This window comes from Gordonia sp. OPL2, assembly GCF_003797825.1.
Lineage (GTDB): Bacteria > Actinomycetota > Actinomycetes > Mycobacteriales > Mycobacteriaceae > Gordonia.
Map to the genome: position 1 here is coordinate 1 of NZ_RKME01000017.1, position 56,339 is coordinate 56,339.

At 67.4% G+C, this 56,339-nt stretch carries 56 protein-coding genes and 1 tRNA gene (1 of these 57 running past the window's edge); 20 read left to right on the forward strand and 37 right to left on the reverse strand.

The features are described 5' to 3' along the window. Positions 1 to 20: 20 nt before the first annotated feature. From EEB19_RS15995 to nth, 4 genes are all read right to left on the reverse strand, one after another. Positions 21 to 1,220 (reverse strand): MarP family serine protease, encoded by a 1,200-nt coding sequence (locus EEB19_RS15995; protein ID WP_187588017.1) that lies wholly within the window; start codon positions 1,218 to 1,220, stop codon positions 21 to 23. Beyond that, the gene (locus EEB19_RS16000) at positions 1,217 to 1,993 is read right to left on the reverse strand and encodes a CoA pyrophosphatase (RefSeq protein ID WP_187588214.1); all 777 of its coding nucleotides are present in this window, start codon (positions 1,991 to 1,993) and stop codon (positions 1,217 to 1,219) included. The genes EEB19_RS15995 and EEB19_RS16000 overlap by 4 nt, the downstream gene beginning before the upstream one ends. Positions 1,994 to 2,061: 68 nt before the next feature. Then, positions 2,062 to 2,682, reverse strand: a complete 621-nt coding sequence (locus tag EEB19_RS16005) for a TlpA disulfide reductase family protein (protein WP_187588216.1) — start codon at positions 2,680 to 2,682, stop codon at positions 2,062 to 2,064. A gap of 137 nt (positions 2,683 to 2,819) precedes the next feature. Next, positions 2,820 to 3,509 carry an endonuclease III gene (gene nth / locus EEB19_RS16010; protein ID WP_262365714.1) on the reverse strand — a complete coding sequence of 230 codons (690 nt, stop codon included), beginning with the start codon at positions 3,507 to 3,509 and terminating at the stop codon, positions 2,820 to 2,822. Positions 3,510 to 3,768: 259 nt separating this feature from the next. Between nth and EEB19_RS16015 the strand changes: the two genes are divergently transcribed. Together EEB19_RS16015 and EEB19_RS16020 are read left to right on the forward strand one after the other, a co-directional pair. Continuing rightward, positions 3,769 to 4,041 (forward strand): hypothetical protein, encoded by a 273-nt coding sequence (locus tag EEB19_RS16015; RefSeq protein WP_187588019.1) that lies wholly within the window; start codon positions 3,769 to 3,771, stop codon positions 4,039 to 4,041. A gap of 186 nt (positions 4,042 to 4,227) precedes the next feature. Next, on the forward strand, positions 4,228 to 4,902 hold the full coding sequence (locus tag EEB19_RS16020; RefSeq protein ID WP_006330855.1) for a Crp/Fnr family transcriptional regulator: 675 nt from the start codon (positions 4,228 to 4,230) through the stop codon (positions 4,900 to 4,902). Between the two features lie 298 nt (positions 4,903 to 5,200). Here EEB19_RS16020 and EEB19_RS16025 read toward each other — a convergent pair whose 3' ends face one another. The 4 genes from EEB19_RS16025 to EEB19_RS16040 form a co-directional block, all read right to left on the reverse strand. After that, the gene (locus EEB19_RS16025; protein WP_187588021.1) at positions 5,201 to 6,079 is read right to left on the reverse strand and encodes an MBL fold metallo-hydrolase; all 879 of its coding nucleotides are present in this window, start codon (positions 6,077 to 6,079) and stop codon (positions 5,201 to 5,203) included. Positions 6,080 to 6,139: 60 nt separating this feature from the next. Next, complete coding sequence (locus EEB19_RS16030; RefSeq protein WP_187588023.1) at positions 6,140 to 7,288, reverse strand: flotillin family protein; 1,149 nt, start codon at positions 7,286 to 7,288, stop codon at positions 6,140 to 6,142. A gap of 142 nt (positions 7,289 to 7,430) precedes the next feature. Then, positions 7,431 to 7,676 (reverse strand): hypothetical protein, encoded by a 246-nt coding sequence (locus EEB19_RS16035; RefSeq protein ID WP_187588220.1) that lies wholly within the window; start codon positions 7,674 to 7,676, stop codon positions 7,431 to 7,433. A 76-nt stretch (positions 7,677 to 7,752) separates the two neighbouring features. After that, entirely contained in the window at positions 7,753 to 9,066 is a 1,314-nt protein-coding gene (locus tag EEB19_RS16040) for an MFS transporter (protein ID WP_187588025.1), read from the reverse strand. 107 nt (positions 9,067 to 9,173) lie between these two features. Between EEB19_RS16040 and EEB19_RS16045 the strand changes: the two genes are divergently transcribed. Then, on the forward strand, positions 9,174 to 10,265 hold the full coding sequence (locus EEB19_RS16045) for a GlxA family transcriptional regulator (protein ID WP_187588027.1): 1,092 nt from the start codon (positions 9,174 to 9,176) through the stop codon (positions 10,263 to 10,265). Positions 10,266 to 10,277: 12 nt separating this feature from the next. Here EEB19_RS16045 and EEB19_RS16050 read toward each other — a convergent pair whose 3' ends face one another. The 3 genes from EEB19_RS16050 to EEB19_RS16060 are packed head-to-tail and all read right to left on the reverse strand — an operon-like array spanning position 10,278 to position 11,733. Next, positions 10,278 to 11,036 (reverse strand): TSUP family transporter, encoded by a 759-nt coding sequence (locus EEB19_RS16050; RefSeq protein WP_187588029.1) that lies wholly within the window; start codon positions 11,034 to 11,036, stop codon positions 10,278 to 10,280. Between the two features lie 55 nt (positions 11,037 to 11,091). Continuing rightward, complete coding sequence (locus EEB19_RS16055; protein ID WP_187588031.1) at positions 11,092 to 11,565, reverse strand: RidA family protein; 474 nt, start codon at positions 11,563 to 11,565, stop codon at positions 11,092 to 11,094. A gap of 3 nt (positions 11,566 to 11,568) precedes the next feature. Next, positions 11,569 to 11,733, reverse strand: coding sequence for a DUF4177 domain-containing protein (locus EEB19_RS16060; RefSeq protein ID WP_004022081.1), 165 nt, complete (start codon positions 11,731 to 11,733; stop codon positions 11,569 to 11,571). 43 nt (positions 11,734 to 11,776) lie between these two features. Here EEB19_RS16060 and EEB19_RS16065 point away from each other — a divergent pair, with 43 nt between their 5' ends. Continuing rightward, positions 11,777 to 12,802 carry an ArsA-related P-loop ATPase gene (locus EEB19_RS16065; protein ID WP_187588033.1) on the forward strand — a complete coding sequence of 342 codons (1,026 nt, stop codon included), beginning with the start codon at positions 11,777 to 11,779 and terminating at the stop codon, positions 12,800 to 12,802. A gap of 3 nt (positions 12,803 to 12,805) precedes the next feature. After that, positions 12,806 to 13,900 carry an ArsA family ATPase gene (locus tag EEB19_RS16070; RefSeq protein ID WP_187588035.1) on the forward strand — a complete coding sequence of 365 codons (1,095 nt, stop codon included), beginning with the start codon at positions 12,806 to 12,808 and terminating at the stop codon, positions 13,898 to 13,900. Between the two features lie 225 nt (positions 13,901 to 14,125). On the opposite strand, the gene EEB19_RS16075 is transcribed toward EEB19_RS16070, so the two are convergent. Next, a complete protein-coding gene (locus EEB19_RS16075; protein WP_187588037.1) occupies positions 14,126 to 14,440 on the reverse strand; it encodes a WhiB family transcriptional regulator in 315 nt (104 codons plus the stop codon). Between the two features lie 386 nt (positions 14,441 to 14,826). On the opposite strand from EEB19_RS16075, the gene EEB19_RS16080 reads away from it, so the two are divergent. From EEB19_RS16080 to EEB19_RS16090, 3 genes are all read left to right on the forward strand, one after another. Next, entirely contained in the window at positions 14,827 to 17,232 is a 2,406-nt protein-coding gene (locus tag EEB19_RS16080) for a penicillin-binding protein (protein WP_187588221.1), read from the forward strand. A 74-nt stretch (positions 17,233 to 17,306) separates the two neighbouring features. Continuing rightward, entirely contained in the window at positions 17,307 to 18,323 is a 1,017-nt protein-coding gene (locus EEB19_RS16085; RefSeq protein ID WP_187588039.1) for a metallophosphoesterase, read from the forward strand. Positions 18,324 to 18,354: 31 nt separating this feature from the next. Then, positions 18,355 to 19,053, forward strand: a complete 699-nt coding sequence (locus EEB19_RS16090) for a haloacid dehalogenase type II (RefSeq protein ID WP_187588041.1) — start codon at positions 18,355 to 18,357, stop codon at positions 19,051 to 19,053. Positions 19,054 to 19,067: 14 nt separating this feature from the next. On the opposite strand, the gene EEB19_RS16095 is transcribed toward EEB19_RS16090, so the two are convergent. Beyond that, on the reverse strand, positions 19,068 to 19,511 hold the full coding sequence (locus EEB19_RS16095) for a nitroreductase family deazaflavin-dependent oxidoreductase (RefSeq protein ID WP_262365705.1): 444 nt from the start codon (positions 19,509 to 19,511) through the stop codon (positions 19,068 to 19,070). Positions 19,512 to 19,672: 161 nt separating this feature from the next. On the opposite strand from EEB19_RS16095, the gene EEB19_RS16100 reads away from it, so the two are divergent. Continuing rightward, on the forward strand, positions 19,673 to 20,077 hold the full coding sequence (locus EEB19_RS16100) for a hypothetical protein (protein WP_187588045.1): 405 nt from the start codon (positions 19,673 to 19,675) through the stop codon (positions 20,075 to 20,077). Positions 20,078 to 20,113: 36 nt separating this feature from the next. On the opposite strand, the gene EEB19_RS16105 is transcribed toward EEB19_RS16100, so the two are convergent. The 6 genes from EEB19_RS16105 to EEB19_RS16130 all read right to left on the reverse strand — a co-directional run bounded on the left by EEB19_RS16105 (position 20,114) and on the right by EEB19_RS16130 (position 26,009). Further along, entirely contained in the window at positions 20,114 to 20,638 is a 525-nt protein-coding gene (locus EEB19_RS16105) for a glyoxalase/bleomycin resistance/extradiol dioxygenase family protein (protein WP_187588047.1), read from the reverse strand. 30 nt (positions 20,639 to 20,668) lie between these two features. Then, the gene (locus EEB19_RS16110; RefSeq protein ID WP_187588049.1) at positions 20,669 to 21,463 is read right to left on the reverse strand and encodes a crotonase/enoyl-CoA hydratase family protein; all 795 of its coding nucleotides are present in this window, start codon (positions 21,461 to 21,463) and stop codon (positions 20,669 to 20,671) included. Between the two features lie 28 nt (positions 21,464 to 21,491). After that, positions 21,492 to 22,505: a crotonase/enoyl-CoA hydratase family protein gene (locus EEB19_RS16115; RefSeq protein ID WP_187588051.1), complete on the reverse strand. Its 1,014-nt coding sequence runs from the start codon at positions 22,503 to 22,505 to the stop codon at positions 21,492 to 21,494. 7 nt (positions 22,506 to 22,512) lie between these two features. After that, the gene (locus tag EEB19_RS16120) at positions 22,513 to 24,153 is read right to left on the reverse strand and encodes an acyl-CoA dehydrogenase family protein (RefSeq protein WP_187588053.1); all 1,641 of its coding nucleotides are present in this window, start codon (positions 24,151 to 24,153) and stop codon (positions 22,513 to 22,515) included. Positions 24,154 to 24,278: 125 nt separating this feature from the next. Next, a complete protein-coding gene (locus EEB19_RS16125) occupies positions 24,279 to 25,025 on the reverse strand; it encodes a PaaX family transcriptional regulator C-terminal domain-containing protein (RefSeq protein WP_187588055.1) in 747 nt (248 codons plus the stop codon). A 9-nt stretch (positions 25,026 to 25,034) separates the two neighbouring features. Continuing rightward, the gene (locus EEB19_RS16130; protein ID WP_187588057.1) at positions 25,035 to 26,009 is read right to left on the reverse strand and encodes an AraC family transcriptional regulator; all 975 of its coding nucleotides are present in this window, start codon (positions 26,007 to 26,009) and stop codon (positions 25,035 to 25,037) included. 184 nt (positions 26,010 to 26,193) lie between these two features. On the opposite strand from EEB19_RS16130, the gene EEB19_RS16135 reads away from it, so the two are divergent. The 3 genes from EEB19_RS16135 to EEB19_RS16145 all read left to right on the forward strand — a co-directional run bounded on the left by EEB19_RS16135 (position 26,194) and on the right by EEB19_RS16145 (position 28,747). After that, positions 26,194 to 27,405 carry a cytochrome P450 gene (locus EEB19_RS16135; RefSeq protein ID WP_187588059.1) on the forward strand — a complete coding sequence of 404 codons (1,212 nt, stop codon included), beginning with the start codon at positions 26,194 to 26,196 and terminating at the stop codon, positions 27,403 to 27,405. Between the two features lie 2 nt (positions 27,406 to 27,407). Next, positions 27,408 to 28,436, forward strand: coding sequence for a 2Fe-2S iron-sulfur cluster-binding protein (locus EEB19_RS16140; protein ID WP_187588061.1), 1,029 nt, complete (start codon positions 27,408 to 27,410; stop codon positions 28,434 to 28,436). Between the two features lie 101 nt (positions 28,437 to 28,537). Beyond that, a complete protein-coding gene (locus tag EEB19_RS16145) occupies positions 28,538 to 28,747 on the forward strand; it encodes a hypothetical protein (RefSeq protein WP_187588063.1) in 210 nt (69 codons plus the stop codon). Positions 28,748 to 28,850: 103 nt separating this feature from the next. On the opposite strand, the gene EEB19_RS16150 is transcribed toward EEB19_RS16145, so the two are convergent. Together EEB19_RS16150 and EEB19_RS16155 are read right to left on the reverse strand one after the other, a co-directional pair. Further along, positions 28,851 to 30,020 (reverse strand): Fic family protein, encoded by a 1,170-nt coding sequence (locus EEB19_RS16150; protein WP_187588065.1) that lies wholly within the window; start codon positions 30,018 to 30,020, stop codon positions 28,851 to 28,853. A gap of 238 nt (positions 30,021 to 30,258) precedes the next feature. After that, positions 30,259 to 30,332 (reverse strand) — tRNA-Pro (locus EEB19_RS16155). 197 nt (positions 30,333 to 30,529) lie between these two features. Here EEB19_RS16155 and EEB19_RS16160 point away from each other — a divergent pair. The 3 genes from EEB19_RS16160 to EEB19_RS16170 all read left to right on the forward strand — a co-directional run bounded on the left by EEB19_RS16160 (position 30,530) and on the right by EEB19_RS16170 (position 33,088). Continuing rightward, positions 30,530 to 30,946 carry a hypothetical protein gene (locus EEB19_RS16160; protein ID WP_187588067.1) on the forward strand — a complete coding sequence of 139 codons (417 nt, stop codon included), beginning with the start codon at positions 30,530 to 30,532 and terminating at the stop codon, positions 30,944 to 30,946. Between the two features lie 65 nt (positions 30,947 to 31,011). After that, positions 31,012 to 31,638 carry a lipocalin family protein gene (locus EEB19_RS16165; protein ID WP_187588069.1) on the forward strand — a complete coding sequence of 209 codons (627 nt, stop codon included), beginning with the start codon at positions 31,012 to 31,014 and terminating at the stop codon, positions 31,636 to 31,638. A gap of 403 nt (positions 31,639 to 32,041) precedes the next feature. Continuing rightward, positions 32,042 to 33,088: an acyl-CoA dehydrogenase family protein gene (locus tag EEB19_RS16170; RefSeq protein WP_262365706.1), complete on the forward strand. Its 1,047-nt coding sequence runs from the start codon at positions 32,042 to 32,044 to the stop codon at positions 33,086 to 33,088. Here the strand turns inward: EEB19_RS16170 and EEB19_RS16175 are convergent. The 4 genes from EEB19_RS16175 to EEB19_RS16190 are packed head-to-tail and all read right to left on the reverse strand — an operon-like array spanning position 33,075 to position 37,897. Next, the gene (locus EEB19_RS16175) at positions 33,075 to 34,433 is read right to left on the reverse strand and encodes a dipeptidase (RefSeq protein WP_187588071.1); all 1,359 of its coding nucleotides are present in this window, start codon (positions 34,431 to 34,433) and stop codon (positions 33,075 to 33,077) included. The genes EEB19_RS16170 and EEB19_RS16175 overlap by 14 nt on opposite strands. A 37-nt stretch (positions 34,434 to 34,470) precedes the next feature. Next, entirely contained in the window at positions 34,471 to 36,024 is a 1,554-nt protein-coding gene (locus tag EEB19_RS16180) for an MFS transporter (RefSeq protein ID WP_262365707.1), read from the reverse strand. Between the two features lie 2 nt (positions 36,025 to 36,026). After that, a complete protein-coding gene (locus EEB19_RS16185; RefSeq protein ID WP_187588075.1) occupies positions 36,027 to 36,431 on the reverse strand; it encodes a hypothetical protein in 405 nt (134 codons plus the stop codon). After that, on the reverse strand, positions 36,428 to 37,897 hold the full coding sequence (locus tag EEB19_RS16190; protein WP_262365708.1) for an APC family permease: 1,470 nt from the start codon (positions 37,895 to 37,897) through the stop codon (positions 36,428 to 36,430). Before EEB19_RS16190 ends, EEB19_RS16185 begins: the two co-directional genes overlap by 4 nt. A 195-nt stretch (positions 37,898 to 38,092) precedes the next feature. Here EEB19_RS16190 and EEB19_RS16195 point away from each other — a divergent pair, with 195 nt between their 5' ends. Together EEB19_RS16195 and EEB19_RS16200 are read left to right on the forward strand one after the other, a co-directional pair. Continuing rightward, positions 38,093 to 39,085: an FUSC family protein gene (locus tag EEB19_RS16195; protein ID WP_187588076.1), complete on the forward strand. Its 993-nt coding sequence runs from the start codon at positions 38,093 to 38,095 to the stop codon at positions 39,083 to 39,085. Between the two features lie 110 nt (positions 39,086 to 39,195). Next, the gene (locus tag EEB19_RS16200) at positions 39,196 to 39,405 is read left to right on the forward strand and encodes a hypothetical protein (protein WP_187588078.1); all 210 of its coding nucleotides are present in this window, start codon (positions 39,196 to 39,198) and stop codon (positions 39,403 to 39,405) included. A gap of 102 nt (positions 39,406 to 39,507) precedes the next feature. On the opposite strand, the gene EEB19_RS26960 is transcribed toward EEB19_RS16200, so the two are convergent. From EEB19_RS26960 to EEB19_RS16220, 4 genes are all read right to left on the reverse strand, one after another. Beyond that, entirely contained in the window at positions 39,508 to 42,159 is a 2,652-nt protein-coding gene (locus EEB19_RS26960) for a LuxR C-terminal-related transcriptional regulator (protein ID WP_187588080.1), read from the reverse strand. A gap of 188 nt (positions 42,160 to 42,347) precedes the next feature. After that, entirely contained in the window at positions 42,348 to 43,691 is a 1,344-nt protein-coding gene (locus tag EEB19_RS16210; protein WP_187588082.1) for a DUF2252 domain-containing protein, read from the reverse strand. 9 nt (positions 43,692 to 43,700) lie between these two features. Beyond that, a complete protein-coding gene (locus tag EEB19_RS16215; RefSeq protein ID WP_262365709.1) occupies positions 43,701 to 45,209 on the reverse strand; it encodes a hypothetical protein in 1,509 nt (502 codons plus the stop codon). 69 nt (positions 45,210 to 45,278) lie between these two features. Then, the gene (locus EEB19_RS16220) at positions 45,279 to 45,461 is read right to left on the reverse strand and encodes a hypothetical protein (RefSeq protein ID WP_262365710.1); all 183 of its coding nucleotides are present in this window, start codon (positions 45,459 to 45,461) and stop codon (positions 45,279 to 45,281) included. 83 nt (positions 45,462 to 45,544) lie between these two features. Between EEB19_RS16220 and EEB19_RS16225 the strand changes: the two genes are divergently transcribed. Further along, positions 45,545 to 46,492 (forward strand): GlxA family transcriptional regulator, encoded by a 948-nt coding sequence (locus tag EEB19_RS16225; RefSeq protein WP_187588084.1) that lies wholly within the window; start codon positions 45,545 to 45,547, stop codon positions 46,490 to 46,492. Between the two features lie 156 nt (positions 46,493 to 46,648). Here EEB19_RS16225 and EEB19_RS16230 read toward each other — a convergent pair whose 3' ends face one another. From EEB19_RS16230 to EEB19_RS16245, 4 genes are all read right to left on the reverse strand, one after another. Next, positions 46,649 to 47,107 carry a hypothetical protein gene (locus EEB19_RS16230; RefSeq protein ID WP_187588086.1) on the reverse strand — a complete coding sequence of 153 codons (459 nt, stop codon included), beginning with the start codon at positions 47,105 to 47,107 and terminating at the stop codon, positions 46,649 to 46,651. Between the two features lie 198 nt (positions 47,108 to 47,305). Continuing rightward, positions 47,306 to 47,785 (reverse strand): Dps family protein, encoded by a 480-nt coding sequence (locus EEB19_RS16235; RefSeq protein ID WP_187588088.1) that lies wholly within the window; start codon positions 47,783 to 47,785, stop codon positions 47,306 to 47,308. Positions 47,786 to 47,829: 44 nt separating this feature from the next. Continuing rightward, positions 47,830 to 48,261 carry an organic hydroperoxide resistance protein gene (locus EEB19_RS16240; protein WP_187588090.1) on the reverse strand — a complete coding sequence of 144 codons (432 nt, stop codon included), beginning with the start codon at positions 48,259 to 48,261 and terminating at the stop codon, positions 47,830 to 47,832. 194 nt (positions 48,262 to 48,455) lie between these two features. After that, entirely contained in the window at positions 48,456 to 48,893 is a 438-nt protein-coding gene (locus EEB19_RS16245; protein WP_187588092.1) for a Fur family transcriptional regulator, read from the reverse strand. Between the two features lie 237 nt (positions 48,894 to 49,130). Between EEB19_RS16245 and EEB19_RS16250 the strand changes: the two genes are divergently transcribed. After that, a complete protein-coding gene (locus EEB19_RS16250) occupies positions 49,131 to 50,135 on the forward strand; it encodes an isopenicillin N synthase family oxygenase (protein WP_187588094.1) in 1,005 nt (334 codons plus the stop codon). Between the two features lie 46 nt (positions 50,136 to 50,181). Further along, on the forward strand, positions 50,182 to 51,504 hold the full coding sequence (locus tag EEB19_RS16255) for an amidohydrolase family protein (protein ID WP_187588096.1): 1,323 nt from the start codon (positions 50,182 to 50,184) through the stop codon (positions 51,502 to 51,504). Between the two features lie 185 nt (positions 51,505 to 51,689). Here EEB19_RS16255 and EEB19_RS16260 read toward each other — a convergent pair whose 3' ends face one another. From EEB19_RS16260 to EEB19_RS16275, 4 genes are all read right to left on the reverse strand, one after another. Further along, positions 51,690 to 52,343 carry a hypothetical protein gene (locus tag EEB19_RS16260; RefSeq protein WP_187588098.1) on the reverse strand — a complete coding sequence of 218 codons (654 nt, stop codon included), beginning with the start codon at positions 52,341 to 52,343 and terminating at the stop codon, positions 51,690 to 51,692. Between the two features lie 79 nt (positions 52,344 to 52,422). Further along, positions 52,423 to 53,790, reverse strand: coding sequence for a hypothetical protein (locus EEB19_RS16265; protein WP_262365715.1), 1,368 nt, complete (start codon positions 53,788 to 53,790; stop codon positions 52,423 to 52,425). A gap of 125 nt (positions 53,791 to 53,915) precedes the next feature. Then, positions 53,916 to 55,103, reverse strand: coding sequence for a lipase family protein (locus EEB19_RS16270; RefSeq protein WP_262365716.1), 1,188 nt, complete (start codon positions 55,101 to 55,103; stop codon positions 53,916 to 53,918). Positions 55,104 to 55,271: 168 nt separating this feature from the next. After that, positions 55,272 to 56,339: the 3' portion of a GntP family permease gene (locus EEB19_RS16275; RefSeq protein WP_187588103.1), read on the reverse strand. The gene runs 342 nt beyond the window's last position; 1,068 of the gene's 1,410 nt are visible here — the last part of the coding sequence; its start codon lies off the right edge, out of view — the gene reads right to left on this strand; it ends in the stop codon at positions 55,272 to 55,274.

The window sequence follows — 56,339 nt, forward strand, 5'->3', positions numbered from 1 at the left end:
GCAGGGGCACAGTCGGGGGGTCAGGCGTGCACGCAGGCCTGCGTGCTGACCCGGGCCGACCGTCCCTCCGAATCGGTGAAGTTGTTCTGAACCTGCTTGGCGGTCAGCACGAATCCGGTCTGGTCGGTGGTGTCCTCGGCCGCGCCGAACACGACGCCGAGCACCTCGCCGTCGGCGTTGATCATGGGACCACCGGAGTTGCCCTGCCGGATCTGGCCGCGCACGGTGTAGACCTCGCGCAGGATGCGGCCGGCACGATAGATGTCGGGTCCGGACAGGTTGATCACGTCACGGACGCGGACGGCGTTCACCGTGAACGGACCTGCCTCCGGATAGCCGAGCACGATCGCGTCGTCGCCGGTGCGCGCTTCGCGGTCGGCGAACGGCAATGCGGGAGCGGTCAATCCGGGGACGTCGAGAACCGCGATGTCGTTGCTGCTGTCGAACAGGACCACCCGCGCCGGCAGCTCCTGGCCGTTCGGCGACGTCGCGGTCAGCCGACGGGTGCCCGCCACCACGTGGGCGTTGGTCATGACCCGCTCGGGCGACACGACGAAACCACTGCCCTCGAGCGCCTGCCGACAACTCGGCGCATTGCCCTCGATCTTGATGATGCTCGGCCGCACCTGATCGACGACGGGCAGCGTGAGCAACGCCTGGTCGGGCGGTCCGACATTCGCGACCGGGGTCCGTCCGAACGGACCGATGACTTGCGGCAGGCCAGTGTTGTCGAGGAGGGCGCTGAAATCCTTGGGCAGGTCCCGTAACCATTGCGGCGCAAGGACGTCGACGCCACCGAGCACCTTGGATCCGCGCACGGCGGTGGACAGCTGGGTCTCGGACGAACTGCTCAGCGGGATCGCCAACAGCCAAGCGGCCACCAGCACCGCGATCACCTGCAGCACCGAACCGATGACACTGTCGACGCGGCGCACGCCCCGCGAACGGATCCCGCTGCGTGCGGCGCGGCCCAGGATCATGCCCGACACCTCGCCGACGATGATCAGACCGACGAGCAGGATCACCCCGACGAGCAGCCGCACCGTGCGGTCGTCGAAGTTCGAGATCACGTGCGGTGCAAGCAGAATTCCCGCGACAGCACCCAGGATGACCCCGAGGAACGCGAGTGCCGACGCGACGGCACCCTGTCGGAATCCGCTGGCGGCAGCAAGGAAGGCGATCACGACGACGACGAGGTCCACCCATGCGGACCCGCTCATCGACGACCTCCCCGACGCTCGTCGTCGAGCAGTTCCTGCCGCATCGGGTCCGACAGCACCGACGCCTCGCCGACGGTCTGCGCACTGCCGGCAGCCTCGATCGCCTCGTCGAGCGGACGGACGTCATCGTGATCCCACGGCACATCCCACCCCGCGACCTCGCTGATCGCCGCGATGAGCCCACCGGTGAACCCCCACACCAGCAGTCCGTCGACCATGAAGGCAGGTCCGCGATAGGCGCGCGCGCCCAGTACTTTTCGCTCCACTTGGAAACGGCTGGCCGGCGACAGCAGCTCTCGGAGGTTCACCCGGGCGACCCTGGCCGTCTCGCCGGTGTCGATCACGCGGACGTCGCCGGGGCGGCTCCAGTGCGCGAGGACCGGTGTGACGTCGAAGCCGGAGACAGGCACCGGGAACGACGGGAGGTTGGCGATGATGTCGACGCCGTCGGCGACGAGGCCGGTCTCCTCCTGCGCCTCACGCAGCGCGGTACCGACCGGGAAGTCGTCGCCGGGATCGACGGCGCCACCCGGGAAGGCGACCTGCCCGCTGTGCTGACGGAGAGTGGGCGCGCGCTCGGTGAGCAGCACCTCGGCGTCGGCGGGGACGCCGCCCGGATGATCGGCGGCGCCGTCCCAGCTACCGGAGAGCAGCACCAGGACGGCGGCATCACGTCGGTTGCGTCCGAGCATCGACGCCCAGCGGGTACGGTCGCCGCCCCGATTCATCACCGAGTCCGTGACGGCCGTGACGTCGGCGGTCAGCCGACGCATCCACGGCGGGATCTGTTCGGTCGGCACGACCGGTCCCGACGACCCCGCCCCGGCCGTTGCGTCTCCGGTCACGTCCTCACCCCCAGGTACTGCTGCACGGCGTCGGCGATCTGGTCGGGGTTCTCGAACACCTGGGGCAGCACCTTGGCAACTGTGCCATCCGGGCGCACGAGGATCGTCGACGGGAACACCCGCGGCGCGCCGAGCGCGGCCGCGATCTTCGCATCCGTGTCCATCACGACGGGCAGGTGCACGCCGGTCTCGGTGAGGAACTTCAACGCGAGGTACGGGTTCTTGGCACCTTCTTGAGCGTGGACCGTGAGCACCGTGACCTGATCGCCGGCTCGTTCGGCGTACGTGGCGAGTTCGGGCAGCTCCCGACGACACGGCAGACACCAGACGGCCCACATGTTCACGAGCAAGGGCTTGCCGGCGGTACCGGCGCCGACGTCGTACGACCGTCCGTCGGCCAGGCAGGGGGCACTGATCCCGGCAAGCACCGAGTCCTGGCCGATCGGCAGATCGGTCGTCGGACACGGCGCGAGCGCGGCCTCGGTCCGCGCCTGCGCGAGCTGGGTGTCGTCGACCTGGGCATCGGTGGCCCGCGCGCCGGACGCCGTCGGCGACGCGTCGGTTCCGGGTCCCGCGCCGTCGTCCCGCGGCCAGATGGCGACGATCAGGGCGATCATCACCACGATGAAGACGACGGTCCAGCGTGCGGCCGCCGGCAACCGACCACGCGGGTGGGACGGCGGAGTGGTCGTCTCGGGTTCGTCGGGTCCAGACGCCGGATCGGTGGGATCGGGATCCGTGGTGGGGGTCTGGTTCACTGCGTCGACAGTCCGGCCAGGTCCAGCAGGTGTTCGGTCTCGGGCCCCTTCACCAGCCGGGCGGCCTCCGTCTTGTCCATCGGACCGGTCCCGACGGCGGGGCAGTCCTTGGCGAGGATGCACACCCCACAGGCCGGCTTGCGTGCGTGACACACCCGGCGTCCGTGGAAGATCACCCGGTGCGACAGGTCGGTCCACTCCTTGCGCTCGATCAGCTCGCCGACGGCGTGCTCGATCTTGACCGGGTCGGTCTCGGTGGTCCATCCCCAGCGCTGGACCAGTCGGGAGAAGTGGGTGTCGACGGTGATCCCGGGTACCCCGAACGCGTTGCCGAGCACGACGTTGGCGGTCTTGCGGCCGAAGCCCGGCAGGGTGACCAGTTCCTTCAGCGTGCTCGGGACCTCACCGTCGAACCGTTCGACCAACGCCTGTCCGAGTCCGATGATCGAGTTCGCCTTGTTCCGGTAGAAGCCGGTGGTGCGGATCATCTCCTCGAGTTCGGTGCGGTCGGCCTCGGCGTAGGACCGCGCGGTGGGGTACTTCGCGAAGAGCGCCGGGGTCACCATGTTGACCCGGACATCGGTGCACTGGGCGGACAGGATGGTGGCGACCGACAACTCGAGCGGCGTGGTGAAGTCCAGTTCGCAGTAGACGTGCGGAAAGGCGACCTGCAGGGCCCGGTTCATGCGCCGGGCGCGACGCACCAGGCCGAGCGGGGTCTCCGGAGCCCGGGATCGCCGTGGACGGGCGGGCGTCACCGAAGTGTCCGGGGTCTTGCGTGCACTCACCTGATTCAGGTTAGCCAGATCGCCGACAACGGACTCGCGGACCGTGTCCGACTCCCGGATTTCGTTGTCGGCGGCGAGGCGACGCATTGGTAACAAGTGGGTGAAGGCGGCCACTCGGGTTGGCGGGAGGGAGATCGCATTGTGTTTACTGTTCCCCATGCAAGGTCTCGCCGCGCTGCTCTTCCCGGCCGTCCTGATGCTTTTCGCTCTTGCCATGGAAAAGGTTCAGACCAGGATCGATCGTCTCGCGGTCTCCCGCGATCACGTCGAGGAGTTCCTCGAATCGGCCGACGCCGACCAGGTGGACACGCTGGCCAAGGAGGGTTTCCCAGCCGCGCTGGACGAGTTCCGCAGCCGCCGTACGAAAGGTGAGCCCGCCGCCGCGGGTACCGAGGCCACCCTGCGGACATCTCCGCAGCGGGCCAGCTGATCCGGCGGATCTGTCACCAGAGGAGTTGCGCGACTCGCCGCAATGGTGCGGCCAGTGACCCATTCAACACTTATGCTTGGGCTGCGGGTAGCGTTGCACGAGGCAACACTGCAGCCGGCGGCCACGTGCGGAATCCTGGTGTGCGGTTGTCATGCGAGTGTGATCAGGACGAGAAAGGTTCCTTAGGTGGAGGACGTACTGGCGCGGGCCGGCATATTCCAGGGTGTCGAGCCCTCTGCCGTCGCGGCGCTGACCAAACAGCTTCAACCGGTCGATTTCCCTCGCGGCCACGTGATCTTCCACGAGGGTGAACCCGGTGACCGGCTGTACATCATCCTGTCAGGCAAGGTGAAGGTCGGCCGTCGTTCTCCCGATGGCCGCGAGAACCTGCTGACGATCATGGGACCGTCGGACATGTTCGGCGAGCTGTCGATCTTCGACCCCGGGCCCCGGACGTCGTCGGCGACGACGGTGACCGAGGTACGCGCGGTCTCGATGGACCGCGATGCCCTGCGGGCATGGATCAAGGATCGCCCGGAGATCGCCGAGCAGCTCCTGCGCGTCCTCGCCCGTCGTCTGCGCCGGACCAACAACAACCTGGCCGACCTGATCTTCACCGACGTCCCGGGCCGTGTCGCCAAGCAGCTGCTGCAGCTGGCCCAGCGTTTCGGTACCCAGGAGGGTGGCGCGCTCCGCGTGACGCACGACCTCACCCAGGAAGAGATCGCGCAGCTCGTCGGCGCCTCTCGCGAGACGGTCAACAAGGCGCTCGCCGACTTCGCGCAGCGCGGCTGGCTGCGCCTCGAGGGCAAGAGCGTGTTGATCGCCGACTCCGAGCGCCTCGCCCGCCGCGCCCGCTGACGTTTCCCACCGCTGCGGCGGTGGACCCTTCGTGACGCTCGCAAGCTCGCTCCTCAGGGACCGGGTGGTCTCTGCTCGCTCTTCAGGGACCGGGTGACCTCTACTCGCTCCTGAGGAACCGGGTGACCTCTACTCGCTCCTGAGGAACCGGGTGACCTCTACTCGCTCCTGAGGAACCGGGTGGTCTCTGCTCGCGCCACAGGGACGGAGCTCACCCCTGGTCCCTGAGGAAGTCCGGAGCCTGCGGAGGACTGTCACGAAGGGTCACCCGAAAGTAGGCAAGCCCCCACGCGTCGTCTCAACTGTCCCGCAAGTACTCCAACTGGGCCTTGACCGACATCCGCGCGGCCGGCCACAACTTCTTGTCGACGTCGGCGTAGACCTTCCGCACGACCTTCATCGGCTTCGCCTTCGCCGCCGAGATGCCGAGGTCGTCGAGGGCGGCGACGATCTGATCGATCCGCTCCTCGCGATGCTTCTTGTAGTAGCGGGCAACCGGACCGACCTGCGGATGATCCGGGCCGTGCGCGGGTAGCAGCGCCGCGTCCTCCCCTTCGACGATGATCCGGTTCAGCGAGTTCAGGTAGTCGCGCAGGGTGCCGTCCGACGGGTCGATGACCGTCGTGCCGCTGCCGAGGATCGTGTCACCGGTCAGCAGTGCACGCTGGTCTTCCCATTCCACCAGGAAGCTCACCGAGTCACCGGTGTGCCCCGGGGTGTACAGCACGGTGATTCGCAACCCGGCCATCTCGATGACCTCGCGGTCGGAGAGTGCCGCCGCCCCGTGCGTGAACTTCATTGATCGTGCACGCACTGGAGCATCCACCCGTTTACGCAGCCGCTTGATGGCTCCCGTGTGATCGAAGTGCCGATGGGTGATCAGCACCAGCGCGACGCCGGGCTGCTCGGCGATCCGCTTGACGTGACCTTTCTTGTTCGGCGGCCCCGGATCGACGATGACGCATTCCGCGTTGCCCGGCGCCCGCAGGATCCACGTGTTGGTCCCGTCGAGCTCCATGTTGCCGGGGTTGTTGCACAGCAGGACGGAGGCGAACGGCGTCACCTCACGGACGACGCCGTACGCCGGGTGCACCGGAGTGTCCCCCGCCTGCGGTCCGTTCTGGTCCCCCACGGGAACCCCGGCATCACTTCCGGCGTCATTTCCGTTGTCGGTCATGCCTTCCGACACTACTCATGCGGGAACCACCGACCGGCGACGGGCGTGGTTGCGATCACATCAGTGCGATGTCGGCGGAACGGTTGCACGTCCGGTGCCGTCGGCGGACCCGACCGCCTCGTCGACCACCTTCGGCGCGAACTCGCTCTGCAGGCTCTTGAGCAACGCCGCTCCCTGCGTGACCACCCCGGTCATCACCTCGTTGACACCCTCGGCGCCGTTGAACACCGTGAGGTTCGACGACCCGAGCCCCTTCGCGATCTCCCCGACGAGCGCGGGCAACTGCTCGATGATCTGCTGATCGAGTGCGATGCGGTTGTGCTTCGCGGCGGCAGCGGATTGGATCTCGACCGCACGCGCGTCGGCCTCGGCGATGATCTGGGTGCGGCGGGCCTCGGCCTCCGCCGGCTTCACCACCTCCGACATCAGCTGCTGCTCACGCAGATCTGCCTGGGCCTGGGCCAGCACCGACTGTTCGCGGATGATCTCCTGGTTCACCCTCGCCTCCGCGAGCGGACCGGCCTGGGCCGCTTCGGCATTGGCCTTGTCCGTCTCGGACTTGATGTGGGCGCGCTTGATGGCCGTCTCCCGCTCGTAGTCGGCCTGGTTGCGCAGCGACTCCTGCTGCGCCTTCGCCGACTCCTGGTCGGCGCGGGCCCGCTCGACCGCCGCCTCGCGCTGCACCTTGGCGATGTTGGGTGCGGCGAGCGCATTGATGTAGCCGGAGTCCATGTCGTCGATGGACTGGATCTGGAACGAGTCGACCACCAGGCCGATGGAACCCATCTCCCGCTTCGACGCCTCGAGCACCTGCCGGGCGAGCGTGTCCCGTTCGCGGATGATCTGCTCGACCGTCATCGACCCGACGATCGACCGGAGGTGGCCCGAGAAGACCTGCCCGGTGAGCTGATTCATCTCGTTCTCCTGCTCGGAGATGAACCGCTGTCCGGCGTTCACGATGGACGCGACGTCGCCGCCGACCTTGTGCGCGATCACGGCACGCACGTTGAGCTGGATGCCCTGGGTCGTCACGCACACCTCACGGATCTGGGCCTCGTGCAACGCCATCGACAGGAAGCGGACCTTGCGGAAGAACGGCATGACCCACTTGCCGTGGCCGACGACGACATCGAACGGCGCCCCCTCCTGACCCTTCTTGCCCGAGATCAGCATTGCCTCGTCGGGTTCGGGAACGTTGTAGCCGAGCATGGTGCCCTCCTCAGTCGGTACACCGCGCACGGGAAATGGGCGCGGCGCGAACACGATCACCTCTTGGACGGCTCATGCTACGGCCTGGTTCCACCCTGTCGTTCGCTCGGACGACAGAGCTCGGCGCCGCGGACTGCGACGGTCAGGAGGGTGCCGCGATCCACGGCTCGACGTCGACGACGCGCCCCGGACGGACACCGACGACCAAGACCGTGCGGTCGAGCTCGACCGGCTCGACTGCTGCGGCGAGATACCGTTCGGTGCCGCCGCCGACGGCCAGCTCGACCTCGCCCAACGTGTCACCGCCGGGGATCGCGAGGGTGACCACGCCCGTCGTCCCGATCACGTCGTCCCCTTCCGATCCAGCCTCCGGGCGTCCGGCCGACATCGTCGCCGGCCACCGACCGCGACGCACGTCGCGGACATCCGTGGTGGCACAACCGTAGCCGCGACGACGACGTCCGTCACCCGGGGCGGTCGACCACGAGGTAGACCGCGGCGGCGATACTCACCGCTCCGGCCGCCAGGACGAGCACGGGGTAACCGAACAGTCCCACCACGACGCCGGCGAGCGCACCGGCGATGGCGCCGGCGAGACTCATCGATGTGTCGGTGATGCCCTGCACTCGCGGCCGCATGGCCACCGCGACGCTGTCGGTGAGCATCGTCGAGCCCGCAACGGTCGCTGCCGACCAGCCGAGTCCCAGCAGCACCAGCGCCACGACGAGTCCCGTCTGACTGTGGTGCAGGACGAATCCGGCGATGCAGCTCGCCAGCAGCAGCGCCTGGCCGACGAGAACCGTCGGCACGCGGCCCAGGCGATCGGTGAGAAGACCCATCACCGGTGCGAGGGCGTACATCCCGGCGACGTGCGCGCTGATCGACAGCCCGACGACCGTCAGGCTCGCCCCACCGTGGGTCATGTGCACGGGAGTCAAGGCCATCACCGCGACCATCACGGCGTGCGCGGAGACCACCGAGGCGACCGCGTTCCGCGAGCCGGGCGTTTGGCGGATCGTGTCGAAGCCCTGGAGCAGAGACGGTTTCGCCGCCATCGCGGTCGGCGCACCATCGGCGGAGAAGCGGAGCGGATCCGGCCGGAGTCCGAGCAAGAGCACCAGCGCCGCGGCCGCGCTGCCCGCCGCACCGATCACGAACGGTCCGGCGAGTTCGTCGATGTGCGCGATGTCGGCGACGTCGGCACCGATCGGGAGGAGTGCGGGCCCGGCGACCGCGCCGACCATCGTCATCCACACGACGAGCGACAGATCACGGCCGCGGGTGCGAGGAGTCGCGAGATCGGTTGCAGCGAAGCGTGACTGGAGACTGACCGCCGTCCCCGAGCCGACCCCGGCCATGCCGACGAGGAGCAACGCGAACCAGCCGGTGTCGACCGCAACGGCCACCACGCAGGCGCCTGCGGCTGCGATCAGGAATCCCGTCGCGAGTGCGGGACGTCGCCCCGACCGCTGCGCCAGTGCGGCCAGCGGCAGACCGGCGGCCGCCGCGCCGAGGGTCAGCACCGTCGTCGGCAGTCCTGCCAGCGACTCGGCCCCCGAGAGTCGCTCACCGAGAATCGCACCCAACGCCAGCGAGGCCCCCATCGCCAACCCGCCGAGAACCTGAGCCAGGCAGAGCAGGACGACGGTGCGCAGCTGCACGCGCCGCCGCGCGTCGTCGGAGAGGGTCCGCGACGGTGCGGGAGCCGCAATCGCCTCGGCGCCGCGGCCGTCATCGGCGTCGGGCAGTCGGGCGCCGGCGTCGACCGGCGTGGTCATCGATCGAGGGGCACCCGGGTCGGGGACGGCTCTGTTGGTCACCCTGTCAGACTGCGCCGCCTATCCGCCGGAGACCAGTGGCATCAATGCCGGTATACCCTGGATTCATGCCACCCTCATCCGCTTCGGGGCCCCTTGCGCCGACGACCCGGACATCCGCGGGATCTCCGGACGCGCATCTCGTGGTCGTGCTGGTCACCGACGGTCTCGTCCTGATGGACATGGCGGCGCCGGTACAGATGTTCGGCCACGTCGGCCCACCCCGCTACGCACTGCGTACCTGCGCCGAACGCCCCGGGCTGGTGCCGACCTGCGCCGGGGTGTCAATACACGTCGAGCACGGACTCGACGCCCTCGACGACGCCGACACCATCGTCATCCCCGGCTATCACGATGCCGCACGGCGCACACCGTCGACCGCGGTTACCGACGCCCTGACCCGTGCGCATCGTCGGGGCGCCCGGATCATGTCGATCTGTGTCGGCGCGTTCACCCTGGCGGAGGCCGGCCTCCTCGACGGACGCCGCGCGACGACCCACTGGCTCGACGCGGCGGCGCTCGCGGCACGCTATCCGACCGTCGACGTCGATCCTGCGGTCCTCTACGTCGACAACGGCGACGTGCTGACCAGCGCGGGTCTTGCCGCGGGTATCGACCTGTGTCTCCATCTCGTCGAGCGGGACCACGGTGGTGACGTGGCCCGGGATTTCGCTCGACGCACCGTCGTCGCGTTCCACCGTCCGGGCGGGCAGGCGCAGTTCATGCCGCCGGGGACGAGCCTGCACGACGAGGCGATCGCGGAGATCGACCACCAGCACCGGCACCTCGAACCACATGTGGCACCGGCACTTCCGGACGCGTCGACCGTGTCCGACGACTCGCTGTCGGCGACCACCGCGTGGGCGGTCCGCAATCTCGACCACCCGCTGACCACGCGCGACCTCGCAGACCACGCCTCGATGTCGTTGCGCACGTTCAACCGCCGCTTCACCGCCGCCTACGGCATGGGGCCGGGCGCCTGGCTGACCGGTCAGCGCATCCGGGCCGCCGCCGGGTTGCTCGAACGCACCGACGAACCGGTCGAGAAGATCGCCGACGCCGTGGGCCTCAGTCCGGAATCCCTGCGCACACAATTCCGTCGTCGGATGTCGTTGTCGCCGAGCAACTATCGCAGCAACTTCCGGTCGGCCTCACGCTGAGCCCGATCGAGATCAATCGACCACGAGGTCGTAGCCCAGCTTGGAGACCATCACCACGACGACGGCGAGAAGGACCCACCGCACGAAACCACTGCCCCGCCCGATGGCCATGTGGGCACCGAGCTGAGCGCCCGCGATGTTCGCCACGGCGAGGCCGATACCCAAGAGCCACAAGATGTTCCCCTGCCAGGCGAACACCGCGAGCGCACCCAGGTTGGTGCCGGTGTTGATCACCTTCGCCATCGCCGAACTCTCCAGGAAGCCCGTACCCACCAGCGCGGTCAGGCTGATGATCAGGAACGTCCCCGTGCCCGGCCCCATCACGCCGTCGTAGAAGGCGATGACGACTCCCGCGACCACGAACCCGAGGAGCACCGACCACCGCGGGCGCGAGACCCCTGCACCCGAACCGAATCCGGGATTGAGCGCGACGAAAAGGCCCACCGCCACCAACAGACACAGGACGATCGGCGTGAAGACCTCTGCGGGTAGGCGACTCGCCGTGTACGCGCCGAGCCCGGAGCACACGACCGCGCTGACGAACACCGGCAACAGGCGTCGGACGTCGATCCGCAGCCGACGAGTGAACGCGACCGCCGCCGACGCCGTGCCGAAGACCGCCGCGAGCTTGTTGGTCCCGAGTGCGGTCGCCGGTGCGATGGTCGGGAACGCGATCAGCAACGCCGGGATCAACACCAGACCGCCGCCGCCCACGACGGCGTCGACCCATCCGGCCGCCGCGGCAGCGACGATCAGCAGGGCGATGTCCACGTCGCGTCAGTGCGTCGTCGCCGAGGCGACGGGGATACGACGCGAGCTCATCGGATCAGGCGACCTCGACGATGAGTTCGACCTCGACCGACGCACCCAGCGGCAGTTCGGCGACCCCCACCGCGGAACGCGCATGCACCCCGGCATCACCGAAGACCTCGCCGAGCAGATCCGACGCCCCGTTGATGACCGCCGGCTGCCCGGTGAAGCCGTGCGCCGAGGCCACGAAACCGACGACCTTCACGACCCGCACCACCGAGTCGATGCCGACGAGCCCGTCGACGGCGGCCAGGGCATTCAGAGCGCACTGCCGCGCCGCGGCGTTCGCCTGATCGGGGTTCACCACGCCCTCGGCGCCCTCGTGGACCTTGCCGGCGACGTCGAGTGTGCCGTTGACGATGGGCAGCTGCCCGGCCGTGTAGACGAGATTTCCGGTCCGGACCGCCGGCACATAGCTGGCGACCGGCGCGACCACCGGTGGGAGTTGGATGCCGAGCTCGACGAGGCGCTGCGACCACGTGGTTGCCATGGACTATCCCTTCGGGCGCTTGAGGTAGGCGACGTGCTGCTCACCGGTCGGACCGGGTAGGACGCTCACCAGTTCCCAGCCGTCGGCACCCCATTGGTCGAGGATCTGCTTCGTGGCGTGCGTCAGCAGCGGCACCGTCACGTACTCCCACGCGGTCACTTCACTCATGGACCCACCCTAACCGGTGGGTGGTTGTCGATATGGTGATGCAGTGGGGAACGAGACACCGCTCGACGACGCGGGGCACGTCAACGAATGGCCCGATACCGCCCGACGGGCGCGACTACACTTCGTGTCCGGCAAGGGCGGTACCGGAAAGACCACAATCGCCGCCGCACTGGCGCTCGCGCTGGCCGCCGACGGCAAGAAGGTCCTACTGGTGGAATGCGAAGGCCGCCAAGGTATCGCACAGCTCTTCGACATCCCGCCCCTGCCGCCCACCGACACCCGGATCGCCACCGCATCCGGCGGCGGGGAGGTCTCTGCGCTCGCCCTCGACATCGAGCACGCACTGCTCGAGTACCTCGACATGTTCTACAACCTCGGGTTCGCCGGTCGCGCGATGAAGCGGATCGGCGCCATCGACTTCGTCACCACGGTCGCGCCGGGTCTGCGTGACGTCCTGATCACCGGGAAGATCAAGGAACGGATCATCCACACCGACAAGCAGGGCAAGCGCGTGTACGACGCGGTCGTCGTCGACGCCCCGCCGACCGGTCGGATCGGCAACTTCCTCGACGTGACGCAGGCGATGGCCGACCTCGCCAAGACGGGCCCCATCCGCAACCAGAGCGACGGTGTGGTGAAGCTGCTGCACTCCGAGGACACCGTCATCCATCTCGTCACCCTGCTGGAGGCCATGCCGATCCAGGAGACCGTGGAGGCCGTCCGCGAACTCGGCGAGAAGAACCTGACCATCGGCACGCTGATCATCAACCGGGTCTCCCCCACCCATCTGCCCGCGGGCTCGATCGACGACATCGCCGAGGGACAGGTCGACGCCCCTCGCGTGCTCGAGAATCTGACGGCCGCCGGACTCACGATCGGCGACGAGGACCTGGCCGGGTTGCTCACCGAGACCATCGAGCACGCCACGCGCCTGCAGGCCCAGCAGGTGGCCAAAGCGCAACTCGACGACGTCGAACTTCCCACCCTCGAACTGCCCACGCTCGGCGACGGCATTGACCTCGGGTCGATCTACGAGCTCGCGAACCTCCTACAGAAGGCGGGTGCGTAGTCCATGCCTCTCGATCTGCAGATGGGATCGGTCCTGACCGATCCGGGTACCCGAGTCGTGATCTGCTGCGGCGCGGGCGGTGTCGGCAAGACGACGACGGCCGCGGCGATGGCGATGTACGCCGCCGAGCACGGCCGGACCGTCGCCGTCCTGACCATCGATCCGGCCCGCCGGCTCGCCCAGTCGCTCGGCATGTCCGAACTGACCAACGATCCGCAGCCCGTGGCGATCGACGGCACCGGCACCCTCGACGCGATGATGCTCGACATGCGACGCACCTTCGACGAGATGGTGATCGAGTACTCGACGCCCGAACGGGCGGCCGCGATCATGGAGAACTCCTTCTATCAGACGATGGCGTCGTCGTTCTCCGGCACGCAGGAGTACATGGCGATGGAGAAGCTCGGCAAGTTGCTCGAGCAGGATCGCTGGGACCTCATCATCGTCGACACGCCACCGTCGCGGAACGCGCTCGACTTCCTCGATGCGCCGCAGCGACTCGGGTCGTTCCTGTCTGGGCGTCTGATGAAGGTGCTCGTCGGCAGCGGTCGCGGTGTGGGGCGGATGGTCACCGGCGCAATGAGCCTCGCGATGCGTGGTGTCTCCACCATCATCGGCGGCGACATGCTGCGCGACGTCGCGATGTTCGTGCAGTCACTGGACTCGATGTTCGGCGGATTCCAGGATCGCGCCCTCAAGACCTATCAGCTGCTCAAGCAACCGGGCACCCAGTTCGCCGTGGTCGCCGCAGCTGAGCCCGATGCGCTCCGCGAGGCGGCGTTCTTCGTCGACCGTCTGTCCGAGGAATCCATGCCGCTGGCCGGACTGATCCTCAACCGGACCCATCCGAACCTGACCTCGATCTCCGAGTCGTCGGCGCGGGCGGCCCTCGAATCCGTCGACGACGAGCTGACACGCGGCGTGCTGGAGATCCATGCGGCCCGGGCCGCGACCGGGAAGCGGGAACTGCATCTGCTGCAGCGCTTCACCGCGGCGCATCCCGCGGTCCCCGTCGTCGGCGTACCGTCGCTGCCGTTCGAGGTGGCCGACACCGTCGCACTGCGCGCGGTCGCCGAGCAGATCACCAGCCGCGGGTGACCGCTGCGCTCGCCATCATCGGTTGATCCCGCGAGCGGCCACGCAGCAGTTCGTCAGCTCCGCTGATCCCGCGATCGGCCACTCGTCAGCTCGTCAGCTCCGCTGATCCAGCAAGGCAGCCCCGTCAGCTCGTCGCCCACGCTGATCCGGCAAGGCGGCCACGCGACAGCTCGTCACCCCCGCTGATCGAGTAGGCGAGGAGCGGAGCGACGAGCCGTATCGAGATCAGACCGCGTCGGCCTGCTGCCGCCGCTTCTGCGCGTCGAAGAACTGTGCCCATGAGGTGACCTCGGGATGCTGCCGCAGCAGCGCGCGGCGCTGACGCTCGGTCATGCCACCCCAGACGCCGAACTCGACCCGGTTGTCGAGGGCGTCGGCACCGCATTCCAGCTGGACCGGGCAGTGCCTGCAAATTGTCGCGGCCTTACGCTGAGCCGCTCCGCGAACGAACAGGTCGTCAGGGTTTCCTCCTCGGCACCGAGCTTGGGACACCCACATCAACCGAGCATCGTCTCCGGTGGAAACTGCCGCCATCGCCATCCGCCGACCCCTGTCTGTCGTTGTATCTCGCCGGTCGTCGCATTGCTGCGAGGACCCGACGGTCCTGACCGTGAATGCGTCCACCCTGTCGACCGTTCCTGCTGGTCACATCACTCACCGGCACCGGTGAGGGTTCACATTCCCGAGGGATTGTTAGGTGAGTCACATTCTGCACTCAATTTAAGGATCTGTGCATGGCTTCGCAACCCCTGGAGCGAAGAAAATGGCACCATCGTCCAAACAATCCACATATCCCCAGCTCACCTACACCGTTACGGGATCGCGACCCCCCGCGTGCCGTGGTCGGCCGATGTTGTCGATCGCGCACGTATCCTGTGCATGTGCCGATCTCGAAGAAGCTGTGGCCGCTGGCCGGCGCCTGCTTGATGGCGGGTGTGCTCGTCGCCGGACTGCTCTATCCCGTGGCCAGTGGCCTGGGCGTGATGTCCAACCGCGCCGCCGCCGCAGTCGAAAACGTCTCGTCCGAGTTGCTCAACGGGACACTGCCGGAGGTCTCGACGATGACCGACGCGGCGGGGACACCGATCGCGTTGCTCTACGACCAGTACCGCTACCAGGTCGGCTACAACGACATCTCGCCCGACATGATCCGCGCGATCATCTCCATCGAGGACCGACGATTCCTCGAGCACGACGGTGTCGACTGGAAGGGCACGATCCGCGCCGCACTGAAGAACTCGTCGTCGGGCGAGGTCCAGCAGGGTGCGTCGACGCTCGATCAGCAGTACATCAAGAACTATCAGCTGCTGGTCCTGGCACGGACCGACGCCGATCGTCAGGCCGCCATCGAGACGACCCCCGCGCGCAAGCTGCGAGAGGTCCGGATGGCGCTCACGATGGAACAGTCCCTCATCGATCAGGCCAAACGCGACAAGGGCCTCGACGATGCGGCCGCCAAGCAGGAGGCCAAGAAGCAGATCGTCACGCGATATCTCAACGTCGTCCCGTTCGGCAACAACTCGTACGGCATCGAGGCCGCGTCGCAGACCTATTTCGGCAAGCACGCCAAGGATCTGGCTGTGGAGCAGGCGGCCCTGCTGGCCGGCATGGTGCAGTCGAGTTCGGCGTTGGATCCGTACACCAATCCCGAAGCCGCGACCCAACGTCGGAACACGGTGCTCGACACCATGATCGACAACTTCCCGGATCGTCGGGCCGAGCTCGTCGCGGCGAAGGAGAAGCCACTCGGGGTGGTACCGAGTCCCCGCACCCCGATGCAGGGCTGCATCGCGGCGGGCAACAACGGCTTCTTCTGTGACTACGCACTGCAGTTCCTCGCCGAGAACGGCATGTCCCGCGACTCGGTGATGCGCGGCGGCTACATCATCCGCACCACGCTTGATCCCGAGGTGCAGCGGTCGACGGTGCGTGCCGTGCAGACACAGGCCAGCCCCGATTCCGACGGCGTCGCGGATGTGATGAGCACGATCAGACCGGGCAAGAAGTCCCACGACATCCTGTCGATGGCATCGAGTCGCAACTACGGCCTCGATCTGAGGGCCGGCGAGACGATGCAGCCGCAGCCGTTCTCGATGGTCGGTGACGGCGCGGGGTCGGTGTTCAAGCTCTTCACCACCGCCGCGGCCATGGAGAAGGGACTCGGCGCCGGATCGAACATCCCGGTGCCCGGCTCGGTCGCTGTCTACGGGATGGGCAACAGCGGTGGCACCAACGGATGTCCGGTGAACGCGTACTGCGTCAAGAACGACGGGCGTTATCCGGCATCGATGTCGGTCACCCAGGCTCTCGCGCAGTCCCCGAACACCGCGTTCGTGAAACTGCTGCAGCAGGTCGGGGTCAAGCCGGCGGTGGACATGGCAGTCCGGCTCGGCCTGCGCTCGTACACGGTGCCCGGGTCGTCGGGCTACGGCGACAAGAGCATGGCGACCTACGTCAAGGAGGGCAACTTCGGCTCGTTCACCCTCGGTCCACTGCCGATCAACGGGCTCGAGCTGTCGAACGTGGCCGCGACGCTGGCCTCCGGCGGCACCTGGTGCCCGCCGAACCCGATCGCGTCGATCAGCCAGATCAAGCGCGATCAGTACGGCAACCCGGTGATGGCACCGAATGGCCAGCCCGCCCTCACGGCCGTCCCGTTCACTGCACCGAAGTGTGAGCAGGTCGTCGAGGAGGGGCTCGCGAACACCCTCGCGAACGCGATGAGCCAGGACGACCGCGGCGGCGGCACGTCGGCCGCGGCGGCCGGATCGGCCGGCTGGACGTTGCCGATGTCCGGCAAGACGGGGACCACCGAGGCGCACCGCTCGTCGGCGTTCCTCGGCTTCACAAACAACATCGCCGGCGCCGCCTACGTCTACAACGACGGTCCGAACCCGACCGGCATCTGCTCGAGCCCACTGCGTCAGTGCTACGACGGCACCCTCTACGGCGGTATGGAACCGGCCCGCACCTGGTATCAGGCCGTCAAGCCGGTCGCGACCAAGTTCGGCCCCGTGCGCCTGCCACCGGTCGATCCCCGCTACATGGCCGGCAGTGATCGCGGACGCATCCCGTCGGTGAGCGGCCTGCCGGCGAGTGCGGCGACATCGCGTCTGCAGGCGGCCGGGTTCAAGGTCAATCAGCTCGACGTCGACAGCAATCGTCCGCAGGGCACCGTCGTCTTCACGGCACCGTCCGACTCGGCGATGCCCGGCAGTGTCGTGACGATCTACGTGAGCAACGGGCGGCGGTCCGACGACCAGCAGGGTCCGACGGAGACCACCGTCCAGGTGCCCGGCGTCGGGCCGGTGGTGATCCAGCTACCGGGCTGATGCGATCGGCTCCCGGCGACCCGGTCGGCGAAACCCACGGGCGCCGGGGCCACACGCCTGCGTATTCTGGGTGAATGGTTGACGTCGACAACGCTCTCACCCGCCGCGTCGCGCGGGGGGCAGGATCGGTTCCCGGCCTGACCTCCGCCTCGGCCGCGCGGGTCGTCGGAGGTCTGGCCGGTCTGGCGGCCGCCGGACTCTTCTACTCGACGGTGATCGAGCGCAATGCGTTCACTCTGCGGCACAGCACCCTGGCCGTGCTCGAACCGGGAGCATCACCGCTCCGCGTGCTGCACATCAGCGATCTGCACATGACACCGCATCAGCGACTCAAGCAGGCATGGGTGTCCGAGCTCGAGGCCCTCGAACCCGACCTCGTCATCAACACCGGCGACAACCTGGCCCACCCGCAGGCGGTCCCGTCGGTGATCCAGTCCCTCGGCGGACTGCTGTCGCGGCCCGGGCTGTTCGTGTTCGGCTCCAACGACTACTTCGGCCCACGACCGAAGAATCCGTTCCAGTACTTCAAGTCCGATCACACCCGCACCTTCGGTGATCCGCTGCCGTGGCAGGATCTGCGCGCGGCGTTCACCGAACGCGGCTGGCTGGACGCGACCCACACCGTGCGTGAGCTCGAGGTCGGCGGAGTCCGTGTGGTCGCCGCGGGCGTCGACGACCCGCACATCGAGCGGGACCGTTACGACACCGTCGCCGGGCGGCCGAATCCGCTGGCGCACCTGCGTCTCGGACTCACCCATTCGCCGGAGCCCCGTGTCCTCGACCGTTTCGCCGAGGACGGCTACGACCTGGTGCTGGCTGGACACACCCACGGCGGACAGCTCTGCCTCCCGTTCTTCGGCGCGCTGGTCACCAATTGCCAGATCGACCGGTCCCGCGTCAAAGGCGTGTCGAGCTGGGGTTCGACCATGAAGCTGCACGTCAGTGCCGGACTGGGCACCTCTCCGTACGCGCCGGCCCGCTTCTGCTGCCGACCCGAGGCAAGTCTGCTGACGCTCACGCCCGTGTCGCACGGCGACGCCGCCTACGACGAGGACCACTCCCTGCCGCAGTTGGCGACCGAGATCAGCTGAGGGCCGGATCCCGGGCACTACGATCGACCACGTGCCTGTCCTCGACGATGTCCGCGTTCTCGCCTTCGACACGTTCGGCACGGTGACCGACTGGTTCACCGGAATCTCGACGACCGTGCACGACACTCTCCCGGACGTCGACGCGGCGGCCTTCACCCGCGAGTGGCGACGACGCTACGGTCCGATCCTGGCCCGGGTGGAATCGGGCGAGCTGCCGTGGCGCCGACTGGATGATCTGCAGACCGAGACGCTGCTCGACGTGGCCGCCGACTTCGAGGTCGCGCTGTCCGGCCCGCAGACGACGAACCTCGTCCGGGCCTGGCGAACCATTCCCGGATGGCCTGACGCCGCCGACGGAATCCGAAGGCTCAAGCGCGATCACATCGTGTGCGCCCTCAGCAACGGGACCGTCGCGCTGCTCACCGACATGGCCCGGCACAACGGATTCGCCTGGGACGTGATCGGCGGGTCGGACCTGTGGCGCCATTACAAGCCGGCGCGCGAGACCTATTGCGGCCTGGCCGAACTACTCGAGGTCGAGCCGCCGGCGGCGATGATGGTCGCCACCCATCAGGGTGACCTCGACGCCGCTCGCTCCTTCGGTCTGCGCACCGCGTTCATCGAGCGCCCACTGGAGCGGGGCGGTGACCCGAAGGACGACTCCGGTTCTCCCGAGAACGACGTCCACGCCATCGACCTGCTCGACCTCGCCCGACAGTTGGGCTGCTGAGAGCCGGTCGCGCGTCAGTCCAGCCGGAGTTCCACCAGCGGCACGTCGTCGATCGACATCCCGGTCGATTCCTCGATGATCCCGGAGAGCTCTGCGTAGGCACGGGCATGCGCGACGCGGTAGCGTGCGAGCACCGCACGTGCCGCATCCTCGTCGAGCAGACGGGCCGTTGCCGTCCGGCTCGCAGACCATCCGATCGATACCCGGCACCGTGGGTTCGCCCGGACGTTGCGGAACCATTGCGCGCGTTCGCCGAATCCAGAGGCAACCACCACATGCGAGGAATCCGGCCGTTCGACGGTCTCGAGCACCACGCGGCGCAGCCGGCCCGAGTGTCGCCCCGTGTGTTCCAGCAGCAGCAAGCGACCGCCGAAGAGTCCCCCGAGGTGCGCACGGAAGATCACGATGGGTGCCCGGACGAACCACCGTGTCCGCAACAGTCGCGCGGCGAGGCCCACGTCGTTCCTCCCGTGTCGTTCGCATGCCGAAAGACTCCGTCTCTCACACCTTCTCACGCCAATCACCCACAACGGGGGATGTGCACCCCGATTCGGCGGGCGACCATTCGACATGAGGTGTGCCGGAAGAAGCCCGGCCACCCGAGAGAGAAAGAGCTGTCATGACCACCACACATCGCGAGGAACATCCCGTTCAGCAGGGTTTCGCCGGCGGTGCAACCATCGGTGCGGCCATCCTCCTGCTCACCGGCGGCATCATCGCGCTCCTGCAGGGCATCTCGGCGGTCGCCAACGACGATCTGTTCGTCGTCGGACCGGAATACGTCTACCAGCTGGACCTGTCCACCTGGGGCTGGATCCACATCGTCCTGTCCATCGTCGCGATCGCCGTTGCGATCGGCATGTTCACCGGCGCGGCGTGGGCACGGGTCAGCGCGATCATCATCGCCTCGCTGTCGATCATCCTGAATTTCCTCTGGCTGCCGTACTACCCGTGGTGGTCGATCCTCGTGATCGCCATCGACATCGTCATCATCTGGGCAGTGGCCACCTGGCGAACCGCCTGAGCCCGAGATCCACGAGCACCGGCGAGCCGGCCTGCCCTACCCTCGCGGTGGGGCCAGGTCGGCCATCGCGCGCATGAGGGTCGTGTAGACGACGCCGGGTTCGGCGTCGTGCCAGTCGGTCTCGGCAGTCATCTCGGTGGTCGGCTCATCGCCGTCCGACGGCGCGTACAACCACCACAGGTTGTGCCAGGGATCGAGGAACCGCGCAAGATCGTATCCGCCGTAGAAGTCCGATCGGGGTGTGACCGTGGTCGATCCGGCCCGCTCCGCCCGTGCCAGCACCACGTCGATGTCGCGGACGTAGACCTGGGTGAGCGCAGGCGTGAACGGCCAGTTCGGCTTCCGGTCGCCGATCATGATCGTCGAATCGCCGACTACGACCTCGGCGTGGATCAGCGTGCCGTCGCGGTCAGGCGTACGGGCCGCGGCGTGCTCCTCACCGTCGAAGACATCGACGAGGAACTCGATGAAGTCCGCCGCACCGTCGACCACGACGAACGTGTTGACGGTGTGATCGCACCCGGGCAGATTCTCGGTCAGGGGTTGTCGTTGTTCATCCATGACGACGACGGTACGAGCGACTGCGGACGATCACTGTCCGCGTTGACCGTCCGATCCCACGCCGTCCCCGTGGCGGCCTGCGCCGTCCGCGAAACGGGTGGCACCTGCCACCGTGTCCGCAGACAGGGACACCATCCCGTGCCGCAGTTCGTTGGCGATGGCCGCCGGCTCGTCGAGCCCTTCCTGTTCCAGCGCCGAGAGCCGGTCGTGCCGCAGGCAGGTCTGGGGAAACGCGGCGATCTCGATGCCGAGTCGCACCGCCGCGTCGAGCGACGTGCCCGACGGCACCACACGAGTGGCAAGTCCGATCTCGAGCGCCTCGGCCGCCGGCACCGCCCGACCCGTCAGGATGAGGTCCATCGCCCGACCGGCACCGACGATGCGGGGCAGTCGGACGGTCCCACCGTCGATCAACGGGACACCCCACCGTCTGCAGAAGACACCGAACGTGGCGTCGTCGTCGACGACCCGCAGGTCCGCCCAGAGTGCGAGTTCCAACCCGCCGGCGACGGCGTGGCCGGATATCGCGGCGATGACCGGCTTCTCCAGTCGCATCCGCGTCGGCCCCATCGGTCCGTCGCCGTCGTCGGCGACGCGGTTCGGCTCACCCTCGGCGATGGCTTTGAGGTCCGCTCCGGCACAGAAGGTCCCGCCCTCGCCGTACAGGACGGCGACGGCGACGGAGTCGTCGGCGTCGAACCGACGGAACGCGTCGGCCAGCGCGTCCGCGGTCGGGCGATCAATGGCGTTGCGGACCTGTGGCCGGTCGATGCCGATGATCCGAACCGGTCCGTCAGTCCGTTCGACAATGGTCGAGGAGCTCATGGGCGACATCCTTTCGACATCGTCGTCGTCATGTGTCGGTGTCCAGGGCTGCGCGTTTCCAATCGCCGTAGGGCTCGTCCCGTTCCCGGACCGCCTCACGGAACCCGTTGTCGGCGGCGCGGTTCTGGAATGCATAGCCCTCGCGGGTGTGCCGCGAGATCCCGTCGAACACGGTACTGATCATGCCGGAGTTGGCCACCCCCTGGCTGTGGAGCGCGGAATTGAGTGCGAGCTTCACCATCATCAGCTGGTTGACCGGCATCCGTGCGATTCGCGCGACGAGTTCCTCGGTGCGGTCATCGAGCTCGTCGGCGGGAACCGATTCGACTGCCAGTCCCCACTCGGCGGCTTGTCGACCGGATATGCAATCACCGGTCAGCAGCAGCCTTTTCGCGCGTTGGTCGCCGAGACGATGCGCCCACATCCCCGCCGCGGGCACACCCCATACCCGTGTCGGCGGGTAGCCGATCTTGATGTCGTCGGCGCAGATGATCTGATCGGCGAACAGTGCGATGTCCGTGCCGCCGGCGATCGCGAAGCCGTGGAGTTTGGCGACGGTGGGTTTGTTCGCGTGCAGCAGACTGGCGAAACCCCGATTGAAACGGCTCATCATCGCGTAGTCGATCATCGGGTCCCACACGGCCGACGGATCGTGGTTGCGCGCCTGGACGATCGGGTCCACGACGGTACCCTCAGGCGAATCGGCGCCGTCGTCGGCGCCTGAGCCCTCCGCGAAGATGGAGAGGTCGTATCCGCCGCAGAATCCCTTCCCGCGGCCGGACAGCAGGATCACGTGGACGTGCGGATCGAGATCGGCGCGCTCGACTGCTGCGGCGAGTTCGATCGGGGTGTCGGCGGTGATCGCATTGCCCCGGTGCGGCCGGTCAAAGGTGATCCGGGCGACGCGTCCGGTGACCTCGTACGTCAGCGTCCGGTAGGTGCGGTCCGCCTCGGCGCGGTGTCGTCCGCGAAAGAGGCTGTCGTCGCCGTCGGTCTGACCCCGATACCAGGGCGCCGCGCCGGAATCGTCGATATCGACCATGGTTGAGTCACCCGACCTTCGGAGTGACGCGGTCGAGGATCGTCGAGATTCCGAGACCGTCAGGCAGACAACCGAAGACGTCGCCGCGCGTCGAGCCGAGACGGCTCACCACGAACGCTTCGGCGACTGCCGGATGCCCGAACCGCAGCAGGAGGGATCCCTGGAGCACCAGCGCCATGTCGCCGACGATCTGACGGGCCGCGAACTGGATGGCGGCCGGATCCGAGACGTCGGCGAACCGCCCACGCAGGACCGTCAGTGCGCGGTCGAGCTCCGGCGACTGCCCCTGCACGACACCGACCTCGTCGAAGAAGATCTCCAACGTCTCGGGTTGGCGCACGATGGCACGCAGCACGTCGAGTGCGGCCACGTTGCCGGAACCCTCCCACACCGACATCAACGGCGCCTCCCGGTACAGCCGAGGCATCCGCGATTCCTCCACATACCCGTTGCCGCCCAGGCATTCCAGCGACTCGGCGGCATGGATCGGTCCGCGTTTGCAGACGTAGTACTTGCTGACGGCGAGCCCGATTCGTCGCAGGGAATCTGCGCGCGCATCGCCTGCGACGGCGCGATCGGTGACCTCCGCGAGCCAGAGCGCCGCAACTGTTGACGCCTCCGCCTCGACCGCGAGGTCGGCGATCACGTTGCGCATCAACGGCTGATCGATCAGGGCAGCCCCGAAAGCGCGTCGGTGAGATGCGTGGTGTGCGGCATTCATGACGCCCGTCCGCATCGATGTCGCGGTCCCGAGGGTGCAGTCGAGGCGAGTCAGGTTGACCATCTCGACGATGGTGCGGACACCTCGCCCCTCCTCGCCGACGAGCCAGCCCAGCGTGCCGTCGTACTCCACCTCACTACTGGCGTTGGACCGATTTCCGAGTTTGTCCTTGAGACGTTGCAGCGCAAAGGGATTACGCGTGCCGTCGGGGAGGATTCGCGGCACGAAGAAGCACGACAACCCGCCGGGTGCCTGCGCGAGGACCAGGAAGACGTCCGACATCGGCGCCGACGTGAACCATTTGTGGCCGGTGATGCGATAGGTGCCGTCACCCGTCGGATTCGCCACCGTGGTGTTGGCCCGGACGTCGGAGCCACCTTGCTTCTCGGTCATCGACATACCCGCGATGAGTCCCGCCTTGGACAGTGGCGCGCGCAGGCCGGGTTCGTAGACGGGCGCGGTCAGGAGCGGCTCGTATCGGTCTGCGAGTTCCGCATTCGCCCGCAGTGCGGGCACGACGGCGTAGGTCATCGAGATCGGGCACAGGTGTCCTGCATCGGTCGGACCCCACACACTCATCTTCGCGGCCCGCACCAGGTGCGGACTTGGGGACGTCTCCGCCCACGGAGCCGCGTGAAGGCCGAATCCGACTGCCCGACGCATGAGTTCGTGGTAGGCGGGGTCGTAGTCGACCTCATCGATCCGATTGCCGTACCGGTCATGCGTCCGGAGGACCGGCGGATGCGCCTCCGCACGATCGGCCAGGTCGAGGACCTCCGCCGAACCCGCTTGCCGACCGATCTCGTGCAGGGCGTCGAGCGCGTGGTCGGCACGTGCGCGAGCGATGGCCTCGAGGATGACCGGCTGCTCGGCGACGTCGTGGTCGATGAGCGGCGGCACCTGGTTGGTGACGGCGTGTGTGGGCATGGCAGGCCTCCCTGAGTGGATCGGCGGCACGAAGCGACACCGCCACTATTACATATGTGGCTCGCAAGAATCCAGAATGTAATGCCAGGAGTCCGGGGGCCGCGGGCTCATGCCGCGGCGACACGTCACCTGAGTTGAGGTCCGAGCACCCGCTCCACATGGGCCGAGAACTCGGCCCGGAAGCTCCCGTAACGTTCTCGGATCAGCTCGCCGGGCCACGGCGCCGGACACAGTTCGTCGGGAAGCAGCGGATCGCGCATGATATGCCGGACGACCCGGGCGGCCACCTCGAATCGGTCCCGGAGGTCGACGGCATCGTCGAGCGCCGCAATCAGTTCAGTGGACCGTTCCGCCCACACCGTTGGCGCGAACAGCTGTTGGGCCAGTTCACTCGGCGAGCCGTCCGGCTCGGCGTCGAACATCGTCACGCGCGGCACCACCGCCGGATCATCCAGTGTCACATCGATATTGGCCGGCCGCATCCACACTCCCTCACGCAATTCGCCGAACCGCGAACCGGTCAGGGCGGTGCGCGTCGCGCTGCGCATCGCAGCGTCATCGGATGGCACGCTGATGACCGCGAGTCGCCATCGACCGTTCCACGCACGGAGCACGGGGTGAATCGATTCGTCCTGCCGGCGTTGGCGTTCCACCAGTCGGTCGCTGAGCCGGTAGATCCCGTCGGCGCGGTCGAGGTCGCCGCCCGCGACCATCCGGGTGAGTGCAACACGTATCGCGGACTCACCGATGCCGAGTTCGGAGGCGATGGCGAGAATCCCGGCGGGTGATGCCTGGGCCGGGTGCGTACCCAGCAGCGTGCTGAGGATGGCCGACCGCGCCGGGAGGCGCTGCGATCCGGACGTGCGGGGCATGGCGCGATGCTATCGCGGCGGCCGATACGCCTGGTCCGCCGCGCCGCCGCGCACCACCTGCGACGGGTTCACCCCGTATCGCCGACGATGCGCCGACGCGAATCGGCTCGGGCTGCTGAATCCCCACCGGGCGGCGGCGTCGGCGACCGTGACGGCGCCGCCGTCGAGATCGGCGTGCGCGCGCTCGAGACGGATGTCGGCCAGCGCGCGGGTGGGCGTGGTCCCGACGTACTCGGCGAACGCCTCCTGCAGCCGGCGGACACTGGTGCCACCGACGGCAGCCATCTCCGCCAACGTCCACGGCCGACCCGGGTCGTCGTGCAGTGCATCGAGGACACGCTTCACCATCCCCGGGCGCATCGGCCGTTCCGAGTCGGCGTCCGAACCGGTGACGGCGAGAAGGAAGGCGGTGGTCACGGCACTCGCGAGCTGTGGGCCGACCAACGGATTGGCCAGCAGGTCGACCGGGTCGCGCTTCTGCGCGGAGAGTGCGGTGACCAGGCCGAGCCACGACGCCCCGGCGTCGGCCGACACGTCGACACGATCGGGCAGCGACAACCGCCGTCGGATGGGCGCGAGATGAATCCGGTCGGCCTCCCGTTCCAGGTGCTCGGCGTCGAACTTCACCCCCAGCACATGGCAATCCGCGGTCCAGCGACTGATGAGCGACGGCGTGTCGGCAGCGAAGATCGTGCCCTGACCGGGTGCCGAGACGAGTTCACCGTGGCCGCTGCGGGAATGCAACCGCCCCGACAGCGGGATGTTCACTTCGTAGGCGCCGGGATAGTCACACGCGATCGACACCGCCGTCCCCCACGTGAGACGGCCGATCGTGACCCCGCCGAGCTCGACCGTGCGCAACGACAGGTCGACGTCGTCGCGACCGTCGAGAGCCTGCAGCTCGTGCGGGAAGTACACATCGGCCACAGCCTGATGTGCTGTCTCCCAATCCCGTGTACCCACGAGCTGCTCGGATGCGGACATGGTCTCTGTGTTCTACCGCATGGCCGACCGCGCATGCGATTCAGATCACAGATTGTTCGCGCGATCTGTCTCATGCCCGCGCAAACGGTGTCGAGCGGCACCGCGCCGGAACCTAGCGTCTTGGCGACACCGGGCATCACCGCCCGATCGAGGAACACCGTCACCCGACCGAGGAGCACACCCCGTGACCACCACCGTTTCCTGGCTCGACGACATCACCATGACCCAACTCGAGCGCAATCCGTACCCGATCTACGAGCGCCTGCGCGCCGAGGTCCCGCTCGCCTACGTCCCTGTCCTGGGGTCGTACGTCGCGACCACCGCCGAGATCTGCCGCGAGATCGCGACCAGCGACGATTTCGAGGCGATCATCACCAAGGCCGGCGGCCGCACCTTCGGACATCCTGCGGTGATCGGCGTCAACGGACCGATCCACGCCGACCTGCGATCGATGGTCGACCCGGCGCTGCAACCGCAAGAGGTTGACCGGTGGATCGACGACCTGGTCCGGCCGATCGCCCGCCGCTACCTGGAGACCTTCGAGGACGTCGGCCGCGCGGAGCTCGTCGCCGAGTACTGCGAACCGGTCTCGGTGCGCGCCCTCGGGGACCTCCTCGGCCTGCAGATGGTGAGCTCGGATCAGCTCCGCGACTGGTTCCACAAGCTCTCCCGATCGTTCACCAACGCCGGCGTCGACGAGGACGGCGAGTTCACCAACCCCGACGGCTTCCGCGAGGGCGACGAGGCGAAAGCGGAGATCCGCGCGATCGTCGATCCCCTGATCGACCACTGGATCGAGCACCCCGACGACAGCGCGATCAGCCACTGGCTGCACGACGGCATGCCCGAGGGTGAGACCCGCGATCGTGACTACATCTATCCGACACTGTTCGTGTATCTGCTCGGCGCGATGCAGGAGCCGGGTCACGCGATGGCCTCGACGCTCGTCGGACTGTTCACCCGTCCCGAGCAGATGGAGCAGGTCGTCGACGAACCGGCCCTGATCCCACGCTCCATCTCCGAGGGCATGCGCTGGACCTCGCCGATCTGGTCGGCGACCGCACGGATCAGCACGGCCGACATCGAGGTGGCCGGCGTCTCGTTGCCGGCGGGTTCGGTTGTCCTCATGTCCTACGGCTCGGCGAACCACGACGACACCGTCTACGACGCACCCTCCGACTACGACCTCTCTCGGCCACCCTTGCCACACCTGGCGTTCGGCGCCGGCAATCATGCTTGTGCAGGAATCTATTTCGCCAACCATGTCTGTCGGATCGGTATGGAAGAACTCTTCGACTCGATTCCGAATCTCGAACGCGACACCGGCAACGAGGTCGAGTTCTGGGGGTGGGGATTCCGCGGGCCGACGTCGCTGCATGTCACCTGGGAGGCCTGAGGATGGGGTCCTACTCGGTCCAGGTGTCCGGTTCCGATCCTCGGACCGTCGAGTGCAGCGCGGATCAACGGTTGCTCGACGCCTTCCTGCGCAGCGGCGTGTATCTGCCGAACTCCTGCAATCAGGGCACCTGCGGCACCTGCAAGGTGAAGTTGTTGCGCGGCAACGTCGAACAGCCCTCGATACCCGAGACCGTGATGTCGGCACAGGATCAGGCGTCCGGCCACATCCTCGCCTGCCAGTCCGTTCCGAGGTCCGATGCACACATCGAAGTACCCCTCGGCTGTGCGAGCGGTCCGCGACATGCACTGCGGGACATGGTCGGAACGGTCACCGGTCTCCGACCCATCGCCGACGACACGGTGGCTCTCACGGTCGAGATCGACGAGCCCCTCGAGTTCTCGGCAGGGCAATACATCGAGTTAGTGGTGCCGGACACTGGGGAGGTCCGCCAGTATTCGATGGCCAACCCGCCGGGGTGCGGTGAGCGACTGGAGTTCCACATCCGTCGCGTCCCGGACGGCCGAGCCACCGACGGCTGGATCTTCGACTCCCTGGCACACGGCCATTCCGTCGAGATGCGAGGCCCCTGGGGCGATTTCGTCCACGACACCGAGGTCGGCGCACCGATGGTGCTACTCGCCGGCGGAACGGGTCTCGCACCGCTGACATCGATCGCCCTGGACGCGCTGGCACTCGATCCCGACCGCGAGATCCACCTGTATCACGGTGTGCGCCATCGGCAGGACCTCTATGCGGTCGGCTTCTGGGAGACACTGGAGCGCGCACACCCCGGTCTCCGCTACGTGCCGTGCCTGAGCCGCGACGACTGGGACGGTCGCCATGGTTATGTCGGCGATGCGCTCGTCGAGGACTTCGACAGCCTGCGCGGCCACGTCGCCTATCTGTGCGGCCCGCCCGCGATGGTCGACGCCGGTGTCAGGGCGTGCAAGCGTCGTCGCATGCCGGGCCGCAACATCCGGCGGGAGAAGTACACGCCGGCGCCGGTGACCGATCTGGCTGCGGTGTGAACGCCTCGCGATGATTGAGTTCCCGCGGCACGGGTATCCATGCTGTGCGGTTACATGACACCGCCCCGAGAAGAGCAATCCGATATCGATGGGAGCGTGAGATGGCACAGTACCGCGTGATCAATGCCGACGGCGATGTGATCGACACGAAGGAGTTCTCCGACGCCACCGGTGCCTACGACTGGCTCAAGACCGTCGAAGCACCCGACGACCAGCTCGGTGTCGCGATGCAGGTCCTCGACGAGGGCGAGTGGAAGAACTTCGAGGTGTCCGACGGCGGCACGAACGCCAATCCGTCCGCCGACGCCTGAGCCAGCGCGCTGAGGGAAGCGCGAACGCCGACACAAACGAGGAGGCCCTGACCAGGAATCCCTGGTCAGGGCCTCTTCTGCTATCTCAACCTAGCGTGTCTGTTCAGAACTCCAGTGCCGCCAGGACCGCATCGCACTGAAAGATTCGGTCGTAACGCCCTTCATTGCGCTGCCGGAGAATGCCGTTGTCGACCAGTTTGGCGATCGCGGTGTTCGCGGCCTGGTACGACACTTCGTACAGTCGCGCCGCGAGCGAAGCAGTGATCATGGGATACCCGATCAAGTCATCCGCAATTCGAAGCGATACTCCCTTCGCTCCCTTCAGCGTCATCTGGAAGCTGTCCCGAAGTGCCAGCAATCTGTCGACTCGCGCGACGACCTCTAACGATTCGGAGTGGATCGCGGCGGCGATGAAGCAGACCCAGGCGTCCCAGTCGCCAGTCTGCGACACGCGCAGAAGGCCATCTTGATACTCATCCCGACGTTGCTCGAGCCAGGGCGAGATGTTGAGCACGGGGTAGCGTAGGTCGCCTGCACTCATCAGCTGAAGAGCAGCAACGAGACGACCTAATCGACCGTTTCCATCGTGGAACGGATGCAGTGCCTCGAATTGGTAGTGGGCCGCCGCGACGCGGACGATCGTCGGAATGTCGTCACGCTTGCGTACCCAAGTCTGCCAAGCATCCAGACCATCCTTCAGCCGATGGTCCGCTGGCGGCGGTACGAAACGAGCTGAGTCGACCCTTCGGCTGCCAACCCCGATGAAAACCTGTGTCGTTCTCACGCTTCCGGCGTGTGGGCCATCGCTTGCTGTTCCCTGCAGGAGCTGAGCCTGGAGGTCCTCCAACATCCGCACGGAGATCGGTTGTCCCTGGTCAACCAGAGCGTAGGCACGCTCTGCCGCCGTCACATAGTTGCGGACCTCGCTGACCGATCTTGTCAGTTCATCGTCGCTGAGGAAGTCAGCCTCGAAGACGTCTGACAGTGCGGCGAACGTACCTTCGAGAGCGGAGGTGCTCACCGCTTCACGCCGAGTCGCTGGTCGTGTCAGCAACGTTGGGTTGGGAAGCAGGGACGACGCCTGATCTGCGCGAGCGAGTGCTGTGGCCGCGTCGATGACCACAGAATAGGTGGCAGCTTCCAGATCTATACGCGACGGAAGCGGGTCCGGTACGAACGCAAAGTAGTCGAAGTCCTCGCGAAAACGTTTGTCGTACCCCGCGATCGGGACCAATTGCCCAATCGGGCTGTTCTTCAACTTGGAGATGTCCATGCTCTCGGCTCAACCTTGAATTCCAACAACGTAATTTCAAGGTTACCGCGCCAACCTTGAAATTGGTCAGCAGGATTTCAAGGTTTGGCAAGCGTGCAGCGGGTGTCGCGCTTGTCCGAAGCACTCTTCTGAAGGAGCGGAACACGGCACAGACTGAGCGCACGGCCGCCCAGCAGATACGAGGAGGCCCTGACCAGGAATCCCTGGTCAGGGCCTCTTCTGCTATCTCAACCTAGCGTCGGGGTGGCGGGATTCGAACCCACGACCTCTTCGTCCCGAACGAAGCGCGCTACCAAGCTGCGCCACACCCCGTGTGTAGCCTGCGATAGCTTACCCCCACGACCACGATGGGGCTAAATCGCCTGGTCACCGCCCGTCCACACAAGTGACGCCGCAGCAAACAGTTGGACGCACTCGGCGCATTTCCGGCGCACATGAGCCGCCCAAACCTTAAAGTATTTCCGGTACGACTGTCCCGCTTCTCCCTCTCGAACCGAAAGGACACGGTCATGACCTCCCCGGATCATGATGCCAACATAGGAGCGAAGGAAGGTTTCGCTTTCGGCATCTCGATTGTTGCGTCCGCTCTACTGTTCGTCGCCGGTCTGGTGGCCGTCTTCCAGGGCATCTCGGCCATCGCCAACGACAAGCTCTTCGTCGCCGGTCCGCAGTACGTCTACCAGTTCGACCTCACCACCTGGGGCTGGATTCACCTGATCATCGGCATCCTGGCGGTCATCATCGCCGGTGGCCTCGCGGTCGGAGCCGACTGGGCGCGGATCTCCGCGATCATCATCGCGTCGATCTCGATCATCGCGCAGTTCCTGTGGCTGCCCTACTACCCACTGTGGGCGATCCTGATCATCGCGCTCGACCTGGTGGTCATCTGGGCCGTCGCGACCTGGAAGCCGTCGAACATCGCGTGACCCATCCGCTGCTCGGGCGGCTCCGAATCGCTGTGGTCCATACCCACTCGAACGGAGCCGCCCGAATGCGTATCACCCGCAGGATTCGACCCCTGTTCACCCTGTTCGCAACCGTCGCCGTGGTCATCGGCGCATTGGTCGCCACCTCCGCCCCCGCATCGGCTGCACCGCTGCAGCCGATCCCGAAACTCGACACCGAGCGGTATCTCGGATCGTGGTGGCAGCTCGCGGCGGTCCCCGCATTCTTCAACCTCGACTGTGCCAAGGACACCAAGGCCACCTACACCCCGATCAACCCGACGACGATCGGCGTGGAGAACACCTGCACGACCTTCACCGGACAGACCAACCGCGTCAAGGGCAAGGCCACGGTCGTCGACCCGGTCACCAAGGCCCAACTGTCGGTGAAGTTCCCCCAGGTACCCGCCAGCATCGATCCCGGCAACGCGCCGAATTACATCGTCGCCTGGATCGCCGACGGCGCCACGCCTTCCGACCCATACCGGTTCGCCGTCGTCGGAGACCCGACCCGCACCTCCGGCTTCCTGCTGTCCCGCGACAAGGTCGTCCCGACCTCGACGCTGCGCATGCTCCGTGGCGAGATCGAGAAGGCCGGATTCAACTCGTGCACCTTCCTGGTCTCCCCGACGACAGGTGGACGCACCGATCAGTCGCCGCTCTGCCTGGTGTGATTCGTGCGGGTGCCGGTGTGGTCTCGATACGCGCCGGGCTCGCTACGCTCACGCGCCGCTACTCGACCAGCAGAGGAAACGGCTGGCCGCGTCGTAGGCTGGCCGGGTGACCGTTGATCCCGACACCCGTCGCACCCGGCTGATCGAGGACGCTTACCGGATCGACCAGCAGAGGAAACGGCTGGCCGCGTCGTAGGCTGGCCGGGTGACCGTTGATCCCGACACCCGCCGCACCCGGCTGATCGAGGACGCGTACCGGATCGACCAGCAGAGGAAACGGCCGGCCGCGTCGTAGGCTGGCCGGGTGACCGTTGATCCCGACACCCGTCGCACCCGGCTGATCGAGGACGCGTACCGGATCGACCAGCGCAGGAAACGGTCGGCCGCGTCGTAGGCTGGCCGGGTGACCATTGATCCCGACACCCGCCGCACCCGGCTGATCGAGGACGCGTACCGGATCGCCGACGACGTCCTGTTCCCGGCCGCGGCCGAGGTCGATCGCAGCGGCGAGATCCCCACCTCGCACTGGACACAGCTCGCCGACGCCGGGCTGTTCGGCATCGCGGCCCCCGAGGAGGCCGGCGGACCGGGTCTGGGGTTCGAGCAGGTCGTGGAGGTCCTCGAGGTCATCATCTCCGGTTGCCTCTCAACCGGATTCACCTGGCTGCAGCATCACGGTGTGGTCATCTCACTCGCCGGCACGACCAACTCCGCGCTCCGCAGAGAACTCTACGACGACGCCCGCGAGGGACGAGTCCGCGCGGGCGTCGCGTATGCGGGGGTGGTTCCGACACCCCCGCGGATGCGCGCGACCCGCACCGATCGCGGGTGGGTGTTCGACGGCTACGCACCCTTCGTCAGCGGGTGGGGCATCGTCGACGTGCTGCAGGTGTCGGCCCGCGACGTGGAGACCGACGACGTGATCGCCGCTATCGTGCCGATCGACCCGTGCCCACCGGACATCGAGGTCATGCCACTGCATCTCGGCGCGGTCGACGCGTCGCACACTGTCGCACTGAAGATCTCCGGCCTCGCCGTGGCCGACGAACGCGTGGTCAGCCGCGTGACGCTCGACGACTTCTTCGCCTCCCAGAACGTCGGGGTCCGACTGAACGGCACCCTGCCGCTCGGACTCCTCCGTCGCTGCACCTCGCTGCTCGACATCTCCGGCCACAGCGACGCGGCCCGCGCGATACGTGAACGCAGCAGCCACGTGCGCTCGCGCCTCGACGCCGGAATGGCCGACGCCGCGGCGCTGATCGAGGCGCGAGCCGACGCCGCGCAACTCGCGCTCGACGCGACCGCCACCCTGATCGCGGCGGAGGGGGGTCGTGCACTGCTGCGCGGCAGCACCCCCGAACGGCTCGCCCGCGAAGCGCTGTTCACCCTCGTGGCGGCCAGCCGTCCACAGTTGAAAGATCTTCTGGTGGAACGCTTCAGCGGCCTGTGAGCCGCGACGCGTACTCCTTCAGGAAGGTCGCCTCGACGACTGCCATGTTCTCGATCTCGGTGGGGTCGACGCTTTCGTTGGGTGCATGGATCAGGCAGAGGGGTTCCTCGACTCCGAGCAACATGATCTCGGCATCCGGGTAGGTCTCGGCGAAGACATTGCACAGCGGAATCGAACCGCCCTGCCCCATCAGCAACACGTCCGTCCCGTAGGCCCGCTTCATCGCGTCGACCATCGTGTCGTAGCCCGGTCCGGACGTCGCCCCGGTGAACGGGGAGCCGTCGGCCTCCCGTTCGAAGGAGACCTTCACGTGCCACGGCGCGACATCGGTGAGGTGAGCGATCAACGCATCCTGCGCGTGCTTGGCATTCATCCCCGGGGGCACCCGCAGGTTGATCCGGGCCCGCGCCCGCGGCACGATCGACGCCGACGACCCGACCACGGGCGGACAGTCGATGCCCAGAACGGTCGCCGCGGGTCTGGCCCAGACCATATCGGACACGCGACCCGACCCGAGCAGATCGACGCCGTCGAGCACGTTGGCGTCGGTGCGGAACGACTCCGCGGGATAGTCGACGCCCGGCCAGGTGGCGGAGGCATCGAGCCCGGCGACCGTCGTGTTGCCGTTGGCATCGCGCAAGGACGCGAGCATTGTGATCAACGCCGCCAACGCATCGGGCGCGGCGCCGCCGAACATGCCGGAATGCATGGCCGACGACAGCGTCTCGACACTCACGACGATGTTCGCGATGCCGCGCAGGCTGGTGGTGAGGCTGGGCCTGCCGACGGCGAAATTGCCGGAGTCACAGACGAGTATTGCGTCTGCGCGCAACAGGTCGGGGTTGCGCGGGACGAAATCCTCCATCCCGCCGGTGCCCTGCTCCTCGGAGCCCTCTCCCACGATGGTGATGTTCACCGGGATGTCGCCGTCGAGCGCGCGCAGCGCCGTCAGATGCATCGCGATGTTGCCCTTGCAGTCCGCCGCGCCCCGGCCGTACCAGCGACCGTTGCGTTCGGTGAGGGACCAGACGGGTGAATCCCATTCGTCCTCGCCGAGCGGAGGCTGGACGTCGTGGTGGAAATAGAGGAGAACCGTCGGTGCGTCGTCGGGGCCGGCGAGGTGACCGGTCACCGCTTTGCTGCCGTCGGCGGTCACGTGGGAGTCGACGTCGGAAAAGCCCACATCGGTGAAGGCCTCCTGCAGCCAGTCGACCATTTTGTCGCACTCCTCCGGCGGCGATTGCTCCGGATCATGTACCGAGCGGAATCCCACCATCGCGGTGAGATCGGACTGGGCCTGCGGCATCAGGCCGCGTACCCGTTCCCGTAGTGCGTCGTCCGTCATCAGCTCTCCTCGCTCTCGATCCGATCTTCCCAGCGTGTCACGACGTCTGCCTGGTGTCCGCCGACTGCGTGGTCTGCGCGCGTGGCCACACGTACCACACCACGACCACTGCGATGACCGTCAGGACAGCTGTGACGACCATGGTCAGTCCGAGGCCGTGCGAGAACGCGATGATCACGGCGTCGGTGACCTTGCGCTGCAGTTCGGCCGGCAGACGCGCCAGCGCGTCGGCGTACGACGACGAGTTCACCAGTGCGGCACGCACCTGATCGACCTCGTCGGCGGTCAGGCCTGAATCCTGCACCGCCCGATCGGAATCGGCCGAGGTGAGCGCTCGGGTGATCGCGGTGAGCAGTGCGACACCGAGCGCGCCCCCGACCATGCTCGACATCTTGAAGACACCGGCGGCGGTGCCCGACAGTCGGGCCGGTACGGTGCCGACCGCCGTGTTCGACACCGGCGTGGACAGCAGGCCGAGGCCACAGCCGATGACGACCAGTGCCGCCGCCATCAACCACAGCGACGAGTCCGCGTGCAGGGGCCCGAGAACGGCGAACCCGACGGCGAGGACCACGAGGCCGAGCAGGACCGGCCATCGGCCACCGACCCTGCTGTCCAGACGGCCACCGACCGGGATCAGAGCGAAGATGCCCAGAGTCGCGGGCAACATGAGGAGTCCCGCCTCGACCGCGCTGTAGCCACGGGCGTTCTGCAACCACAGCACGAGCAGATAGCTGAGGCCGGCATAGCCCAGGTTCATCACCAGGTTCGCGGTCAGCGCTCCGTCGTAGGCGCGTAGCCGGAACAACGATAGGTCGACGAGCGGGGCCGCAACGCTGCGTTCGATCAGCACCCAGGCGACGGCGAGAACCACGGCCGCGACGAACAACCCGATCACGAGCGGATCCGTCCAGCCGGCCGACGGTCCGTCGGTCAGCGCGTACAGCAACGCGAACACGGCGAGCGCGATGGCGCCCAGTCCGACCCAGTCGATGCGGCGATCGGCGGCGCTGTCCACCGCCTCCGGGGTGACCGCTCGGATGACGGCGAAGGCGATCACGGCGAGCGGGACGTTGATCCAGAACAGCCACTGCCACCCCGGGCCGTCCGTGAGCACGCCGCCGATGGCCGGCGCGAGCGCCTGCCCTCCCCACGCGACCGCCTGCCAGACACCGAAGGCCGTCAACTGTGCCCGCCCCGAGAACTGCTCAGGGATCAGTGCCAGGGTGGCCGGCAGGATGAGCGCGGCACCGATTCCCATCAGCCCGCGGCCGACGATCAGGGTCGTCACTCCGGGAGCGAGGGCGGCGATCGCCGAACACGCCGCGAACACGAGGATGCCGAGTTGCAGGATACGTCGCTGCCCGAAGATGTCGCCGAACTTGCCGGCAGCGATGACGAGCGCACCTGCGGCGAGACTGAACGCATTGTTGGCCCACTGGAGTCCGCCGAGATCGGCATGCATCTCGTCGGCGATCGTCGGTGTGGCGACACCGAAGTCGGCGAAGGCCAGCCAGACGAGACCGGCCGCGGTGCAGGTCGCGGCCAGTGAGATCCATCGTCGCGACCCGGTCGCGTCGGGGTCCGCCACGGTCACCGGGCGTAGCGCTGGTCGGCGATGAACTCGCGGACGGTGTCGATGTTCTCCGGGCAGTAGACCTCGACGATCAGCCGCAAGCCTTGGAAGACGTTCTCCGTCAGCACGATCGGCCGCACATAGAACTCGCCGCCGACACCGATCTGCGTCTTGAGGTGACCGAGTGCGGTCTCGCTGCCCGCCGCGGCGCAGACGGTGCCGCCATCGTCGCCGAAGATCTCGGCGACCTGACGGGCGTCGAGGGGAGTCGGGATCCCGTTCGCGTCGTACGCCGCGATCAGGCGGTCGGCCTTGGCGACGGCCTCGGCGTTGTCGCGGTTGTGGTCCCACGCCACCATCATCACGACCAGCAGCACCGCGAGGACGCCGCCGACAGTCCAGTAGATCGCCTTGTGGCTCATGCCGTCTGCTCCTCTGGATTGGCCGGGACGCTCCAGCTCGGTTTCCGAAGCGCGATGAGCGCGGCCGGGATGATCAGCCCGAGCAGCAGGATGCCGCCGCCGACGATGCCGACGAACACCCACGGACTCCCGCCACCGAACTGTGACGGCGGAACGAAACTGATGGCGATGGCAGCGATCGACGCGACGAAGCCGACACCGCAGAGTAGAGGCAGTGCCGGAGCGCGATATCCGCGTGGATGGTCCGGCGCGATCTTGCGCAGCCGGTAGGCGGCGATGAACAACCAGAGGTACACCAGGAGGTAGACCGATGTCGTGATCGTCATGAAGATCCAGTAGGCGTTGGACACCGCGGGCACGAGTGCGAACAGCAGCGCGAGCAGTGTCGTCACCCAACCCTGTGCGACGAGAATGTTCTGCTGGACTCCGACCTTGTTGGTCTTCTGAAAGTACGGTGGCAGATAGCCGCCGTCCCGGGCGACCAGCAGCAGACTCTTGGACGGTCCCGACAGCCAGGTCATGAACCCGGCCAGCGACGCAATGACGATGGCGAGGCCGACCAACGGAACGAGCCACTGTAAACCGAAGTGGCCGAACACCACCGAGAACGCCTGCATCACCCCGGCCGTCAGACTGATCTGATCGCCGGGCACCACCCAGGAGATGGCGAGCGGCGGGAGGATGAGGATGACGAGCACGAGGATGACCGCGAGGAACATCGAGCGCGGGAACTGCCGGCCCGGATCCTTGAGCTCGTTGACGTGCACCGCGTTCATCTCCATGCCGGAATAGGCGCCGAAGTTGCTGACGATCAGCACGATGCTCGCGATGCCGGTCCAGGCCGGCAGCAGGTTGCTGCCGCTCATCGGCGCCGCCGACGGATTGCCCTGCAGCAGATACACGATGCCGAGGATCACGAGCAGTGCACCGGGGATCAGGGTGCCGACGAGCACTCCGCTCGACGCCAGTTTCGCGATGACGCCGATGCCGCCTCGCAAGGCGAGAAGGACACCGGCCCAATAGACGACGATGATGACCACCGCCGTGAAGACACCGCTGGAGGCGAGATCCGGGTCGATGACGTAGGCCAGGGTGCTCGCCACGAACGACAGCAAGGTCGGGTAGTAGAAGATGGTCATCGCGAACTGATGCCAGGCGGCGGCGAAACCCATGTTCGGCGAGATGCCCTCGGTCACCCAACGGTAGACACCGCCCGGCCACCCGGAGGCGAGCTCCGCGGACACCAGGGCCGTGGGGACGAGGAACACGATCGCCGGGAGCACGTACAGGAACACACACGCCAGGCCGTAGACGGCCATCGTCGGCGCGGGCCGCAGACTGGCCACCGACGACACCGTCATCAGGGCGAGTGCGGTCCAGGTGATGTAGTTCGTCGCCGGACGTGCGGTGACCGCCGCCCTCTCGCCGCCGCCGGTATCGCCACGGGTCACGGGATCGTCCGCCATCTGATCACCTCTCAGAGTTGCTCCGGCTCGCGGTGCCCGGGACCGGGCGAACAGGCCGGATCACAGCTGAAGGGAGAGTCGCACCCGGTCGACATCGGGAGCATCACCCGCGGCGGGTGATGTTGTGAGGCCCGTGATCACCGCGACGACCACGCGCGAGACCTCGATCGCCTCATCTCGGATAATGTCTGCACGGTGACCGCCGCCGCGCCCCCGCTCCTCGTGTGGCGCTGGCTGCCGGCACTGGCCGCTCTCGTCGCGGCGACGCCGGCCGTCCTCGTCACCGGGCTGGTGGATGTCCGTTCGGGCGTGACACTCGGAGTCGGCATGATCCCGTCGCTCGTCGTCGGGATTCCGCGGGAACGCCGGCGGCGGGTGGTGATCCTGGCGGCCTCACTGATCCTGGGCATCCCCATCACCATCGGTTCATCGGTCTCGCCGTGGCCGTTGCTCGCATGCGCCACGATGTTCGTACTCCCCGTCGTCGCCACATGGTGCGGACCGCGACTGCACCGGCCGCGACTCGCCCTCCTGCTGATCATCTTGGCGCCACCGCTCGTCGGCATCGGGCTGAGCCTCGACGGCCTCTCGGCCGGACTGAGAATCACCGGCCTGTTCATCGCGGGCGGTGTGATCACGTTCGCCGTCGCGATCGCCCTGCCGGAACGCTGGCTCGCCGAACCCACCGACGGGCCGATGACGGCGACAGGACTGCCGGGAATCGCCTACGGCGTGCTGGTGGGGCTCGTCGGCCTCGTCACCGCCACGATCGGATTCCTCCTGGACCTCGACCACGTCGGTTGGGCCTGCGCAGCAGCACTTCTGGTGATGCGCCCCGACGCCCACCTGCAGCAGTGGCGGACGGTGGGGCGGTTCGTGTCCGTACTCGTCGGGGCATCCGCCGCGGCAGGACTGGTCGAGCTCGGCGCCGGCCCCTGGGCAGTGGCCGCGGCCGTCGCGCTCGCCCTCGTGGCGGCGGCCGCGACGCGTGGGAGCCGCTGGTACATCCTGCCGACGTTCACCACCTTCCTGGTCATCCTGATGCTGAGCTACCCGGACTCGGTGCAGGCGACGGGCCGCCTGACCGAACGCGTATCCGAGACCGTGCTGGGACTCGTCGTCGCCGCGGTCGTCGGCATCGGCGGATCGGCGCTCCTCCGCGCGCGCGAGCACACCTCGTCTCTGTAGAGGGTCCGCAACTCACCCATCTTCATCCGCAACGGATGATGTCGCCCAGCGGGTGCGACGAGCACGCTGACGGAGCAGCGCGACACGACCACGATCGGCGGGACGACCACATGGATCGCCATGAGTACGAGTTCCTGGTGGACGGGGCACTGTCCGACCGTGTCCTCGCCAGCTTCCCGGAACTGGCTGCTCTTCCTGATCATGGACGCACGGCGACAAGGCTTTTCGGTGAACTGCCGGATACCGCGGCGGCGCGGGGTGTCATCGCGCGACTCGATTCACTCGGGCTCACCCTGCTCGAGTTCCGCCGACGGCCCTGAGCGTCGGGTGACGCTCTTCTCCGGCGCGAGGGCGAACTCGATCGGTGCCGGTCCAGGTGGTCGCCGAGTCGTGGCCGAGTCGGGTTCGGCGTTGCCGACGGTTCAGAGCAGCCCTGCGGTGCGTGCGGCCGACACCGCGTCCCGCCGTGTGCCGACGTCGAGTTTCCGATAGATGTTGCGCATGTGGGTCTTCACGGTGTTGACCGACACCGACAACACCTCGGCGATCTCCTCCGCCGTCTGCCCTGACGGCAGGAACGTCAGTACCCGCATCTCCGATGTCGTCAGGTGCACCTGCCGGGGCGACCACCGCTCGCGGACTGCCGCCAGGTAGGCCGCCGCAAAGCCTTCTTCGTGGCCGAAGGTGCCGACGTCGCGGGCGACGGCTTCCGCGATCGCCTGTCCGCCGGCCAGCAGAGGCGCCAGGAGACCGCGTGGCGCACCGATCTTCATCGCCTCGCCGAGGCCGCGATGGCACTCGCGCCGATCATCGAGACCCGCGGCGATCCGGGCATGGGTCACCCAACCCGTCATCGCCGTCTCCGGATGCGCCTCGGCCAGTTCGGCGATCACCGGGGCGAGCAGCCGCCGCGCCTGCTCGGGGCCGCGACAGACCAGCGTCCCCACCGCACGCGCGACCGCGACCTCCGGAACGTGCCCGAACATCCGCTCACCGACGGCTGCCAGTTCCGGAATGCTCTCTGCCAGTCCCGAATCCGCACACATCCCCGCCACGCGCACGAGCATCACCGGAGACGGGCACGGGCCCTGCCGCGACCGCATCACGCGGATGAGGGTGTGGCGAGCCAGATCTGCGGCCGCATGTCGATCCGCCGCGTACTCGAAGGCCGCGGTCAGCACCATCATGGGAGCGCGCCGCACGACAGCCGACCACGAGGGCACCGTCGTGTCGAGGTCACGTCGGAGGTCGTCGACCTCGCCCGCGTCGAGATGTTCACCGAGTTGGTAGCGCGCATCGAGCTCCAGGGCCCGGCACCGACCCACCACACCACCGTCGAACCGTCCGGCCGCGTGCGCGGTGTCGAGTGCGTCGCGGGCCCAATGCTTCTGCAGCAGAGGCTCGCCCCGCAGGGATGCGAGTGAGGACAACTGCTCGCGGACGCGCACCCGCACCATTGCGAGATCCCCCGACGCGGCGATCGCCATGGCGTGGGCCAGCGGGGTGTCCGCCTCATCGGGATCGCCGAGACCGGCCCTCGCCGCCGCCGTGACCGAGAGCGCGAGAACACGCACCTCGACCGACGCCGGCGCCGGGAGCGTGCACAGCGCCCCGATGGCGTCGGCCAGGCCCCGAAACGGAACCCGCGTCGAGAGCTGCACCACGAGAACGTGATACAGCATCGTGGCGATGTCCGACGACGGCGAGCCGGCACGCAGCGACGGCCGTACGACCTCGGCGTGCTCGACCGAGGCGATGGCCGCGGTGATGTCGTCGGACTCGAGCGCGATCATCGCCCGGAGCAGCAGTACGATCGGGCGGTTCGGGATCGAGGCGGATGCCTCTTCGAGCAGCGGTGCGATGGCATCCACCCGATCGTCGAGAATCAGTCGGGGGCCGACGCGGACGAGTGTCTCCTCCACCACCTCTGGTTCGCCGAGCAGCAAGGCCCCGCGCAGCGCGTCCAGATCCCGCCCGCGCGCGACCGACCACTCGATCGCCCGGCGTGACACCGATGCGGGCGCGCCGCGGTCCCGTCGACGCATCTCCGCCCGCAGATGCGTGCGGACGAGGCCCGGGTACCGGTACACCGGCGACCGATCGGGCGCAGCGTCGGTCAGGATCGGGAAACCGCAGCGCAGGAGATCGCGGATCGCCTCGTCGGCGTCGCAATCACACAGGTGCTCGGCGAGTGCGGCGTCGAATGTCGGAGGCACGGCGGTGACGGCGGCGAACTCGAGGAGTTCCGGGTTCAGTCGGGCCAGGACCTCGCCCACCAGATGGTCGGCGATCGGCTGGGGAGAGCGTTCGAGCTGTCCCAGTGCCTCGTCGACTGCTGGACGTCCGGCGAGATGGTCTGCCGCGATGCCGACCAGCGACGGCCAGCCGCCGGTGAGCGCGCACAGCCGTTCGGCCTGCCCATCCGAGAGCTCTGTCTGCTGATCCGCCAGGAGCCGACGGATCTCGCGAGGCGTCATCGACAGTTGTGCCTCACCGATGCGGGTGAATCGATGATCGGCTGCATAGGTGTGCCACGGGAGCGGAAGGTCGTGACGGGCACTGATGATGACGGCCACGTGCGAGGCCTGGTTCGTCAGGAAGGTCTGCAGGCTGAACAGGTCGATGCCGTGGGCGAGGAGATCCGCGTCGTCGACGACGATGACGATCCGACCGGTGGCCTGTGCCAAGGCGTGCTCTGCGCGGCGTGCGTCGTCGGCGAACTCGACCGACCCGTCGAGGCGCCCCGCCTCCGGGGTCGACGGGGCGGCCACCGGTGCCGCGTCGAACCGCTCCACGCACACACGCCACAGCCGCCCGATGTGACCGGGTGGTGTGATCGTGAGATCGAGGATCTGCAGATCGTGACGTCGAGCCGTCCAGCGCGCGAGCATCTCCGACTTGCCCGTGCCCGACGGGGCGCTGACCAGTACAACGGCACCGGGACGATCGACCGCCTCGTCCAGAATCGCCGCGAGTCGCGCGGCGCGGTCCGCATCGGGCGCCGGCGCGGAGGCGGACGCGGTGGCCCGGGGAGTACGAACAGTGGTGTCAGCAGCCTCTCGTTGCGACCTCATGCGTGGACCCCCGATCCACCGGCAGCTGCGCCTGACGGCATCTGTTCACACGAGAACATAGCGCGAATCACGCTCACAGTCGCGGATTGTTTCGCGACACCGGCGTGAACGGGATCGAATTGCGATCGAATTGGCCGAATGTTCACGAAAATCGCGGTCGAGAACTCATGACCGGCCGTCGTCGCCGTTCACGTCAAGTCGTGCACCTCGAGTCTTCCCTGCTCGATCGCGGTGAGCATCGCCTGATGATCGCTGTCGGTCAGATCGGTGTAGGCCATCGAGAAGTCGGCGATGGCGTCCGAGAATCCTTTCGCACTGCCGAGATAATCGGCGATCTGCAAGCGGCTCCCGGTTCTCGCATGGGCATGTGCGAGGGCCCGCCCACACAATTTCGCGTAGAGCTTCATGTCGACGGAAGAAAGCGCCTCGATGACCACCGAGCCTTTTCCGTCACGCAATTGCCGCACATAGAAGTCGCGTTTCTCGCCGTTCTCGTCCAGGCCGGACGTCCAACCGAGGAACAGGTCACTGGCGGCCTGCAGCAGTCGCTGCCCCTCGACGACCCGCTGCCCCTGATTCGGGTACTGCTGAGCCGGAACGTGGTCGGCGAGTACCGACCGCTGCGCCTCCTTCACCTGCAGGAACAGCGGGTCGTCGGTCCGGGTGCCATGGAACAGCACGATCCACGCCCGGGTACCCACGCTGCCGACCCCGACCACCTTGCGTGCGACGTCGACGAGGGTGAACTGGTCGAAGAGCGCACGGATGTGATCCGGCATCATCGTGCGGTACTGCCGCAGTCGGTCCTCGATCCGCTCCTCGACGATGTCGGCGCGCTCGTCCGGGAAGAGCTCGTGGATCGGGACCAGCAGAGGTGGATCGCTGCGGATGCGGATCCGTCCGTCGGGATCGACCACACACAGCTTCGCGACCGCCTGAGCGCTGTCGCGGTGCTGCGCCTTGCGCAGGCCGCGGACCGTCCGTTCCTCGGTCGAGGTATCGAGCTTCGCACCGACCTGCGCCATCATGTCGTGCACGTCGATCCGCGCGTACCAGCAGTCCATCGTCGTCTGTCCGGCACTGGTCCGCATCCATTTGCGGTACGACTTCGCCACCTCGCGGGCGTTCGCCCGAGTGGTTGCCGCGTCGAACCCGTTGCCCCGTGACGCGACCGCGACGCTCGCGGCCAACCGCTTCACGTCCCATTCGAACGGGCCGGGGGCCGTCTCGTCGAAGTCGTTGAGGTCGAAGATCATCCGACGTTCGGGGGTGTTGAAGACGCCGAAGTTGCTCAGGTGGGCGTCGCCGCACAGTTGTGTCATCACCCCTGAGTGCGGGACAGCGGCCAGGTCTGCAGCCATGACCGCGGCGGCACCGCGATAGAAGGTAAACGGAGTCGCCGACATCCGGGCGTTGCGAACCGGCACCAGGTCGGGCACCCGCGACTGCGCCTGCCCCTGCAGGATCTCGATCGGATCTCCGCGGTCCGCGGGTTCCACACATCTGGCCAACTCGCGGATCGTCGCCGCCATCGTCGCCTCCTATTGGTACGAGACGAACACCGGGTGGGGGCGGACCTGCAGGGTCTGCGAGGGAGTGAACGTCGGATGGTCTTCGGTGTAGAAATTCTTCCACCCCATCCAGACGTTCGGGGGCAAATCGGTGACCAGCCGCTGCCACGTCCCCATCTTGACGGGTGGTTCACCGTGCCCGTCTGCATGGATGAGCACCTGCAGCTCGGGATGACTCGTGTCGATCCGCTCCCGGTTCGCGAGCATCGCGCTGTCGAACTCGTGCAGGACGAACACCTTCTGCGGAAGCCCGCGCTCGGCGGTGAATCCGGCCAGCCATTGCGAGGTGCGGTTGACCTCGTCGGCCGACACCGACCCGATCTGGGTGAGATGCACCTGATCCGGCTTCAGCCGCCACTCCGGATCGAGGGCGAGGCCGACGTGCGGCTGGGCGAGCAGGTCGGCGTAGCGGCGAGCCTGGGTCAGGAAGTCGGTTCGTCCCGGCTGCAGGTCGAGGGTGACGTAGACGCCCGCGGCGCGCGCGGCGTCGACCCAGGGTCGGATTCGGGCGGGATCGACCATGCTCGAGTAGCTGTTGTCTGGGCCGGGTTCCGACGACGCGACCGTCACGATGATCTCGAACGCCGGCACGACGGGGACCCGGCTGTACGGCTGATACTCCGCGGCGAGTTTCTTGACGCGATCGATCGAGGCCGGGATGTCCTGCGCGCCGAGCGGTCCCAGCGTCGGCGACCCCGGCGATCCGTAGAGGGCGACGATCTGGCGACCGGGGAAGACGACCTGACCACCGCCGGGCAGTTCGGGCTGCGTCCGGGCGGTGTGCACCCGGTCCGCGAACTCGTCGCTGCTCCCGAACCCGCTGCCGAACGCCCGCACGGCCGCGGTCGGTTGCTCGCGCAGGACGCGCACCGACTCGCCGGTCCCCCGCGGGTCGTCGGCCGGCACGCGAACCACCCGTGCCCCGGCTGCGTGGGCGGTGGCCTCGGCGTCGGGGCGGGCGGCCTCCGACAGGTAGGCGATGGACGAACCTGTTTGCGGTGCGCGCTGCCCCGACATCGCCCTGGTGTCCGGGGTGGTCCGGGCGTCGCCGAGTCCGCCGGCCGCCGAGGTGTCGCCGACAACGTAGATGGTGGACACGCCCAGCCGACCCATCTCCTCGGCGACCTCGGCGCGGTCTGCGTCGTCGAGCGCGAAGACGGGGGTCTGATGTTCCTCCGCGAGTGCGCGTGCCCGGTCCCAGCTCTGGGCGTCGGCCCCGGGCGTGACGACGATCGCCTCGTCGGACCGTCCGAACAGTGTGCGGCTCACGAGCACACCGTCGGCGCGCTCCGGTCCGTCGACCACGGCTGTGCTGCCCTCGCGGAGCTGGGCGGCCGAGCCGGGGCTCGACGTCCGGACCACGAAAGAGGCCGCGGTGATGACGGCGACCACCGCGACGAGCACGGCCAGCGCCGACCAGACGCGCTTACGCGAGATTCGAACGGTTGCCCCCTTGGTGCACAACCGATGTGTGCACAACGACTCCTCTGCCGGTCGGGGCCCAACCTAACAGCCACGAATGTCGGTGCAAGACCGACACATCGGACGTCACGCGCAATCGCGGCGCCGGAGATTGAGCACGACCAGCTCATCGTGGATGCGGTCGGCGTCGGCACCGAAACCGAAGGGCACGCGCGAGATGTGGGAGGTGCGCCGGTCGGAGCGGTAGACGATGACGGCGGCCGGCAGGACGAATGCGACGAGCAGGGTGACGAGGACGATGGTGTTCATGACAGAAATTATTTCTCCGTCAATATCCGGCCACCAGTGGCGCTAATGACATTGTTCGCAAATTTTCTGCCATACTGGGTTTCATGCTGCACAAGGTCGCCGTATTGCTCTACCAACCGGTTGCCCTGTTCGAGTTCGGCGTGATCAACGAGGTGTTCGGCCTGGACCGCACCGACGACGGAGTTCCGGCATTCGACTTCGTCATCGGGTCGCCGGAGCCGGGCGTACCACTCGACATCGGCCACGGTGCGGTTGTCGTCCCACCGCACTCGCTGGAGGAATGCGTCGACGCCGATCTGGTGGCCATCCCCGGTGGCCGCACCGATCCGGACTTCCCGCCCGAAGTCCTCGACGCGCTGCGCGCCGTCGTCGACAACGGCGGACGGGTGCTCACCGTCTGCTCGGGTGCGTTCGCGGCCGCGGCGGCCGGACTGCTGGACGGTCGTCGGTGCACGACCCACTGGCGGTACGGTGCGAAACTCGCGCGGATGTATCCCGACGCGATTGTCGACACCGACGTCCTGTTCGTCGACGACGGTCCGATCACGACCAGCGCCGGAACCGCGGCCGGGATCGATGCCGCTCTCCACCTCGTGCGCGAGGAGTTCGGGCCCGAGGTCGCCAACCGGATCGCACGCCGCATGGTGGTGCCTCCCCACCGGGACGGTGGTCAGCGACAGTTCGTCGAGGCGCCGATCCCCGACTGCGATTCCGACGGATTCGCCGGCGTCCTCGAATGGATGATCGGCAATCTCGACACCGACATCTCGGTGGACGCGCTTGCCGGTCGCATGCACATGTCGACGCGCACCTTCGCCCGGCGGTTCGTCGACGAGGTGGGTGTCTCACCGCACAAGTGGCTCACCGAGCAGCGGGTGCTGCATGCGCGTCGACTGCTCGAGTCGACCGATCTACCGGTCGACGACGTCGCCGGGAAGGTGGGCTTCGCCTCCGCCACCCTGCTGCGCCATCACTTCAACGCGACCGTCGGCGTATCGCCCACCATCTACCGTCGCCGGTTCGCGCGATAGTTTGCGCGATAGTGGGCCCGATCTCGATACACCCGGACTCGCTCCGCTCGTGCGGGCACTCGATCAGCGTGTGTAACGACCGTCCCCCACTGCTGATCGAGTAGCGACCGAGGCGCCAGCCGAGGCCGCGTATCGAGATCACACCGTCGCGACCACTCAGTCGGCCTCTGCCCCGTACGACTCCGCGAACGACACCCGCGGAGTGGTGGCGGAGTGGAAGACCGCGAGACCGGTGAAGAACAGAGTCGACACACCGAAGACCGCGCCGACGACGACCGCCACGATGTGCACCACCGTGCCGAGGATCCCGCCCACGTCGGCTGTCACGAGTGCCGCCGTCAGAGCCAGCGTGGCGCCCAGCAACGACCAGGCGGCGCTGCGGACCCGTGGCCCGACGACGGAGGCGTAGAAGAGTCGCTGATAGATGACCAGTTCGAATTCGTCGACCGCGGCGATCCGGACGTCGTCACCTGCCGCGAGCTCGCGGAGTTCACGGGCCACGGTCACGTCGCGCTGCAACGATGCGGTCTCCCGCTCGCGGTACCGCACGAACGCGATGACGCCGATGGCCGCCGCGAGAAGTCCCAACCCCACACTTGCTCCCCAACTGTCCACGCTGACACGCTACATCCGGCGATCGTGCCGGAGTGCGCCCGGTCACATGCCGGATCAGCTCCCGACGAACCCGACAACGACGAACACGCGCCGCCCGAATCCCGCACGATGGTGCGAGGTCGGGCGGCGCGTGTCGGTGGCCGGGGCTGTCGGCCGGTGCGACCGGGGCCGGCGGTCGCGAACTCATGTCATGGACGGTCAGGCGACCTGCGCCTGCCACATCCAGTGGAGCTGCTCGAGCTTGGAGGCGAATCCGATCAGCAGATCCTGCGTGACGGGGTCGGCCTTCTCGGTGGTCTCGATCCGCTCGCGCAGACCGGCGATGACGGCCTTCAGGTTCTCCACGATCGACGTGACCACGTCGGCGTCGTCGGTCCAGCCTTCGCCGAAGCCCTTGGTGTGCGCGGTCTTCGCGACGGTCTCGGCCCGCCCGTCCGGGCTGACCCCGATCGCGGTCGCGCGCTCGGCGGCCGCATCGGTGAACTCACGGCTGACCGCCACGAGCTCGTCGAGTTCGAGGTGAACTGAACGGAACTGACGTCCGACGACGTTCCAATGCGCCTGCTTGGCGATGAGGCTCAGGTCGATCAGGTCGACCAGGGTGTCCTGAAGCGCCTGTCCGGTGACGGCCTTCTGCTCCTCGGTGAGGGTGCTGGTGATGGGGGTGTTGGTGGCCATGACGCCACTCCTTTCTGCGCGGGCTGTGCGCGAACCGTGTCCGGTCAGACCCGGACGGCGATGGTGTGTTGGATGTTTCCCTTGGTGGCCTTGGAGTACGGGCAGAACTCGTGGGCCTTCTCGGCAAGCTGCTTCGCCGTGGTCTCGTCGACTCCGGGGATGTAGGACTCGATGGTGGCGACGAGGGCGAACCCGCCGTCGGCGTCGTCCTTGCCGATGCCGATGGTCACGGTGACGGTGGAGTCGTCGGGAACCGGCGAACCGGCCTGCTTGGATGTGGCGCGCAACGCTCCCAGGAAGCAGGCTGCGTAGCCCGCGGAGAAGAGCTCCTCAGGGTTGCTGCCTTCACCGCTGCCGCCCATCTCCTTGGGCGGGCGCAGGTCGAGATCGATCTGACCTGAGTCGGAGACGACTTGCCCGTCGCGCCCTCCGCCGGATGCCTTGGACGAGATCGTGTATGCGGGATCGATTGCCATCGTTCACTCCTCGACGTTCAGTGGTGGTGTTCTGGTTGTCGGCGAACTCTCGCCTGGTTCAACAAATCCTGACCGGCGACCATTTCCGATTCGGTTGTGACGGTCGTCGCCCAGGATGCCCTTTCTCCGATCATGGTGCCGCGTAGTCACGTTCGACACCCGAGCCGCGTCCGGATTCGCGTCCAGCATCCTGTTCACTTGTCTGCCTTTGCTTTTCGCAGACATGACGGACACTCACCCCAGAAGGTCACCTCAGCCTCGTCGATCCGGTAACCGTGATCGCGATCGGGAACGACGCAGGGCGCTTCACCGACGACACAGTCGATGTCGACGATCTCGCCACACGTTCGGCAGATGAGGTGATGGTGATTGTCGCCGGTTCGGGTCTCGTACCGCACCGGCGAACCCGCAGGCTCGATCCGACGCAACAATCCCCGCTCCGAGCAGGCCCGCAGAACGTCGTAGACCGTCTGGGTGGACACACCGCCCAGACGCGTCCGAACCCCCGCGGCGACCACATCCGCGGTCGAGTGCGGATGTGCGTGCAGGATCTCGAGCACCGCGAGACGCGGGGCGGTGACGCGCATGCCCGCCTCTCGGAGCTGTCGATGAAACCTGTCGTGATCCTGCATGAAACCAATCCTACCGACGTTTCTGGAGTAGTTCCAGTTTTTGGATAAATTCCAGAAAATGAGGCAACCCTGGCCTTACCAGCGTTCGGGTCGCGCCGGTCACGAGGCTCCCTTATCCTCGAGACCACGAGTTCGTGTGTAGCAGTCGGCAAGAGTCCGTCTGTTCGCGTCCGCGATGACCGCTCTCCCGGCGTCGCGTCGAAAAGCGCATGCGATCTCATCACCAGGAGAGATCACATGTCTGACGCCATTTCCGTCGACCGCGCCCACGCCATGACCGAACTCGACCGTGAGGCCGTGATGGGTGGCCTCGGCACCGAGACCACCGAGCGCGAGGTCCGACGGATCAGCCTCGCCGATCTGGATGACCGCCGCCCGCAGGTCACTGAGGAACTCTGGTCCGCAGCAACCGATATCGGATTCTTTCAGGTCGTCGACCACGGGATCGATCTGGCGGCTGTCGATCACGCCTTCGAGATGTCGGCGCGGTTCTTCGCCCTCCCCCGTCGGGTGAAGGAACAGTATCCGTTGAAGAAGGGGCAGAACGCGGGTTGGGAGTACATGACGCAGGTCCGTCCGTCGGTCGGCACACCCGATCAGAAGGAGTCCTACCAGTTCACCCGGCCACGCATGGAAGGTCTGTGGCCCAGCGAGGACGAACTGGCCGGATTTCGTTCCACCATCGAGGATTTCGAGTCCCGATGCCATCGACTCGCGATGGATCTGCTCAGCTGCTTCGCCGAGCGACTCGGGCTCGACCGCGACTTCTTCACCCGCGCCCACGACCCGGCGTCGGCGGCCTACCAGAGCACGCTCCGCCTCCTGCACTACTACGCCTTCCCCGACGACCTCCTCGACGAGGACAACGTCTGGCGCGCGGGCGCGCACACCGACTTCGATGTCCTCACCCTCCTGTTCCAGCGATCGGGACAGGGCGGCCTGCAGGTCCTGCCGGGCGCGGAGGCCCACAGCGAGGCGTGGACGCCGATCGAGCCGTCCGACGACGCCATCACCTGCAACATCGGCGACATGCTGATGCGATGGTCGGACGACCGGCTGCCGTCGAACTTCCACCGCGTCCGCGCGCCACGCCGCGGCGAGTACAGCGGCCCGCGCTACACCATCGCGTATTTCGCCCAGGCCGACATGGACGTGACCATCGAGAGCGCCGGCGGCACGTATCCCCCGATCACCGCTGCCGACTACATCGCGCAGCGCATCGCGGCCAACTTCGCGAAGTAGTGCCATGACGCTCCCAAAACGCCCCGGCGACAATGCATCCGACGACATGAGAACTGACCACCCCACATCGACGATTCCGCCGACGACCCTGACCGACGTCACCGTCTACACCGGCGGTCACTGGCGGGCCCACCAGGACGTCCGGGTCGTCGATGGTGCGATCGCCTCGATCGAGGACACCGCCCATCCGTCCGACGCCGCAGGCGGATTCGTCATCCCGGGGTTCGTGAACACCCATACCCATCTCCAGCAGTCGCTGATGCGCGGCATCGCCGAATGCACGCCGTTGCTCGAGTGGCTGCTCGCCGTCGGCGAGCAATCCGTGGCCATCACCCCCGAACGGGCCTACCTCGCAGCAGTATCGGCCTGCCTGGAGGCGCTGCGGTCCGGGACGACGACCGTCGTCGAACACATGTGGCCACACCCGTCGGACGACGTCCACGACGCGGTCATACAGGCATTGCGGGACACCGGGATTCGCGCGATCCTCGGACGCGGTGTGGCCGATCGACCGGACGCGTCGCGGAAGTGGGGATTCGAGCCCAGACTCATGCAGCCGCTGGGTGACGTCCTCGATCATGTCGATCGTCTGCGGCAGCACGCCGACGGGACGCGCGTCGGTATCGCTCTCGCCGTGCCGAATCCGCGTTCGGTGACCGACGCCGGGATGGAAACCATCCGCGGATTCGCACAGGAGCGCGACCTCCCGGTCTCCATCCACTTGCTGGAGACCCCCACCGACGACCTGATGTGTCGCGAACATGCCGGGATCGGCGCGGTCGAGCATCTCGATCGCAACGGCTTCCTCTGGGATCGCGTTCTCGCCGTCCACTGCGTGGAACTCGACGCCGACGGTCGGCGCACCCTTCACGAACGCGGAGTCGCGGTGTCGCACAACCCGTTGTCGAACATGCGCTTGGGCAGCGGCATCGCACCGGTGCCGGCGATGCTCGACCTCGGACTCGCGGTGGGACTCGGCGTCGACGGTGCGGCGAGCAACGACACACAGGACATGTTCGAGACGCTGCGCATCGCGGCCTATCTGCAGCGTGCCGTCCACCGCCGGGCCGATCTTCTGGGTTACGGCGAGATGCTCGACATCGCGTGCGGCGGTGCCAATGCAACACTCGGTCTGCCCGAAGTCGTCGGCGGGATCGCCGTGGGTGGGCGCGCGGACCTGACTGTCATCCGGTTCGACCGCGACTACGCGACACTGCCCGTCCGTGATCCCGGTGCCTCCCTGCTGACCACGGGATCACGATCGATCGTGGAGACCGTGATGGTCGACGGCGACATCGTCGTCGCCGACGGCCGGAGCACTCGGATCGACGAGGCAGCCTTCACAAAGGAGTTGTCGGCGCTGGAGTGAGGCCGGCCGACCCCCGATCCCTCAGGAGCGAGGCGCCACGCGACCCCGGTCCCTGAGGAGCGAGGCACCACGCGTCCCCGGTCCCTGAGGAGCGAGGCGCCAGCCGAGCGTCACGAAGGGCCCTTCGTGACGCTCGCAAGCTCGCTCCTCAGGGACCAGATCCGAAGCGAGGCGCCGTATCGAGATCACCGCGCCCGCAGCATCATTGTCGGACGCATCCGAGTGGACACCGGCAGCCATTGATTGACCGACCGTCGCAACGTCATCAGGGCGGCGACCACCAGCAGACCGAACTGCACCCAACCGAGCACCGCCATCGCCGACGGCACCTCGGGGTAATCGAAGAGCAGGTCGACACCGATCGGAATACAGAGCAGATTCACCACGACGGCGGAGAGGAAGAAGTTGCGGCAGTTGCGGCTGTGATGGGTGGCGGCGGCGGCGAGCAACGCGTACTCGACGACCAGGAACACCACGATCATGATCAGCATGAACGGCGGGAAGAACCCGGCGAGGGAATCCACCCGATCCGCCGGGCTCGCGTTGCGCGGGTCGTCGACGACACCCTCAAGCAACCGGGCGCGCAGCAGGTCGGTGATCGTCGACAGGTTCACAAAGCCGTACACGGCGCTGACCAGCCCCGCGAGCGCGGCTCCCCACCACGCCACCCGCGCGTGCAGTACGAGTGCGGCCGGCGGTGGTCCGGGATCGTCGAATCGTTCCGGATAGAGGTTGGCCTCGTCGCGATCCTTCGACCTTCGCGCGATGGCCGCCAGGTCCTCCGCATCCAGTTCGGCCTGCGTGGGGACTCGATCGGCGTCGTCGGCGGGTTCGGTCATGTCACCGATTGTCGCACCGCCGTGCAAGGCGGCGAGATCATCGCCGTCGATGGCGCCCAGTACCGCGGCGAAACGATCGTCACGGCGCGATCTTCAGCATCCGGCCGACTGTCGCCTGCCACAACGCGCCGTCGCGTCCGATGGTGCCGGTCAGTTCGAGCGGCTCGTCGACCGGACCTTCACCCACCTTCAGTGTCCGGACACGCTTACCGGTGGCGAAATCCGTTGCCACGTAATCGATCGGTCCGAACTGCTGGATTCCGCCCGGCCGGTACGGGCCGTAACCGAGGGCGTGGATCAGACCGTCCGCGCGCGACAGTCGTGGCAATGTCGCGATGCGGTCGTCGTTCTCCCAGATCCGCCGACAACCCTGCGCCGAGACGTCGATCCGCGTGCTGCCGCCGACGAACGGGGCGTTGCCCGGCACGCTGGGGCCGTCGACCGCCATCGGCGGGTACTGATAGCCGTAGGTGCTGGGGATGACCAGCGAGTTGCCCCACGCCATGGGCGAGTTCTCAGTGCCCTGACCCGACCGCACGAAGGCCGGCATCCGGCAGACCGTCGAGCCGGTGTCGCTGTCGTAGACGATGAGTTGCGGGCGGTCGGCGTTGTCGACGATGGCGACCCAGCCGTCGCCGCCGGGCCCGAAGTAGGTCGGGGTCGTACCCGATCCCCAGGTCAACTGGCCCGGTCGGCGAGCCTGACCGCGGTCGTACGCGCGGCGCCAGACCACGCGGGGAACGCCGTCGGCGCCGGCCCGCATCTCGTAGAGCGCGTGCGTGGTGAGGATCGACGCGCCTGACGCCCGGACGGACAGACCGTTGCCGAGGCGCTCACCACGCGGCAGGTGGGTCGACCGGATCCGCTTGTCCCGGTCGACGGTCCCGACGACCCCGCGCGTGGTCGCGAACCAGATCCGCCCGTCGAAGTCGGGCGCCAGACCGGTGATCGCATCGCCGTCGGGTATCTGACGCGACACATCGATCCGGTCGTCGACGACGATGCGCCACTGTCCACCCGACTTTCGATGTGCCACACGCAGAATCGACCCGGAACCGTCGGCGACGACTACCCGGTCACGGTCGTCGAGGTAGCCGTACACACCGCCGAGCAAACCGCCCTTGGTCAGCTGCAGACGGGCCAGCGGCGCCGCCGTGGCCGGGTCGAACAGCGTGACCGTGGGAACCGCGAACGCGGCCGGCGCCGTGCCGATGAACTGCGTGCACAACGACACCGGTAATCCGTCGCGGCCGATGAAGGTCGCGGCACACGCGCCACCCGGCACGGACGACGCGGCCAGGCGTGCCGTGCGACCGGGACCGCGGAACGGTGTCGAATCCGTCGACCACAGGTCACCGTGCATCAGAGAGGTGCCGGTAGGCCCCACCCCGGTCGCCGGCCCCGGGGCCGCCGGCGCAGCCTGTGCGATCTCGCCGAGAACTCCCATCCCCAGCAGGACCGCGATCGCGATCGCCGGCCACCGACATGCTCGAACGCCCATCATCGACCCCCACATGCCGTACAGCACATCACATCTGCCGAGCCGGATCGAGCGTCACGCTGCCACTCGTGTCAGCGCGAGAACTCCCCGAGGATGAAGTTCGTGGCAGGCAGCAGCGTGGTGAGCATCGGGAGTGCGTGATTCACGACGAGTCCCGGGAAGATCGGCGGGATGTCGTTGGTCACCATGCCGACGTCGGCTCCCTGGGCGCGCCAGTCGCGGTAGAGCTGATCGACCTGGCCGTATGGGATGACGTCGTCGTTGATGCCACCTTCGAGAAGGACCGGGGCGTTCGGCTTGAGAGTGCCGATGCGTTGTTCGGCGACAACCGCTTTCGCCTCGGGGTTGCGGGCGATCACCTGGGAGAGCGGCTGACCGTTTCGCGTCCATTGCGTGGTGTGCTGAAATCCGAAGGCGAGGCCGGTGTCACCGATGCACTGGGTCGCGACCTGGGCGAGGACCCGACGGCCTGCCGGCGTGGTCTCCCGATCGAGGATCGGACGCAGCGCCGGGTAGCGGGCGGTGAGCCCGTTGATCGCGTAACCGATGCCGCCGACGATGAAGGTCCCGTCGATGCGGTCGATGACCTTGGCGAGGTCTGCGGGCGGTGCGCCGGCGTAGGTGGCCTTGACGTTGAGGTCCGGGGCGTAGGTCGCGGCGAGTTCGGCGGCCGAGGCGGCAGCGCCTCCGCCCTGGGAATAGCCGGAGAATCCGACAGGCGAGTTCGCGGGCGCGCCGGCGACGCGCAGGGCCGCGCGGGCGGCGTCGAGCATGGCGTGCCCGGACTCCGCACGGTTGACGTAGGTGTGGATTCCCGGCGTACCCATCCCGATGTAGTCGGTCATCGCGACCCGGACACCGTTGAGCAACAGGAGGTTCATCTCCAGCGCGGAGTAGTTGACCGCGATGCTCGGCTTGGCCGGGTCGATGTTCAGCGGGAAGCTCATCAGCTTCGAGCCCGCGCACTGATCACCCTGCCCGACGGTGCCCGGCCCGAGCACGACGGTCGGGCGCGGGCCCTTGCCCTTCCACGACGCGGTCGGTTCGACGACGGTCCCGGTCACCGGGGCGGGCGTGCCGTCCTGGTATCGCGAGGTGTACATGATCCGCGTCGCCGTTCCCGGCCACTGGTTCTTGACCCCGGGGATCTGCAGCAGCAGCGGGCTGGGCTGGCTGCGGATGACCGCGCCGGGTTCGGCGGAGAACTGCGCCGGCGGCGTGTAGAAGTCGCCGGCGGCCGACGCGGTCGGCGGCGTCATGGACACCGCCGCACCGACGATCAGACCACTGATGGCGACCGCACCGAGCCGTCGAAGACGCCTCCTCGGCGCACCTGTGACCGTTGAGAAGATCCCCCGCATGTGTCTCATGGTCAGGTAAGCTACCGCACAGTAACTTGGACGGGTGACCGGGGTCTCGCTCAGTGGTCAGATCACCAGTCCGAGCAACAGGACGACGATCAGTCCGGTCACCGACAACACGGTCTCCATCATCGACCAGGTCTTGAAGGTCTGGCCGACCGTCATGCCGAAGTACTCCTTGACCAGCCAGAACCCTGCGTCGTTGACATGGGAGAGGAAGACCGATCCGGCGCCGATGGCGAGTACGACCAACGAGACCTCGCCGGCGCTGAGTCCGTCGACCAGTCCGAGCATGAGCGACGACGCCGTGATCGTCGCGACCGTCGCCGAACCGGTCGCCAACCGGATGAGGGCGGCGAGGATCCAGGCGAGCAGCAGCACCGAGATGTTGACGTCCTTGGCCCAGTCCGCGAGCAGCGTGCCGATTCCGGTGTCGACGAGAACCTGTTTGAACCCGCCGCCGGCGGCGACGATGAGCAGGATGCCGGCGATCGCCGGCAGGGCCGCACCGGTGCACTTCGAGATCGTCTCGCGGTCCATCCCCGATCCTCGACCGAGGGTGAACATCGCGACGACGACGGCGATCAGAAGCGCGATGACCGGGGTGCCGAGTACGTCGAGGACCTGGCGCACCGGCTGGTTCTCGTCGTCGACGAAGATCTCCGCGAGCGCCTTGCCCAGCATCAGGACGACGGGTAGCAGGACACTGAACATGGTGATCCCGAAGCCCGGTCGACGGGTCGTCGGGCCGTCGCCGGGGTCGGCGTCGAAGGTCTCCGGGATGGGGACGGTCACCCACCGTCCGGCCAGCGTGCCGAACAGCGGCCCGGCCACGACGATCGTCGGGATCGCCACGAGCACACCGAGTGCGAGCGTGGTGCCGAGATCAGCGCCGAGTGCGTCGATGGCGACCAGCGGGCCGGGGTGGGGCGGCACGAATCCGTGCATGGCGGACAGGCCGGCGAGCGCGGGGATGCCGATGACGATCAGTCCAAGGCCAGACCGTCGTGCCACGAGATAGATCACCGGCATCAGCAGGACGAGGCCGATCTCGAAGAACATCGGCAGGCCGATGATCGCGCCGACCAGCGCCATCGCCCACGGCAACATACGCGGCGAGGCGTGGCCGACGAT

Coding starts and splice junctions, on each gene's coding strand:
- EEB19_RS16105 (WP_187588047.1), bottom strand. CDS start 20,638: ATGGATGAACAACGACAACCCCTGACCGAGAATCTGCCCGGGTGCGAT.
- EEB19_RS16235 (WP_187588088.1), bottom strand. CDS start 47,785: ATGGCCACCAACACCCCCATCACCAGCACCCTCACCGAGGAGCAGAAG.
- EEB19_RS16030 (WP_187588023.1), bottom strand. CDS start 7,288: ATGCTCGGCTACAACGTTCCCGAACCCGACGAGGCAATGCTGATCTCG.
- EEB19_RS16190 (WP_262365708.1), bottom strand. CDS start 37,897: ATGGCGGACGATCCCGTGACCCGTGGCGATACCGGCGGCGGCGAGAGG.
- EEB19_RS16070 (WP_187588035.1), top strand. CDS start 12,806: ATGCCTCTCGATCTGCAGATGGGATCGGTCCTGACCGATCCGGGTACC.
- EEB19_RS16270 (WP_262365716.1), bottom strand. CDS start 55,103: ATGACGCCGCCGACCGCGTCGGCCGCCGGCGACTTCTACACGCCGCCG.
- EEB19_RS16140 (WP_187588061.1), top strand. CDS start 27,408: ATGGGGTCCTACTCGGTCCAGGTGTCCGGTTCCGATCCTCGGACCGTC.
- EEB19_RS16265 (WP_262365715.1), bottom strand. CDS start 53,790: ATGGGAGTTCTCGGCGAGATCGCACAGGCTGCGCCGGCGGCCCCGGGG.
- EEB19_RS15995 (WP_187588017.1), bottom strand. CDS start 1,220: ATGAGCGGGTCCGCATGGGTGGACCTCGTCGTCGTCGTGATCGCCTTC.
- EEB19_RS16185 (WP_187588075.1), bottom strand. CDS start 36,431: ATGAGCCACAAGGCGATCTACTGGACTGTCGGCGGCGTCCTCGCGGTG.
- EEB19_RS26960 (WP_187588080.1), bottom strand. CDS start 42,159: ATGAGGTCGCAACGAGAGGCTGCTGACACCACTGTTCGTACTCCCCGG.
- EEB19_RS16165 (WP_187588069.1), top strand. CDS start 31,012: ATGCGTATCACCCGCAGGATTCGACCCCTGTTCACCCTGTTCGCAACC.
- EEB19_RS16225 (WP_187588084.1), top strand. CDS start 45,545: ATGCTGCACAAGGTCGCCGTATTGCTCTACCAACCGGTTGCCCTGTTC.
- EEB19_RS16060 (WP_004022081.1), bottom strand. CDS start 11,733: ATGAGTGAAGTGACCGCGTGGGAGTACGTGACGGTGCCGCTGCTGACG.
- EEB19_RS16110 (WP_187588049.1), bottom strand. CDS start 21,463: ATGAGCTCCTCGACCATTGTCGAACGGACTGACGGACCGGTTCGGATC.
- EEB19_RS16045 (WP_187588027.1), top strand. CDS start 9,174: ATGCCACCCTCATCCGCTTCGGGGCCCCTTGCGCCGACGACCCGGACA.
- EEB19_RS16125 (WP_187588055.1), bottom strand. CDS start 25,025: ATGCCCCGCACGTCCGGATCGCAGCGCCTCCCGGCGCGGTCGGCCATC.
- EEB19_RS16145 (WP_187588063.1), top strand. CDS start 28,538: ATGGCACAGTACCGCGTGATCAATGCCGACGGCGATGTGATCGACACG.
- EEB19_RS16015 (WP_187588019.1), top strand. CDS start 3,769: ATGCAAGGTCTCGCCGCGCTGCTCTTCCCGGCCGTCCTGATGCTTTTC.
- EEB19_RS16100 (WP_187588045.1), top strand. CDS start 19,673: ATGACCACCACACATCGCGAGGAACATCCCGTTCAGCAGGGTTTCGCC.
- EEB19_RS16210 (WP_187588082.1), bottom strand. CDS start 43,691: ATGGCGGCGACGATCCGCGAGTTGGCCAGATGTGTGGAACCCGCGGAC.
- EEB19_RS16240 (WP_187588090.1), bottom strand. CDS start 48,261: ATGGCAATCGATCCCGCATACACGATCTCGTCCAAGGCATCCGGCGGA.
- EEB19_RS16115 (WP_187588051.1), bottom strand. CDS start 22,505: ATGGTCGATATCGACGATTCCGGCGCGGCGCCCTGGTATCGGGGTCAG.
- EEB19_RS16085 (WP_187588039.1), top strand. CDS start 17,307: ATGGTTGACGTCGACAACGCTCTCACCCGCCGCGTCGCGCGGGGGGCA.
- EEB19_RS16080 (WP_187588221.1), top strand. CDS start 14,827: ATGGCGGGTGTGCTCGTCGCCGGACTGCTCTATCCCGTGGCCAGTGGC.
- EEB19_RS16150 (WP_187588065.1), bottom strand. CDS start 30,020: ATGGACATCTCCAAGTTGAAGAACAGCCCGATTGGGCAATTGGTCCCG.
- EEB19_RS16055 (WP_187588031.1), bottom strand. CDS start 11,565: ATGGCAACCACGTGGTCGCAGCGCCTCGTCGAGCTCGGCATCCAACTC.
- EEB19_RS16130 (WP_187588057.1), bottom strand. CDS start 26,009: ATGTCCGCATCCGAGCAGCTCGTGGGTACACGGGATTGGGAGACAGCA.
- EEB19_RS16035 (WP_187588220.1), bottom strand. CDS start 7,676: ATGTCGGCCGGACGCCCGGAGGCTGGATCGGAAGGGGACGACGTGATC.
- EEB19_RS16200 (WP_187588078.1), top strand. CDS start 39,196: ATGGATCGCCATGAGTACGAGTTCCTGGTGGACGGGGCACTGTCCGAC.
- EEB19_RS16250 (WP_187588094.1), top strand. CDS start 49,131: ATGTCTGACGCCATTTCCGTCGACCGCGCCCACGCCATGACCGAACTC.
- nth (WP_262365714.1), bottom strand. CDS start 3,509: ATGAACCGGGCCCTGCAGGTCGCCTTTCCGCACGTCTACTGCGAACTG.
- EEB19_RS16160 (WP_187588067.1), top strand. CDS start 30,530: ATGACCTCCCCGGATCATGATGCCAACATAGGAGCGAAGGAAGGTTTC.
- EEB19_RS16255 (WP_187588096.1), top strand. CDS start 50,182: ATGAGAACTGACCACCCCACATCGACGATTCCGCCGACGACCCTGACC.
- EEB19_RS16025 (WP_187588021.1), bottom strand. CDS start 6,079: ATGACCGACAACGGAAATGACGCCGGAAGTGATGCCGGGGTTCCCGTG.
- EEB19_RS16120 (WP_187588053.1), bottom strand. CDS start 24,153: ATGCCCACACACGCCGTCACCAACCAGGTGCCGCCGCTCATCGACCAC.
- EEB19_RS16040 (WP_187588025.1), bottom strand. CDS start 9,066: ATGACCACGCCGGTCGACGCCGGCGCCCGACTGCCCGACGCCGATGAC.
- EEB19_RS16245 (WP_187588092.1), bottom strand. CDS start 48,893: ATGCAGGATCACGACAGGTTTCATCGACAGCTCCGAGAGGCGGGCATG.
- EEB19_RS16260 (WP_187588098.1), bottom strand. CDS start 52,343: ATGACCGAACCCGCCGACGACGCCGATCGAGTCCCCACGCAGGCCGAA.
- EEB19_RS16220 (WP_262365710.1), bottom strand. CDS start 45,461: ATGAACACCATCGTCCTCGTCACCCTGCTCGTCGCATTCGTCCTGCCG.
- EEB19_RS16000 (WP_187588214.1), bottom strand. CDS start 1,993: ATGCGTCGGCTGACCGCCGACGTCACGGCCGTCACGGACTCGGTGATG.
- EEB19_RS16175 (WP_187588071.1), bottom strand. CDS start 34,433: ATGACGGACGACGCACTACGGGAACGGGTACGCGGCCTGATGCCGCAG.
- EEB19_RS16075 (WP_187588037.1), bottom strand. CDS start 14,440: ATGGCGATGGCGGCAGTTTCCACCGGAGACGATGCTCGGTTGATGTGG.
- EEB19_RS16005 (WP_187588216.1), bottom strand. CDS start 2,682: ATGATCGCCCTGATCGTCGCCATCTGGCCGCGGGACGACGGCGCGGGA.